Genomic DNA, 55399 nt, shown 5'->3' on the forward strand with positions numbered 1-55399 from the left:
GCTTGCGCCTAACCCGCCCCACGCTCCCTACTCCGCCGCCTGCTGCACCGGTGCGTCGAGCTCCGCCGAGACCTTCGGCGGCGACATCGGCAGGCTGTAGAAGCGCTTGCCCAGTGCGTTGTGGACGGCATTCGCGACTGCGGCCATGACCGGCACCAGCGGCACTTCGCCGACGCCCTTCACGCCTTGCGGATGCTTCGGGTTCGGTACCTCGACAAGTGCACAGTCGATCATCGGCAGGTCGGAGCAGACGGGCATGCGATAGTCGAGGAAGCCGGGATTATCGACTTTGCCGTCCTTGTTGTAGATGTACTCCTCGTTTAGCGCCCAGCCGATGCCTTGCGAGACGCCACCCTGGAGCTGGCCCTCGACATAGCTCGGATGCACGGCGCGGCCGACGTCCTGCACGGCCGTGTAGCGGATCACTCTGATGATGCCGAGATCGACATCGACCTCGACGTCGCAGATATGCGTGCCGAAGCCGCCTTCCGCGCCTTGGGTATTGAGCTGCACGCTGGCGCCGATCGGGCCGCCTTGCGACGGCGCCTTCTCGGCGAGATCTGCGAGCGTCAGCGGCTTGAACTCGCCGGCATTCGGGCTCACCGGATGCGCGGCGCCGTTCTCCCACTTCACGGCTTCAGGATCGATCTCCCAGATCTTCGCGGCGCGTTCGCGCAAGGTCGCGATCACCTTGTCGGCGGCCTGCGTCACCACCATCGAGGACGCAAACAGCACGCGGCTGCCGCCGGTCAGATTGGAGAAGCCGACCGTCTGCGTGTCGCCGATGATGACGGAGATGCGCTTGTAGTCGATGCCGAGCAGCTCGGCGCAGATGTTGGCGATGCCGGCGCGCGAGCCGCCGATGTCAGGGTGACCCGTGGTGACGACGACGTTGCCGTCCTCGGTGATATTGACCTGCGCCGAGGATTCACCGCCGGCGTTGAACCAGAAGCCGGACGCGACACCCCGCCCCTGCAACTTGCCGAGCGGCGCGGAATAATGCGGATGTTTCTTCGCCACCTCCAGCGTCTCGATATAACCGATGCGCGGGAACACAGGGCCGTGCGCCGCCTTGGTGCCCTGCTTCGCTGCGTTCTTCAACCGCAGCTCCAGCGGGTCCATCTTCAACGCCTCGGCAAGCTCGTCGAGCACGCATTCCACCGCGTAGGCGCCGATCGGCGCGCCGGGCGCGCGATAGGCCGCGACCTTGGAGCGGTTGGAGCAGACGTCATAGCCTTCCGACAGCACATGCGGGATGTCGTAGGGCGCGAAGCTGCAGCCGACCGCGCCGCGGATCGGCGAGCCCGGGAAAGCGCCGGCCTGCAGATAATAGGTGCCGTGGGCGGCAACGATGGTGCCGTCCTTCTTCGCACCGATCCTGACCGTGCTCTTCGAGCCCGAGGTCGGCCCGGTCGCACGCATCACCTCCTCGCGGGTCATCACCATCTTCACCGGGCGGCCGGACTTCTTCGCGAGCAAGGTCGCGAGCGGCTCGAGATAGACGATGGTCTTGCCGCCGAAGCCGCCACCGATCTCGGCGGGGATGGCGCGGATGTCGCTTTGCGGGATGCCGGTCAGCATCGACGTCATCGCGCGCACCATGAACTGGCCCTGGCTCGACGACCAGATCGTGGTCTTGCCGTCGGCCGCGACCGAGATCAGGCAGGCATGCGGCTCGATGTAGCCCTGGTGCACGGGGCGGGTCGTGAAGGAGCGCTCGATCACGATTTCGGCGTCCTTGAAACCCTGCGCGATGTCGCCCTTCTTGGATTCGAGCCGGCCCATGATGTTCGAGGGCTTGCCGTCGAACTTGTTCCATTCATGCAGGATCGGCGCATCGTCCTTGAGCGCATCGTCGATCTCGATCGCCCAGGGCAGCACCTCGTAGTCGACCTCGATCAGCTTGCAGGCCTCCGCCGCGATCGCTTCCGACGTCGCGGCCACCGCCGCAACGGGGTGACCGGGGAACAGCGCCTTGTCGCGCGCCATCACGTTGCGGCACATCCAGCGCATGTCCTGGATGCCGAGCATCACCGCGCCCTTCTCGATCGTGAAATCGACGATGTCGCGCGAGGTGACCACCGCCTTCACGCCGGGCAGCGCCTCGGCCTTGGCGGTGTTGATCGACTTGATCCGCGCATGCGGATGCGGGCTGCGCAACACCTTGCCCCAGATCATGCCGGGCATGGTGGTGTCGGCGGCGAACGCCGCGCGGCCCGTCACCTTGTCGACGCCATCAGGGCGAATGGTGCGCTGGCCGATCCATTTGTTGTCGACGACGTTCATTGGCGAATCTCCTGGATTCCCTGCTCCCGCATTTCGGCGGCGGTCTCCATCACCGCGCGGACGATCTTGTCGTAACCGGTGCACCGGCAGAGATTGCCGGCGAGCCAGAAGCGGACTTCCTCTTCGGTCGGATTCGAATTCCTCGCGAGCAGCGCCTCGGACGCGACCAGCATGCCCGAGGTGCAGATGCCGCATTGAAGCGCGGCATGCTCGAGGAACTTCTGCTGCAGCGGATGCAGCCTGTCGCCCGTGGCCATGCCTTCGATGGTCCTGATCTCGTGCCCCTCGGCTTCGGCCGCGAGCATCAGGCAGGAGCATACCAGGCGGCCGTCGAGCGTGATCGAGCAGGCGCCGCAATCGCCGGAGGAGCAGCCTTCCTTGGAGCCGGTGAGGCCGAGTTGCCCGCGCAGCGCGTCGAGCATGGTGTCATAGGGCTCGCAGAGGAATTCCATCGGCTCGCCGTTGACGGTGGTGGTGACGTGCAGTTTCGCCATGGTGTCAATTCCCTCCGGCGCGCGTGGCGGCGATCGCGGCGACGCGCTTGAGCAGCACGCCGGCAGTCTTGGTGCGATAGGCGATGGTGCCGCGCTTGTCGTCGATCGGACGGCAGGCGGCGCGGCACGCGGCAGCGGCCGCGTCCAGCGCCGCATCGTCAAGCCTGGAGCCGATCAGGGCCTTCGCGGCAGGTTCGACCAGCAGCGCGGTCGGCGCCACTGCGCCGAGCCCGACGCGGGCCGCGGTGCAGACGCCGTCCTTCAACGTCAGGCTGACACCGAGCCCGACCACCGCGATATCCATCTCGGTGCGCGGGATCATGCGCAGGTAGGCATCGCTCGAGCCCGCAGGGCGCGGCGGCAATGCGAAGCTGACGAGGATTTCGCCCAGCTTGAGGTTGGTGCGGCCGGGTCCGGCCGGCACGTCCTCGACCTTGATCTCGCGGCGGCCGTCCGGGCCCTGCAAAGTGACGACGGCGCCGGCCGCGATCATCGCCGGCACGCTGTCGCCGGCGGGCGAGCCGTTGCAGAGATTGCCGCCGGCGGATGCGCGGCCCTGCACCTGCTTGGAGCCGATCAGGTTCACGGCCTCGAGCACGCCGGGCCAGACCTTGCCGAAGCGCGGATGCTCCGCGAGCTCCATGCCGGAGACGGCAGCGCCGACGCGGAAGCCGCCGTCGGCGGTTTCAGTGATTTCAGTCATCTCGCCGATCTTCTTGATATCGACGATCAATCCCGGCCGCACCAGGCCGGAGCGCATTTGCACCAACAAATCGGTGCCACCTGCCATAATGCGGGCGGCACTTCCGGCGGCAGCAAATGCGCCAATCGCTTCATCAAGCGTGCGCGGTGCTACGTATCGGATATCGGTCATGGCTGTTGCTTCGGTCTCCCTCGCCTGCTCGTTCCCTTGTGACGGTGATCGGCCTTATGTCTGGCCAGCAGAAACAACAGCCTACACGGCCGGGCGACGCCGGAACAGCCTCCGAGGTGCGGTGGAAAGCGCAGGCTCCTATGCAGGATGCGGGGCTTGTGCGGCCCCGGCGGCGCAGCGCGACGCGGTCACAGGTCTTTCACATCGTGAGAATCGGGGGCCTCGGCCCCCAATGGTACGCCCCTTGCTTGCCTGCGGCGCCGGATTAGGGAAACATATCTATCGCTGCAGCATGTGTGCCGGGCCGAACGACACACGGATCGATGACCACCACCGATCCCGCCTGCGCCACATCAGGAGACAGCGAATGGCCAACGTTTCGCGCCGCACCCTCCTCAAGCTTGCCGCCGGCGTGCCACCGGCCGTCGCTCTCCCGGCCGTATGGACGTCGCGGGCCTCCGCTGCGGGCAAGGGCAAGACGATCACCGCGGTGATGCACTCCGACCTGCGCATCATCGATCCCGGCTTCACCACGGCCTACATCACCCGCGACCACGGCTACATGGTCTACGACACGCTGGTCGGCCTCGATGCCAGCTTCAAGGTCCGGCCGCAGATGGCGGACTGGACGATCTCCGACGACAAGCTGACCTACACTTTCACGCTGCGCGACGGATTGAAATGGCACGACGGCGCGCCCGTCACCGCAGAGGATTGCGTCGCCTCGCTGAAGCGTTGGGCCGTCGTCGACGGCATGGCGCAGAAGCTGATGGAGTTCACGGCAACCCTCGAAGCCAGCGGGCCGAAAACCATCCAGCTCAAGCTCAAGGAGCCGTACGGGCTGGTGCTGGAGACGCTCGCCAAGCCGTCCTCCTATGTCGCCTTCATGATGCCGAAGCGGCTCGCGGAGACGCCGCCGGGCAAGCAGATTGCCGAACAGATCGGCTCCGGCCCGTTCAAGTTCGTCGCCGCCGAATTCCAGCCGGGCGTCAAGACGGTCTATGAGCGGAATGCCGACTACATTCCGCGCAAGGAAAAGCCGGAATGGACCTCCGGGGCCAAGGTGGCGAAGGTCGATCGTGTCGAGTGGATCACGATGCCCGACGCGCAGACCGCGATCAACGCGCTGCAATCCAGCGAGATCGATTTCCTGGAGCAACCGTCCATCGACCTGCTGCCGGTGCTGGAAGCCAATTCCGACCTGACCGTCGCCGTGCTGAACAAGTTCGGCTTCCAGATCGAGGGCCGCATGAATTTCCTGTACCCGCCGTTCGACAACGTCAAGATCCGGCGCGCCGCGCTGCTGGCGATGAACCAGAAGGATGTGCTCGACGCCACCGTCGGCAATCCAAAGCTCTACGAGATCTGCGGCGCGTATTTCGCCTGCGGCACCCCGCTCGCCAGCGACGTCGGCTCGGAGACGCTGACCAAGGGCAACGGCATGACTGAGGCCAAGAAGGCGCTGGCGGCATCCGGCTATGACGGCACGCCGGTCGTGATCATGATCCCCGGCGACGTCCAGACGCTGAAAGGGCCGCCGACCGTTGCGGCGCAGCTCTTGCGCGAGGCCGGCTTCAACGTCGATGCGCAGGTGACCGACTGGCAGACCGTGGTCAGCCGCCGCGCCAGCCAGAAACCGCCGAAGGAAGGCGGCTGGAACCTGTTCTTCACCTTCACGGGCGCGACCGAAACGATGAACCCGATCGTCAACAACCAGATCGCCGCGAACGGCAGGCGCGCCTGGTTCGGCTGGCCTGACGATCCCAAGCTCGAGCGGATGCGCGACGCCTTTGCGCGCGCGAGCTCCGACGAGGAACGGAAGAAGCTCGCGACCGACATCCAGAAGGAAGCCTATGAGCAGGTCGTCTATATCCCGCTCGGCCAGTTCCGGGCGCCGAGCGCCTGGCGCAAATCGCTAACCGGCGTGCTGGAAGGACCGGCGCCGCCGGTGTTCTGGAACGTCGACAAGACGGAGTGAGCAGCAGCGGCGCGATGTCCGCGCCAGCGCCCGCTGCCAAAATATCGAAAACAACCCCATGCAAAGTAGCCGGCGTTCGGGCCAGGCTGCTTGACACGTCGGGCAAATCAGCGAGACACTTCCAATATTCCGAAATCGTGCAAGCTCACTCTCGCTATAGGCGATTGCATCAGCGCCGTCTGCGCCGTCGCCTCGTTCAGCGCGCGCTCCCGCACGCGAAAGATTTGCGAGATGACTGGACTCACAAAGTCTGCTTTTGAGCGAAGCGGTCGTTGCTGGAATCGGTCGTCATCGGCGGTTTGGAGCAAAGCGGACGCGGATTTCGCAAGCACGCGCGCTATGTCGGATGCCACCAGCGACCGCCGATCACGACGCCTTCGGACACGATCTTGCGATCACCCGTCAGGTGCTCGCCGACCACATCGACATAGTCGAACTCCCCTTCCCTGATCGAGATCAGCGTGGCGTCGCCGACGCTGCCGGGCTTGAGGCTGCCGAGCTCCGGACGGCGCAACGCCATCGCCGCGTTGACGGTCGATGCCGCGATCACATCCGGCAGCGGCATGCCCATGCAGAGGAATTTCGACATCGTCGTCACCTGATCGAAGGCCGGGCCGTCGATGCAGAGCTGGTGAATGTCCGACGATATGGTGTCCGGATAGAAGCCGTTGGCGAGCATCGCGCGCGCGGTCTTGAAGGCGAATGAGCCCTTGCCGTGGCCGATGTCGAACAGCACGCCGCGCTCGCGCGCCTCCAGCACGCTCCTTTTCACCGTGCCCTGCGCGGTCGCAGGCGTGTTGGGGAACGGACGGAACACATGCGTCAGCACATCGCCCGGGCGCAGCCGCGCCAGCACCTCTTCATAGCTCGGCGGCGGGTGATCGATATGCGCCATCAAGGGCATGCCGACCTGTTCGGCGACCTCGAGCGCGATGTCGAGCGGCGCAATCCCCGACGTGCCCGAGGCGAACAGACCGACGCGCACCTTGATGCCGACGATCAGGTCGCGGTTCTCGTCGGCGACGCGCACGGCATCGACCGGATTCATCAGCCGCAATTCCTCGCTCTCGCCGACCATCACCCGGTCGGAGAAGCCGAAAATGCCGGCATGCGAGACATGCAGATAGGCGAGGATGCGGACCTGGCTCGGTTCGATCACATGCTTGCGGAAGCCCGCGAAATTGCCGGGCCCGGCGCTGCCGGTATCGACCGACGTTGTGACGCCGGAGTTGCGGCAGAACTCCTCCGCGTCGATGCCGAGCGAGGTGCCGCCCCAATAGACGTGGGTGTGCAGGTCGATGATCCCCGGCGTGACGATGTATCGGGAGACGTCGCGAACCTCGGTCGCGGGATCGGCTTTCAGCCCGGGCCCGACCGCGGCCACCTTGCCGCCGGCGAAGGCCACATCGGTCACGGCATCGAGCTTCTGCGACGGGTCGATCACCCGTCCGCCGCGCAGGATCAAATCGAAGGGCATTCCAAACTCCAGATTTCGGTTCGGCACGATGATCGACTTCTCACCGCCTGCAAGTGCAGGCTATCGCTGCTACGTTATTTGCGTGCCACTTCTTCCAGAGAGTATGGATTTATGCTCAAGCGCCAGCCCCGTCATTGCGAGGAGCGATAGCGACGAAGCAATCCATCCCTCCGCTTGCGGTGAGATGGATTGCTTCGCTTCGCTCGCAATGACGGGCTGCAAAGCGCCATATCGCCGGCTCAACCGAAGAGCGCCTGGTGGGATGCGGCCGCGCCCACCACCGCGGCTTCATCGGCCCGCTTGGCCGGCGCGACGATGGCCGCAATGGCGGGATGATGCGCCGCCTCGTGGGCCACGATGGTCTCGTGGGCCCAACGGTAGGACGATTCAAAGATTTCCTGATGGCGGTCGAAATCGGTCACGTCGACACCGAACGGCGTCGGTGGACGCATCACCATATCGAGCGGCGTGGTCGGCAATGTATCGTAGCGCTGATGCGCGACGAGGCTACGCCACAACACGTTGACGGCACTTGGCGCGGCAGGCAGCAGTTTCTTGCGGAACGGCATCAGCATGGAAGCGAGCAGTTCGAACCGTCCCGGCAGTGCGGCGTAGTCGACGTCGAACATCTCGGTGGCAGGTTCGCCGAAATGGACAACCAGATTGGGACCGCTCTTGAGCTGATGCATCTGCGCCAGCGGAACGTTGTCGACGAGGCATCCGTCGACCAGCATCGTGCCGTCCTTTGTATAGAAGGGTGGCAGCAGGCCCGGAATGGCGCTCGATGCGCGCACCGCTTGCCAGAGCAGGCCCGTTCGAATCAATTCGAGACTGTGCGTCGAGAGATTGGTTGCGACCGCTGCGAACGGCCGCCAGCAGTCTTCGATCCGGCAGTCGTGGCCATATTGATCGGCGAGCGCCGCATCGAAGGCCTTGTGATCCAGCAAGGCGTAGCGCGGCCAGGTCGGACGACGGAAGCTGCGGCTGGAGACGAAGATCTCATGCGTGCCGCGCTCGAGACGCTCGGCGTCGTAGTTCTTGGCAAAGCCGGCAGCCATCGCGGAACCGACGCTGGTGCCGACAAGGATGTCGAACATCGCACCGCGCTCACGGAAGGCCTTGTAGATCCCGACATGCGCCGTGCCGAGGCTGCCGCCGCCGCCGGCGACAAATCCGACGGCGCGGCCACAGAGGAAGCGGACCAGACTATCGATGTCGATCTGGTCCTCGAGCGCAACATGATGGTGCATGAAGCAGGGCAGCCGGGCCAGCCACGTCGCGGTGCCCTTGACCTCATGGCGCCTGCGATCGTGAACACGAACCAGGCGTCGCGCCGACGCGGGATGCACGCCGCAGGCGAAGCTCTCGATCTCGGTCAGATCAGGCGGAGGAGCATCTCCGCGGCAGACGAACACGACGAGGTCGGCCTGGCGAATGGCCTTCCGCGCCCAGTCCGATGCGTCCTGTCCGCCGAAATACACCACCAGCGGTGCGTCATACTCGATCCCATTGAGCCAGTCGGCGACCTCGGACGTATCAAGCGCGCGCCCGGGAAACATCGCCTCAAGCCGTGCGCGGTCGATGATCTCGGCATCGGCAGCGGCCAGGCTCCGGCGCAACCGGTATTCAAAGTCTGCCGGCGCCGGCTCACGCCCGCCCGCGATCAACGCGACGGTCCGCGCCTTGGGCGATGAGCGGGCGGGCATAAGGCGCGCGGTCTGAACCGCAAACCGCCGTGCAAGCGCAGCAAGCAGCGCCTCAACGATGCCCGGCGCTTCCTGCGCCAGCGTCGCATAGGCCGCACGCGTCAACACCAGCACGCTGGTATCGCGGATCGCGATCACATTGGCCGTGCGCGGGACATTTGCAAAGAACCCGATCTCACCGACCAGTTCGCCGGCGCGAAGCTCGGAAATCGGTTCAGGATGATCGGTCCTGTACACGGCGAGCGCGCCGTGCAGCACCAGAAACAGTGCGTCCGAAGCGCCGCCCTGTTCGACCAGGAGCTGGCCACGCACGATGTCCTGCCGCGTCATTGCAGCGAACGCCCTCATCCGCTGTTCCGCGCTGAGCGCCTTGAACAGCGGAAACTCCTCCGACGCGATTCCCCGCGCGATCGTCGCGCTCGTCCCTTGCGTGGGCGGCACCCGGTTCGACTGCATACTTCGATGTTAGCGCCGAGGCGTCGCCCCGGCGAGCAATATAAGATCCGACGCGGCATCACGATTTTGGAAGCACTGCAACAGGGCTCACAGTGTCGCTCGTCGCCGGGATCACCCAACCAGTTCCGGCCACGGCACGATGGTCGACTTCACCGTCCTCATCGCCATCGCATCCGCCACCGCCTGACCGACGCCCTCCTCGGTGAACGGGTAGATCGTCTGCATATCGAGCCAAAGATATTTGTTCCGGGTACGATAGAGCATGTCGACGCCGAGCGGCAGGTCGTTGGCGGTGAAGCCCCAGGAGCCGAGCAGGTTGAGGTCCTTGGTGCAGATGCGATGCCACGAGGTGTCGATCGAGCCGGCATCGGTGAACTGCCCCATCTCGACATAGGTGCCGCCGTCGCGCAGCATCTCGATGCCCTCGGGGCCCGCGGTCGGATGACCCGAGCAATCCATCACCAGATCGGCGCCGAAGCCGCCGACGATGTCGCGCACCGCCCTGATGCGCTCCTCCGGGGTCTTGAGCTGCTCGATGTCGACCGTCGCTTCCGCACCGAATTTTCGCGCGAGTGCAAGGCGCGGGGTTTCCGGCGCGCCGACGCAGATCACGCGCCCCGCTCCCATCTCCTGCGCCGCGGCAACCGCGAGGATGCCGATCGGGCCGGAGCCCTGGATCACCACGGTATCGCCCCACGTGAAGCCGCCGGCGCGGGTGGCGCGGTTGAAGGCGCGGATGCAGGAGGTCAAGGGCTCGGAGAGCGCCCCTAGCCGCAGCGACATGTCGTCCGGCAATTTGTAGATCTTGGTGCCCGGCAGCATGTCGAGATCGACATAGACATATTCGGCCCAGCCGCCCCACATATGCGGAGCTTTGTCGAAGCCGAGATAGCGGCCGTAGTAGACCGGCGTCAGGCACTTGTTGGCGCTCTGGGGATAGTGGATGCAGTAGTAGCAGCGGCCGCAGGGCATCAGCGGCGGGATCATCACCTTGGAGCCGACCTGAAGCGGCTTGCTCATGAAGTCCTCGGTGAATTCAGGACCGCACTCGACAATCACGCCACCCAGTTCATGGCCGAGCGTGAACGGCCATGGCAATGGCTTCGGCCAATGTCCTTTCAGGATGTGCAGGTCGGTGCCGCAGACGCCGCAGGCGCCGACCTTGATCAGCGCGGCCTTCTTGCCGACCTGGGGCCACGGCACGGTGCGAATGACGGGCTTCGCGCCCGGTCCCTCATGGGTACATACGCGGATCTCTCGCATCGGCTTGCTCTCCCTTGGTCTCGTTGTTGATCGCGCCGATCATTTCTCCGTGGTGAGCGGCTTCATCGGGCTTCCGTCGGGTGCAAAACTCTCGACCTTGTCGGAAATCACGAACGACATCAGGTCGCGCCCGATCACCAGCGGCCCCCGATAGGAGGTGCGCGTCCGCGCCAGCAATGCATCCTCCGGCACGTCCTGCGTCGGCGAATGCGTTGCGAACACGATATGGGAATAGACTGCGAGCTTCGGCCTCGCGCGGGTGAAGATCTTGCCGGCCTCCTCGGGCGAGGTGTGGTGGTTCTCGATCGCGCGATAGTTCGGATAGGTCTTGAACAGCTCGGGATCGATGACAGCGACTTCGTGGATCAGGAGATCGGCACCCCCGGCTGCCTTGGCCACGCGCTCGTCGGGCTTGGTATCGCCCGAGAGCACCACTTTCTTGCCGTCATACTCGATGACGTAGCCGAACGACGGCTTGATCTTCTCGCCGTGGTTGACCTCGATCGCGCTCACCTTGACGCCGTTCTTCTCGTAGACCGGGCCCGGCTCAACGTCCTTCGCCGCGAAAGCGACGCCGGCCGGCGGGTAGTCCTCGTCGGCGATACGGATACGGATGTCCTCGGAGAACGCCTTGGTGAGGTTCTCGGTCATCGCGACCGTGCCCTTGGGTCCGAAGATCACCATTGGCGTCTTGCGCGAACCGAAGGGCGTGCCGATCCAGCCCGTGAGCCACATGTCCGGCAGGCCGACGACGTGGTCGGAATGCAAGTGGGTGATGAAATGCGCCGTGATCGCGCCGATCGGGATCTTCTTCTGGAACAGCCGGATCGTCGAGCCGCGCCCGAAATCGAAGATCAGCTTTTCGGGCCCCGCTTCGACCAGCGTCGAGGCGCTGAAGGCGGACAGCCGCGGCGTCGGCGTTCCCGTGCCCAGCAGCGTGACCCGCATTTCGGCGGCGCGCGCGCCGGAGACACCAAGAAAGAGCAGCATTGCGACCGCACGCGCAATCGGTCTCGAACCCACCATCCTGTCCTCCCCGCCATCAGCCCCTTGTTGATCCCGGCTGCTCAGCGAGGACGAACTTAGGTAAAGGCCGCCCGGATGTCATGACCTCCCGCCACATCGCCGTATTTTTGTTCCAGGTGGCGGGAACTTCCTGCCAGCGATCCCGCTTCACTCAACCGCAGGCGTGCGCGCATCGTTCACGCACCCGCTGCTAACGCCCCATTAACCCTGATAGCCTTAGGGTCGTACGGGCACGGAAAGGCCGGCGGTCGGGTCGCGGTGATTGATGTCGTTTGCACAGAAGAAAACTTCCGTCGTCCCCATGGCCGAGGAGCGACGGCGCTTTCAGCGCGTCAAGGTCCACCTGCTCGGCCGCTACATGCTGCCTGACCGGCGCGAGTTTCCCTGCCAGATCATCAATATGTCTCCGGGCGGCCTCGCACTGCTGGCGCCTGGCATCGGCAATGTCGGCGACCGCGTGATCGCCTATCTCGACCATATCGGCCGGGTTGAGGGCCGCATCACCCGCATCATCGACAACGGCTTCGCGATGACGATCGGGGCCACCGCCCGCAAGCGCGACAAGCTCGCCGCCCAGCTCACCTGGCTCGCCAACCGCGACATCCTCAATCTGCCGGAAGATCGCCGCCACGACCGTATCGTGCCGCGCAACCCGATCGCCCTGCTCACGCAGGAGGACGGCACCCGGATGACCTGCCGGATCATCGACCTGTCGCTTTCAGGCGCCGCCATCGCCGCCGAGAACCGCCCGCCGCTGAAGTCGCTGGTGATGCTCGGCAAGGTGCAGGCCCGCGTGGTGCGAAATCTCGAGGAGGGCTTCGCCCTTGAGTTCGTCCACGAGCAGGACGCGGAAACCCTCGAAGAGAGCGTTACCGCCAGGTAAAGCGGCCGACCGCTCGAACCCAGCGAATTTCGACCCGCAAAAGGCGGCCTCCGGTGCTCCGGAAGCCGCCTTTGATGCATTTGGCCACGCGATCTGCGGTTAACGCCGCGAACAACTGTCGCGGCAAACCGCGTTGTGGCAGCGCTTTCCACGTTAATGCATAAAATTTGAATCAATTGCAGTTGTTTCAAATTTTACGCGAATTCGATTCAAGTACAGATCGAATTCGCCGCGAGTTTTGCGAGTATTCGCGTCAAATCTACTTTGCACACTTAGCGGCGGCGCAAATCCTTTGTGCGAAACATGGTCCCAACAAAAAGAACGGGGGCCACAATGTTTGGTTTCAGGGGACAGGGGAAGGGATTGGCCGTTGCCGCCATCCTGTTTGCGACTTGCGTCTCGGCCAAGGCCGGTGACGTGCTCTACGCCAGCCTGGGCGACGTCGCGCGATCGCCGATCGGCTGGGTCGAATTCTGCGCCGACAATCCGCGCGAATGCCGCGGCGGCTCGACGCAACCACGCGACATCGTGTTGTCGCAGACCGCGTGGCGGGACCTCGTGCGGGTCAACAAGTGGGTCAACGAGACGATCAAGCCGATGACCGACATGGATCATTGGGGTGTCGTCGAGAAATGGTCGTTGCCGACCGACGGCTACGGCGACTGCGAGGACTACGTGCTCCTGAAGCGCAAGATGCTGATGGATGCCGGCTGGCCGCGCGAGGCGCTGCTGATCACGGTTGTCCGCGACAAGAAGGGCGAAGGCCACGCGGTGCTGACGGTGAAGACCGACAAGGGCGAGTACGTGCTCGATAACCAGAACGAGAGCATCGTCGCCTGGACCGAGACCGGCTACCGCTTCGTCAAGCGGCAGTCGCAGAGCGATCCCAATGTCTGGGTCTCGCTCGGCGACAACCGCCAGGCCGTTGCGACCGCAAGCTCGAAGTAAAGCCGAAGGATCATTCGAACACGCGACCCGGTCACATCCCCACCCCTCCCCGTCCCAGACCGGTTCGCGCGCGGCCACCCTTCCCCCAGAGGGTGGCCGCACCATTTTCGAGCGCACGGGTTCTGCCAGACGCCGGCATCTCGTCCAACGCTCGAAGGTCGATCTTCTCGCGCGAGACGCGCGACCTTGTCAGCGCCGCCGGAGGTGTGACATATCTGTTGTGTAGCAGCAGCATTCTCCATGGCAGATTCGAGCAAACGATCCGGCACCGCGCGCGCTGCTCTCGCAGCAAGCAACCGACCAAGGCGCAAGTCGGCCGCGACCAGCGAAAAGTCGCGAACGTCGAAGCAGGCCCCCTTTCTCCAGAACGACGTGACGCTCACCGACCGTGCCTATGCCGAGTTGGAAGAGTTGATCGTGACGCTGCAATTGTCGCCCGGCACCGCGCTGTCCGAACTCGTGCTCGCCCAGCGTCTGGGCATCGGCCGCACGCCGATCCGCGAAGCCCTGCAGCGGCTGTCGCGCGATGGCCTGGTCAACATTCTCGCCCGTCGCGGCGTCCTCGTCTCGGAGATCGATTTGCGGGCCCAGCTACGCTTGCTCGAAGTGCGGCGTGAACTGGAGCGGCTAATGGCGCGCGGGGCCGCCGAGCGCGCGACCAGCGAGCAGCGTGCACAGTTTACCGAGATCGCCTCCGGCATGCGGCAGGCGTCGGACAAATCCGACGACCTTCTCTTCATGCGACTCGATCAGAAGTTCAACACGCTGGTATCGGCAGCATCCCGCAACGAGTTCGCCAGCCGGGCCATGGGCCTGATGCATGGACTGTCTCGCCGCTTCTGGTATCAGCATTACAAGGAAGCCGCCGATCTCCCCCTTGCCGCCCGGCTGCATGCCGAGGTCGCCGAAGCCATCGCCGAGCACCGTGTCGATCCCGCTGGCGAAGCGTCCGACAGGCTGATCGACTACATCGAAAGCTTTGCGCGATCGACGCTGTAGAGCGGCGACCTAAAGCGCGATGAGATCGGGTTGAATCGTCATCGCGCTTTAGCTTTTTGATTGAGCATGATCTCCGCGCAAATGCTTTGCGTTTGTCGCGAGGGAAAACCGCTTCACACTTTTCCGGATCATGCTCTAGCGAACCGCTACGCGGCGCGTCCGTTCCTGAGCGCCGCGACCGCATCGTCGAGATCGGCCGAACTCAGCTCCCATTCGTTGTCGAAATTGGCGACCACACGCCGCATGAAGGTCTCGTGCAGCGCTTTGGCCGCGCTCGCGTCCTTCAGATGATCGTAAAGCAGCGCGAAGGCCAGTTGCGCCGGCTCGGGCCCCTCATAGCTCCATTCGAACCCGTGGTCGGTCAGCCGAAGCTGGTCGTAGTGCGGCGACAGCGGCTGGCCGTCGACCAGGACCGCGATGCCGTCGATGGTGCGGTCGCCCGTATAATTGGCCATCGGCCCCTCCTTCCGCTGCATCATGTCAGGATCCGGGCGGCCGTGCCTTGACGTCCTTCCTCACGACCTCGGGGAAGATCCACATCGCGACGGTGGCGAACACACCGAGAAATGCGACCGCGTAGCTCGGCCCCTGCCGCCCGAGATAGACCATGAACCAATACCCGCACGCCGCGGTCACGAGGCATGCCACCGACAACATGAGCTTGATGCGGCTTGGCATTCGGGATCTCCCTTCAGGCGAGCCAGGTATGAAGCGACGACGGAGCGACCTGCGCGAGCACCACAAGCGCCACGATCATCACGCAGCCGGACATCGCAAGCCCTGCTCGCCCGTCGCGCCAACGCAGCGGCAGCGCCTGGAACAACTCCGGCAGGAACAGGAACAGCACGCCGCCCACCACGACGATCGTGCTCCAGCGCAATTCGACCGCGGCAAATTTGATCGTCCCGGCAGCCAGCGCAATCCACAGCAGCGTCGCCGCGATGACCGCCGCGGCGGAGCGTCGCTGCAGCGGATACATTCCGACCAACTGCAGGAAGCTGATACAGCAGGCGCTCCACAACAGGCAGAACCAGGCGAGCGCGCCGAGATTTGGTTCAAGCTGCATCATGGGCTTCCTCCGACGTGCTACTCGGCGGGAGCGGCGACGCCGCCGACGCGCGGGGTCCGCGCCGTGCGGCGCATGTCGGTCTTCACGTAGCGCGTGCTGTAACCATTGAAGATGTGGCCGAGCAGACCGCGATTGAGGTCGGAGGTGCCGAACAGGTAATCCATCACGGGGAATGTCAGGTTCATGTTCCGCTCCATCATGATCGACTGGTTGTGATGCGCGGTATGATGTCGGCGGATGGTGTTGACGAACGGCGTGTTGCGCACAAACGCGCTTTCCTCGACGTGGCAGCAGAAATGCATGAACTCGTAGATCAGGTACATCGAGGTCGTGGTGGTGATCAGCAGCCAGCCTGTATTCGCCGAGATCACGAGACCCGCGATGATGGCCGGCGGGATCGACATCAGCGTGAACACCACGAGCGCATAGGGCGGGAAGAACGTCACGCGCCAGTCGTAGTGATCAGCAAAGCGCATCTCCTGCTCGGTGAAGAACTGGTGGTGCATCAGCGTGTGGCGATTGTAGATCGCGCGCAGCACCGGCACGTTCGACGGCCGATGCATGACGAAGCGATGCACCGCCCATTCAAAGAAATTTGCGATCAGGAAGACCACGGGAATGGTGACGTATTCCCACCAGCGCACGTCGTGCAGATTGGCGAGATAGACGTAAAGCGCCGTGAAGCCGATCGTGTAGATCAGCACCACATGCAGCCAGCCATTGTACCAGCCGGCCACGCGCTCGCGGTAGGTCGCGCGATATTTGCGCTGGCGTTCCGTCATCCCGGTCGCGGCCAACTCCATCGCAGGCCCTCCCTGTCTTTGTCTATCTGACATATCAGTAGCACATCAGACACCAAAGGCAAGTACCCGAAACGCGCTGACGGTCGCCGCGCTTGGCACCGGCCGGCTCTTGCCGAGAGCGCCGACTTATCGCCCGACACACCCAGGACGAGCAGTTAATCCTCGGTACACCAAATTATCGATGTTGCGGCAAGGTCGTATTGTGAATCACCGTATCGGCAAGCATGCTGGGTCGGCGACACTTCGAGAGCCTGGAAAATCTCAACGACGTTTCGCAGCGACGAAGCGCGTCGGCGGTACGCCAACAAACATTTCGGCGTAGGGACCGGCCACTTCCCGGAGGTCGACACGCCGGCCTCCGCAACCTCGCTGTGCACGTTCCCTCCGCTGGAAGGCCAAGCGCGAATGGTTGAATCTGTGGGCGACAAGTCAGGGCTCTCCGAGAGCCGGGAACCAACTCGTTTGCATGAGTTGGATAGTCTACGAGCGCTTGCGGCGATCGGTGTTGTCGGATGGCACTATACGAGCCATTTCGGCGCCGCTCCGCTTCCGTCGCTTATGGCGCCTTTTTATCACCACGGAGAGCTTCTCGTTGACTTCTTCTTCGTGTTGTCCGGCTTTGTGCTTGCCCGCGCGTATTGGAACGACCAGCGCAGAGCGACGTTTGCGAACAACGTTCGCGATCGAATTTCCCGAATGTATCCGTTGCATTTCGCGATGCTTTGCGTCGTGGCCGTCATGCAATGGTTACTGGTCAATCGTCTGACCTCGCCGCCGTTCGTATATCAGTTCAACGACACGTATGATTTCGTGTTGAACCTTCTGATGCTCAATCGAACGGGGCTCGAGCGAGGGCATTCATTCAACGGACCGTCCTGGTCGATCTCGACCGAGTTCGTCGTCAACGTTCTGTTCCTGGCGGCCATCGCGCTTCCGCGTAACATTGCCCGCGCGGGGCTGTTCGCGTTATTCGCGGTGTTGCTTGTCGTCATCCTGAAAGGTGGTCTGATCGACGATGCGACCGCGCCAGGACCCACCAATGACATCTTCCGGACCATTCTCGGCTTCTGCTGCGGACTAGCGCTGCATCATGTGCATTCGCGCTGGCTGTTGCGGATCAACCTGGATCGCGGCCTTGCCGATGGACTTGCCATCGCCGCCGCTTTCGGATTTCTCTTCTACAGCGAGCAGAGTGAATTGGCCGGACTACTCCACCTTGCAGTCGTGGCCATAGGCTTCCCGGCCCTGATCATCGGTGCGATCCATGGCAGGGTGGTTCGGTGGGTTTTGCTGCTGCCCCCGCTGGTCTATCTCGGCACCATTTCCTACTCCATCTATCTCGTGCACTTTCCACTTCAACTGGCCGTGCATCTGGCATCTGTCGCGTTTGTCATCCAGATGCCCTATGACACCGTGCTTTTCCTGCTCGGTTTCTTCTTCGCAGTCGTTGGATTGGCATCGATCACGTACCGCCTGATTGAGCTGCCCGGAAAAGTGCTGCTGCGAAAGCGCCCGATCGCCGCCATCCTTGCCGATCCGTTGGGCCACTCGCCCGTGCAGTGCGCTTCCGAGGGGCGTGCATCGGGATGATGCCCTTGTGCTCCCAGTCGAGCCTGGTCATCACGTTCTGGATCGCCTCATCCGCACCCGGTGCCGGCGTTCGCTACGATCGGGCCGCTAGAAAAAGCCGTCGAGATAGGCCGCCGCATCGTCCGAAAGGCCGACGATCTTGTTGGTGGCCTGGCGGTAGAACTTGAAGTTGAGCTCGGTCTCGGGCCGGCCGTCGTTCCAGTCGGCGTGTCCCTTGAGCTCGGCCCGCCCGAGGCGATGCTTTGCCAGTGCCACGCGCTTGACGGCAATGCTGACGCGCGGCGTTTGCCTGAGGATGCCGGGCTTCCGTGCGACCGCCTCGGCCGACGTGACGACCGCTCGCGCGATCAGGCCCTGCCCGCCTTCGTTCTCGCTCGCGAACAGGAATACAACGTCACCGGCGGCGATGCGCTTGCCGCCATACATGGTCTTTTGGGCTGGGAACGCGAACGTTTTCGCCCCAGGATTACGTATCTCGGCCTTGATCGCGAATGCCATTCCATGCCTTCCGCCGGTCGACCGGACCGCCTGATGCCGCTGCTGTTAGCACGACGAGCTGCCGTCGGGGCGCTATCGCCATTTGCCGACCTGCATTTTGCGCATTGCAACAGACAGCTCCGATTTGACGCGAAATCACGACAATAGCGACAATTTCCGCCAACCCTCGCCAGCCCCGTCGGAATCCCCGGTTTTAGCTCCGCCAAGGTTGTGCTATGCGAAACCATTCAATTGATGTCCGGTTCTGGTCGCATGATCGATCTTGCCCCCCAGGATTCGCAGTCCCGTAGCGGCGTCGGCGTCCAGCCGATCGCGATCGGCGCGGCAGCGCTTGTGCTCGTGCTATTCGGGTTCGGCTCGATCGGACTGTGGCGCGCCTTCGGCAATCCGCCCGAGTCGGATCGGGTGGTCGCCGCCCGTCAGCTGCAGGCCCGCACCGCCCAGATGTCCGAAGCCTTGGCGGAAAAAACCAAGGGGCTTGAGGTGACCCAGCAGGAATCGATCGATCAGTTGCAGGCGATGCAGGATGACGTGCAGACCATGCGCCGGCAGATCGCCGCACAGCAGGCCGACACCAAGAAGCTGTCCGACCAGGTCACGGCGCTGACCGAAGCGGTCGAGAGCCTGCGCCAATCCTTCGCAAGTTCGCAGGCCAGCGAGCAGCCGACAGCCGATCCGTCACCGCGCAAGCGTTCGCGGACGGCGCACCGCAAGCGCGGCGGGTCGCGCAGCTGATCCCGGCGGAGCCGGGAGCCATCCGGGCAGGCGCTACCGCAGCCTCCAAAGCAGCGCGACATTAGACCGATCGCCCCGAAAGCGGCAAAAAAGCCCCGAAAACCGTCGTTTTTGCCGATTTTGCTAGTCCAAATACCCCCGCCAAGCGCCCGGTAACGTGAATTAATCCCGACTTTGTGAACTGGCTCACATATCGGACCTCGAATCCAAGGCATCCTTCATTCACCGGATGGCGTGAGCCGATTTCAATATCCGGGGCTGGCAAGGTCGTTGACGGTATACTGCGTCGACGGCCTTGTTTTTTTGCCCCCAACCGTCGCGCACAAGCCTCGTTGCGCACGTGTTGGAGCTTGCCGAACGCCGCGGCACATGTCGTCGGTCAGCCTGCTCGATGGCGCCCTTACGCGATGCGATCGCGCGAGACACGATCGCGCCTCAGCCTCAACCGCGCGAGCTTCGGCTCGAGCTCGTAGAGCATCCAAATCAGGGCGATTGCCAGGCTGAAGACAATGCCCATGAACAGCAATGTCAGATCAGGAATTGTCAGCATCACTCATGTCCTCTGAGGCCCCGCTCCGACCGGAGCAGCAGCCTTTGTTTCGCAACGCGTCCACGCAGAAACTGACACAACACGAAGCAAGCCGCGTACCAGCGCGCGGCACCAACAAGACGGCCTCGGCATGCCGATACCGAGGCCGTAACAATCACTGCGAACGACCCGCCAGGCGATCAGCCGGCCATGCGCCGCTCGTTGCGGTCAGTCGCATATCTGCACAGACCGGACCTGCCAGCCAAACGGCGTCATCATGCCACGACGGACGACGTAGCAACCGCTGCCGCCGTAGTAGTAGTCGTCGTCGTTGTAGCCATAGCCCGCGTAGTACGGGTTATCGTAGTAGTCGTTGTAGTAATCGTAGGCGCCATAGCCCGCTCCAAAGCCGATCGCGGCCGCAGCGAGCGGGAAACCCCAACCCCAGCCGCGATGGCGCCAGCCACCGTGCCAACCGCGCCCCGCCCATCCGCCACGGAATGCTGGGCCGGCGATCGCCGCGGATCGAAAGCCACCGCCGAATCCGCCGGCGCGGAAGCCCACGCCGCCGCCACGGAAACCACCAAACCCACCACCGTGGAAGCCGCCGCCATGAAAGCCTCCGCCACCTCCGTGGAAGCCGCCACCGCCACCAAAGCCCCGCGCCGATGCGGTGTCGACCCAGAGCAAGCTGACTGAGGCCATCGCCATCAAGGCAATCATCGTTTTGCGCAACATCACTCGTTACTCCTGTCTAAAGTACGTCGGACGCGTCCCAGCGTTCGAATCCTACAAACCCAATGTAGGATCAAGACTTCGACGGGCGCATCATGTCGCACTCACTTCTGCGCGACCGGCGTTCATCGAAGCGGCGGCGTCAGAATCGTTAATCGCTAACAGCCGCGGCAAATGCCTTTCAATCGCTGGTCGATCGATCGGTTCTCGTTGGCGATGACCTGGTCGACGCTCTCTGAGCTTGCCGAACCGGTCGTAACGCCCTCGCCGGTGTTCAGCCTGCCTCCTGAGGATTGTGCAGTGCCCGCGCTGTTGGTGCCGCGCGGCGGGGGTGATGCGAGGTGCTGAGGTGTCGTGCCGGTTGACGGACTGCCGGCACCTTGTCCGGTCGTTTGCGCGAAGGTCGCGGGAGAGGCCAGCAGAATTGCGATTGTCGCGAGTGTGGTGATGGCGGATAATTTGCGCATGGAAATTCTCCTTGCCGATGTCAACGATTCCGCAAGGCGGCAGTTCCGACAGGCATTGGAGCAATGCGGTTTTGCGCAAGCTGATCGAGTTCGACGACGATACATTCGACAAGCTGAAGCAGCTTGGACGCGACCGAATGGCAACCCTTCAGGAGCTCGCCGACGAGGCATTCACCGACCTGCTCAAGAAGCACGGTATCCCGATCGACCTGAAGGACGCGCTGCGCAAGAGCGCTCGGCTGCAGGATGCTGCGAAGCCAAGCCCCGCGGCGTCGCAGGGCGCGCGCAAGCGAGCACGGAAGAGCTGACCCGGCTTCAGCCGATCTTCTTCAGCCCGGCTTTGTACTGCGGGCCTCTGATGGCATAGGATTTGGCCGGCCTCGACAAGTTCTCGATCTGCGCGGCGTCGAGCGTGCGGACCACCCGCGCCGGCGCGCCGATGATCAGGGAGTATTCCGGAAACTCCTTGCCCTCGGTGATGACAGAACCGGCGCCGACGACGCTGCCGCGCCGGATCCGCGCACCGTTCATCACGATCGATCCCATCCCGATCAGCACGCCGTCTTCCAGCGTGCAGCCATGCACGATCGCGTTGTGGCCAATGGTCACGTCCTTGCCGATGGTCAGCGGAAAGCCGGGATCGACGTGAAGGGTCGAGTTGTCCTGGACGTTGGAGCCTTCGCCAATCTCGATCCACTCATTGTCGCCGCGCAGCACGGCGCCGAACCAGACGCTCGCCGAGCGCTTGAGCCGCACCTTGCCGATCACAACGGCAGTATCCGCGATGAAGTAGCTGCCGTCGGCGGGAAGATCGGGCGCCTGCCCATCGAGCTCGTAGATCGCCATGAAGGTCTCCTTGGAGCGCTTTCGAGCGAACCGAACGCCGGTTCGCGCGAAGAAAACGCGTCGAAATGAGAATGCAGAGCTTCGGTTCTGATTCAATCAGAACCGAAGCGCAGGTCGGAGCGACCTTGGCACAGCGGCCGACGTGGTTTCAAGCGAGAGGGACCGCGATCAGGTCAGGCGAGCAGGCCCGCCGCACGCAGTGTCATCAGGAAGAAGGTACCGGACATCAGGCTCCAGAAGCCCGCGATGACCGTTGCCATCATCACGAATTCGAAGCGACGGCGCTCGATACGCGTCCCGCGCAGCGTGTTGCGCATGATGATGAAAGGCGCGGCGAAGACGAGGAACGGCACCGCGGCGAAAGTCTTCGGCGCCACCCCTTGCTGCAGCAGGCCGAACCCGGCCGGGCGCTCGGCCATCATCTGATAGCCGTTGGCCAGCGCGCCCGCGAGGGCGAAACCTATGCAAAGCGAGAACAGGGAATTCAGGGTATCGGGCGACATCGGACTTCCGCTACGCAACAGACGGTCGCCCTGCTTCGCAAAATTACCGACCGGCCGCCACATCATCCTTAAGAAAAGGTTAATACGCGAAATCGATCGCGCCGTCGCGCATCGCGCGTCTGATGCGGATTGCATTGGAATCGTGCGGGAATTCGCCGCGCTCCGTGGCATATTCGCTAACTGATTCGGCCCTGATCTGATCCGATACCTCGTTCATGACGCTTCTTTCGACGGCCCAGCATCTCGCACGCGATACGCGGCGCAATCCGCGCGCGCATCTGCTCCCGATCATCCTTTCCGCGGTCATTGCGGCAGTTGCGATCGCACTGGTCGCCTACCTGTTGTGGCCGACCTACACGACCGCACCGCCGAGCGACCCGTCGCGGCTGCCGGTCAGCGTCGGCGGCACACTGTTCAACGTGCCGACATTGGCAGTGCGCATGAAGATCCAGCGCCATTCCGGGCCGCAGGAGCGTGTCGACCTCGACTTCCTCTATCCTTCGCTCATCGCGCCGGGCGTACCGAAGCACTACAGTGCCGACACGATCGAGGACAAGGTGCAGCCGATCGACCGCATATTCGTGTCGATCGCAGCGCATCACGATTCACTTGCGCCCGACATGCGGCTGCGCACGATCTATCCGCACTATCTGGAAGACGCGGCAACCACTGACGACGGCTTGACCAGGCGCGCATTTCGCAATGGCTCGCCCTATGGCGGCGAGGATCTGTTCACCGCGAGTGAACCGGCACTGACTGCGCGCTGCACGCGTGACACCACCACGCCAGGCATGTGCCTGAGCGAGCGGCGCATCGAGGGCGCCGACCTCACCTTCCGCTTTCCGCGCAGCTGGCTTGTGCAATGGCGCGATATCGCCACCGCAATGGATCGCCTTTCCGCGCAGATGCACAGCGCGAAGGGATAATCTGGCGTCACAACGTTTGAAGATTTCGTAGGGGGCCAAGGCGCACAGCGCCGAGCCCACCATTCCGACTTCGCCCGCGACGGTGGGCACGCTTCGCTCTGCCCACCCTGCGGCTCCGCGCCGAGCCCCTACTCGCTCAGGTCCTCTTCCAGAATCGCCATCTGGAACTGGAACGAGCGATCGTCATCCTCGTCATCGACGAACAGCACGCCGATGAATTCTTCGCCGACATAGACCTCGGCGGAGTCGTCCTTCTTCGGCCGCGGCACCACGCGGATCTTGGGATTGCCGAATACGCGTTTGAGATAGGCGTCGAGCTTCCTGACTTCCTGAACGTCCACGGCAGTCTCCAATCGTGTCGGTGATTTTCCGGGGAGTTTTAGGACGAGATGCCAGAGATCGCCAGAGCCTTTTCAGGCTCCGGCGCCGCGATATTTCTCTGAAAACGCGTCGCCGTCAGAAAACGAACGAAATCAAAGGCCAGTCGCGTTGAGCATCTGGTCCATCGTGCGCGACGGCTCGGCGCAGCCGGCCTCGCCGACGATCTTTGCAGGCACGCCGGCGACGGTGACGTTGTGCGGCACCGGCTTGACCACGACAGAGCCGGCCGCGATGCGCGCGCAATGACCGATCTCGATATTGCCGAGGATCTTGGCGCCAGCGCCGATCAAGACACCGTGGCGGATCTTCGGGTGACGATCCTCGTTCTCCTTGCCGGTGCCGCCGAGCGTCACGCCGTGCAGGATCGAAACATCGTCCTCGATGACGGCGGTCTCGCCGCAGACGAAGCCCGTGGCGTGATCGAGGAAGATGCCGCGGCCGATCCGTGCGGCCGGGTTGATGTCGGTCTGAAACACCGCCGAAGAGCGGCTCTGCAGATAATAGGCAAAATCCTTGCGGCCCTTCTGATAGAGCCAGTGCGCGAGACGGTGGGTCTGCAGCGCGTGGAAGCCCTTGAAGTAGAGCAAGGGATCGATGAAGCGCGAGGTCGCGGGATCGCGGTCATAGACGGCGACGAGGTCGGCGCGGAAGGCATTGCCGAGATCTGGCGTGTCGCGCAGCGCCTCGTCATAGGTCTGGCGGATCAGGTCGCCGGACAATGCCGCATGATCGAGCCGCCCGGCCAGCCGATGCACCACCGAGTCTTCCAGGCGTTCGTGATGGAGCACGGTCGAATAGATGAAGGACGCAAGCTCGGGCTCGCGCCGCACGATGTCTTCAGCCTCGCCGCGCACGCGATCCCATATCGGATCGAGCGCCGCCAGCTTCCCGCCCTGCTGATTGACCTGATGAACTGCCATGGACCGCTCTCGCAATACGGTTGTTCGGTTGCGCGTTATAGCACGGTGTATCCAGCCCGTCCCGGGACGGCTCGGTAGGGTAAACCCCGGCCGAACGCCCCTCGGCGGCCGTTTAGGGCAAGTGGTCGGGATTTTGCCGAAATCAAGCCGTGCTTCTGCAACTATTGGCGGATTTCTTCCCTACCGCAGATTTGGGCATGGTCGGCCCCAATACGGGGGGATACATCATCAATACGCAGATCTTACGCGCGCGCCTGACCGAGACTCGGTCGGTCTGGGTCGCCACCATTGCCATTCCCCTGTTGCTGCTCGCGCCCGCCTTCTGGAACGGCTACCCGCTGCTCCAATGGGATACCGGCGGCTATCTGGCCCGCTGGTACGAGGGGTATCTGGTGCCGAGCCGATCCACCGTGTTCGGCATCTACCTGCACCTCGGTGAGAGGTCGAGCTTCTGGCTCAATCTCGGCATCCAGGCGCTGGCAACGCTGTGGATCCTGCAATTGACGCTGCGGGTGTTTGGCCTCGCCCGGACGGTCCGGCTGGTCCCGATCAGTCTCGCGCTGATCCTGACCACCGCGCTGCCCTGGCTCGCCAGCATGCTGCTGACGGACATCTTTGCCGGCCTGTCGATCCTCGCATTGTTCATCCTCGTCCTGCATGGCGGAAAGATCGCGACGCTGGAAAAATGTGCGCTGTTCGCCTTCATCGCATTCTCGGGCGCCACCCACAGCGCGACGCTCGCGGTTCTGCTCGGCCTGTGTTGCGTCGGCTGGATGGTGCGCCCGTTCCTCGGCAAACGCATCCCGGCCATTAGCCTGCTGCAGGGCAGCCTGACCATCGTTGCGGGCGCCGCGATGTTGCTGGCAGCGAATTTCGCGCTCTCGGGGCAACTCGCCTGGACGCCCGGCGGCTACGGCGTCGCCTTCGGCCGCATGATGCAGGACGGCATCGTCGCGCAGTATCTGCGGGACCATTGCGCGAAGGAGAACCTGAAGCTCTGCCCCTATCGCAACGAGCTGCCGCCGACGGCCGATGACTTCCTGTGGGGCCACAGCATGTTCGACAAGCTCGGACGCTTCGAGGGCCTGAACGACGAGATGGGCCACATCGTGGTGCGGTCGCTCGCCGAGTATCCGGCATGGCAAGCCAAGGCGGCGCTTGCCGCGACCGGGGACCAGCTTGTGCATGTCGCGACCGGCGAAGGCACCAACGGCTGGATACCGCATACCTACGGCATCATCGAGCGCTATATTCCATCGCAGGTCGCGCCGATGCGCGCAGCGCGCCAGCAGCGCTGGCACCTCGATTTCACCGCCATCAACCGCGTCCACGTGCCGGTCGCGCTGGGCTCGATGGTCATCGTCGCGATCCTGTTCGGCTACGGCGTGTGGCGGCGACGGCGCGACGATCTCACCCTGCTCGCAGGCACCGTCACGCTGGCCTTGCTCGGCAACGCTGTCATCTGCGGCGTGATCTCCGGCCCGCACGATCGCTACGGCGCACGCCTGGTCTGGATCGCCACCTTCGTGGTGTTGATCGCAGCCGCACGGTTGTTGGGCGATCGTGATCGCGACGAGCTAAGCTCGCCGTGAGAGGAAGTCGGCGACGCCCGTCTTGTAGACCTTGTCGCCGACCGCCCGCATGTGATCCCGGTTCGGGATATCGAGCACCTCCGCGCCCGGAATGATCTTGCCGAGTGCCACCGCCGAGCCGGCGATCTCGTCCTTGCTGCCCACGGCAATCAAGACCGGCACACGAATGCCGGCGGCTTCCGCACGCGTCATCAGGCCGCGCGATCCGCGCAGGCAGGCCGCGAGCGCGCGGCGATCGGAACGGGTCTGGTCGGCAAAGGCGCGGAAGGTTCGGCCGACCGGATCGGTGACATCGTCGAACGACGGTGCTTCCAGTGCGAGCGCAACATTCTCGCCGGGGCCACCGCCCTCGATCAGTCCGACGCCGATGCCGCCGAGGATCGCCGAGCGCAGTCGCTCGGGATGTTCACGCGCCAGGATTGCGGTCATCCGCGAGCCCAGCGAATAGCCCATGACGTCGGCGCGCGCGATCCCGAGATGATCCATCAGCGCGATCACGTCGCTCGCCATGATCGCGATCTCGTACTGTGCGGGATCGTAGAGCTTGGTGGATTCGCCGTGGCCGCGATTGTCGAGCGCGATGACGCGCCGGCCGGCCTTGACCAGTTCGGACACCCAGGTCGGATAGATCCAGTTGACGTTCTTGCTCGACGCAAAGCCGTGCACGAGCACGATCGGGTCGCCCTCGCCTTCGTCGAGATAGGCAATTTCAACATCGCCGTGGTGAAAACTCGGCATCATCCATTCCGTTGCTTTTGGGGATTGGGATTGGGCGATCGACAGGCGATCGCGAGCTTAGCCCTGGGCGGCAGGACCCGCCAGCGCAACCTGGCCCGCCACCTGCCGCTGCAGGCGGCGCGCCTTGCTCCGCCTGAGCCACGACGCGGTGGCCCGTTCGGTGGTGGCCTTGATCGACGACAGGAAGCCGAACAGCGTGAGCAGCGCACCGAACAGCCACATCGTCAGGTTGAATGTTCCGACCGCGAGCAACAGCGCGCCGCGGCCGAGCAGTTTCAGGATCGCACGGGTCTGGCCGCCCTTCGCTTCCGCAATCCGGGCCGCGCGCGCGAGCTCCTTCGGATTCTCCGCGACCTTCAGCGAGTCCCGCGCAGCGCGGACGCCGGCCGCTTCACCGATGCGTCCGACATCCTTGGCGACGCGAACCAGCGCGCCGGCCTTTTCGGCACGGAACGCAGTGCGGATCGCGCTCGCGGTTTCCGTCGGCCGAAATACCGAGCCGGACGCAACTGCCTCGCGCAGCGCCGGTCCGTCGACGACGTCGCGCGTCGAGCGCCCGGCCCACTCGACCAGCCCTTCGCTCAACCGCCCGGCCTTGCGCGTATCCTTGACCAGCGTCAGCCCGGCACGCAGCGGTCCGACGCCGCCGGCCGAAACGTAGGTCGCGGCCGTGACCGCGAGCCCCGCTGCAGCGAGCCCCAGCACGAGACGGTCCGTATCCTCGCCCATCGCAAGGTGCTTGCCCTCGCGCACGACATCTCTGACATCGCCGAACACGAAGAGATCACCCGCGACCGTGCCGGACAGGCTCGCAACGTCGTCGGCACTGCCGGTCACGAGGCCGGTGGCGAACCCCTTGGCAAAATGCGTGGTGGAATTTTGCTCGGCGACCGCATCGTCGACGCGCTTTGTGAGATCGTCACTGAGCGCGATGTTCTTCTCATGCGCGAGCGCGACAAAGCTCGCCGCGAGATCGGCATCCTCAGACGCAAGCGCGGTCTCGATGTTCTCCGAGAGCAATGCCGGATTGCTCCGCAGGACGGAATTGAGCCTGATATCGGCGAGCGCCGCGGGATCGTTCTGCGCTCCCAGCACCACGCCGGCATCGCGGGCATGCGGCCAGACCGCCGCGCCCAGCGCAGCGCTTGCTGCCATGCCAGCCACCGCGAAGCTGAGACGCATCCGGTTCATTCCGCGCAAAAACCTCTAGTTTAATTCGCCTTGGACATAGTGTGCCGTTTTTGCGACACAACGGCTCCGACCAAAGGAGGGCTTCTCTGGGACGACAAGATTGTGTCGAATTTGCATGAGCAGATGCGCGGTCGGGGCTCTAGGAATCAACAGTTCCCGCCAGTATGGTGCGCGGCATTCGCGGTGCTGTATGCTACCGATTGCGTCCGCCCGTCGTTGCCATCCAAGGTGAGAATATGTCCGACCACGTCGTCCCGCACTTCCATAACGATGCCGGTGTCTCGGTGATCGAGATCGGCTCGCAGGAATTTATGTGCGTGGGCGCCANCCCGCCGTTCGACCATCCGCACGTGTTCCTCGACCTCGGCAACGACAACGAGATCATCTGCCCGTATTGCTCGACGCTCTATCGCTTCGCACCCGACCTCGGTCCTGGTGAGGCACGCCCTCCCGAATGCGTGCTGAAGGACAAGGTCGCCTGACCGCTCCGTGGCGCTGACGCGAACCGTCATCGTAGCAGGCGCCGGAATCGGAGGACTGACGGCGTCGCTGACGCTGGCGGCGCAAGGTTTTCGCGTCGTGGTGCTGGAGAAGGCCGAGCGGCTCGAGGAAGCCGGCGCCGGCATCCAGCTCTCCCCAAACGCCAGCCGGATCCTGGTGGAACTCGGGCTCAAGGAGCGCCTTGCACCGCGCGCGGTGACACCCGAATCCGTCAACGTCATGAGCGCGCGGGCCGGCGGCGAGATCGTGCGGATGCCGCTCGGTGAGGCCGCTTCGTTCCGAGCCGGCGCACCGTATTGGGTGATCCATCGCGCCGACCTGCAGGCCGCGCTGCAAGCCGCAGTCAACGACCATCCCGACATCGATCTCCGCCTCGGCTGTCAGTTCGAGGACGTGGCCAGGCATGCCAGGGGGCTTACGGTGGTGCAGCGGCGCGGCAATGCACGGCAGCAGGAATTGGCGGTTGCACTGATCGGCGCCGATGGCATCTGGTCGTCGGTGCGCGGACATCTGTTCCCCGATGTGCAGCCGCAATTCTCCGGCCTGATCGCATGGCGCGGCACGCTGGAGGCAACCGCGCTGCCGCGCGAATACACCGCGCCGCGTGTGCGGCTCTGGATGGGATCGAACGCGCATCTCGTCACCTATCCGATCTCGGCGGGACGTCAGATCAATGTGGTCGCGATCGTCTCCGGCATATGGAACCGGCCGGGCTGGAGCGCGCCCGGCGACACCAACGAGATCAAGGACGCCTTCGCCACTTCGCGCTGGCCTGCGACAGCGCGGATGCTGGTCGGTGCAGTCGACGGCTGGCGCAAATGGGCGCTGTTCACGCTGCCCGATCTCGGCCACTGGAATGAAGGCGCGGTGGCGCTGCTCGGTGATGCCGCGCATGCGATGCTGCCGTTCGCGGCACAGGGTGCGGGCATGGCGATCGAGGACGCCGCCGTGCTCGCAAAGACCCTGAGCGACAGCACCGGCGAAAACGTCTCAGGCATTCCCGCCGCGCTGACGCGCTACGCACGGATGCGGCGTGCGCGCGTCTTGAAGGTGCAGCGCCTGGCGCGACAGCAGGGACGCATCTATCATCTGAGCGGGCCGGCTGCGCTGGCACGCGATCTCGCCATCCGCGCCATCGGACCGCAGCGCATGCTGACACGACAGGACTGGATCTACGACTGGCGCGCGTGAGGTGTGCGCCTGGCCCCCCTTCAGGTCCGCTTTGCTCGAAAACGCTCTAACGGAGGCCTGAACGCGACCGCGAACCCTTTGCGGCGGGTGTCGGCGCCGGCGTCGGTGTCGCGGCTGGGGTAGCCGGCGGCGTTTCATGACACTTGCCCTTGCGCCAGGCTTCTTCGGCAAATTTCTGCTGGCCATGGATCGCAATCAGTTCGTTGCGATAGGCCATTTCCGATATCACCGCACCGCCGACGCCGGTCCGCGCTTTTGCCATCAACCCTTCCTGCTCCGCGGCGCGGTTCGCAAGGCCCTTTCGTTCGGTCTCGAGTTGCTTGCAATCGTAGAGCTCGTATTTTGCGGGATCGGCAAACGCCGAGGACATGGAGTCGCCGACCTGCGCACAGCCTGATGCGCCCGCGGCCAGGGCGAGCAGCGCAACGACGAGAGCCGCACGCGACAGGCTTCGGCGGCGTGAAGAGCGAACGGGCATGCGGCTTTCTTAGTCCAGACAGTGTTGAGATTGCCTAAAGCAGCCGCCAGTGTCCGGATTGAGGCTTCTTCGGGGCAGCGCACTGCCTTATCCCGTGATGCGCTTGCAACGCAAATGGTATTGCGGGCCGCCGCGCTAAACCATTGAAAGCGCGCCTGTTCACACTGGATAATGGCAATTCCACTCCGGCACCAAACGCGCTAGAAATCGGCGCGCTTGGCGCAACGCGGACGTGGCGGAATTGGTAGACGCAAGGGACTTAAAATCCCTCGATGGCAACGTCGTGTGGGTTCGAGTCCCACCGCCCGCACCAGCCTTCGCTCGCTTCGCAAGCTATGGCGGGGCAGCCTGATCATTCTCTCGCAGCGACGTGAGTGACGGGCGCCTCGCCGATGCGCAACGGGCGAAAGTGGGCCGTCTCCGATCGAGACCTGCGTCAATCGAACACGAGTCCGACGCGCCTCTCCTTCTTCCACACGACCCTGCACTCGTGCCGCTCGCCATCGACAGCGAGGACGAATCGGTCGGGAAACCAGAGCGGCGAGTTGACCTCGATGCCGGCCCCCTCGGCCGAGAGGCTGCGGACCGTGCATGGAATCGCTTCGCTGCCGAACTCGATCGCCCCGGACTTGAGGACCCGGCGACGCGCAGCGGCGCGCCGCTGCGGGGTCGGCATCGGCCGTTGCGCGCCGGTCGGCGCAGGCTTGATCTCGTCTTCGGCCATGGACCCGTTGCGATATGCACAAAAGCGTGCATTCAAATTACGGCCCGAACCTGACACGAGGCTTACAAGTAAACAACCCTGAGATGTAGCAAACGACCCCGGGCAAGAGCCGGCATGCCAACCAAATGCGCAAGATCGCCTGCGACATGAGAGCGCGCGGTATCGCAATGCTTGCATCACCTCGTCCCGTTACGCCGTACAGGAGAGCCGGTGCTGACGCGGACGACGAGAAACGAGAAATGGCCGGGCAAGCCCGGCCATTTCGTCTTCCTCGAGCAGGACTCCCACCCTACTCCGACTTGTCGATGTTCCAGAAGATCGGCGTCGCCGGGCCGTCAAGCACACCGGTCAGCGACTTCCGCCACACGCTGGGCGCCTGATACTGGCCGAGCGGAATGTAGATGACTTGATCGTAGGCTTCCTTCTGGATATCGGCTGCGATCTTCTTCTGCTCGTCGAGCGAGGGCGCACGAACAAAGGCGTCTTTCAGCTGTTCGATCTTGGCGTCTTCGGCCCAGCCGAACCACCCGCCATTCTTGCCCTGTCCGCCGATCGATAGGTTGGTGATCGGATTGGAGACGTCGGCGCTGACCCAGTTGGTGAAGAACATGTTCCAGCCGCCCTCCTTCGGAGGCTTCTGGCTGGCGCGCCGGCTGACGACGGTCTGCCAGTCGGTCGCCTGCAGGTCGACCTTGAAGCCCGCCTCCCGCAATTGCTGGGCGACGACCACCGGCTGAGCCTTGAGCGTGGTGACGTCCCCCGGCGCCATGATCACGACGGGCGTACCATCGTAACCGGACTCGGCGAGCGCCTTCTTCGCCGCGGCCATGTCGCCACCCTTCAACAGCGTCTCACCACCGGCATCGGTCGCGAACGGCGTGTCGCAGATGAAGAACGCGACACAGGTCTTGTAGTATTTCGAATTGCCGACCAGCGCATCGAGCACCTCCTTCTGGTTGATGGCCAGCAGCGCAGCGCGACGAACCTTGACGTTGTCAAAGGGCGGATGGAGGAAGTTCATGCGGCCGAGGGTCTGGAAGCCGAACTTGTTCAGCGTCTCGACCTTGAGGTCCGGGTTGCTTTCGAGAATCGGCAACATCTCGAACGACGGGTTTTCCATGAAATCGATGTCGCCCGACTGCAGCGCGTTGATCGCCGTCTGAGCGTCCGACATCGTCAGCCACTCGACGCGGTCAACCTTCACGACCTTGCCGCCCGCGGTCCAGCTCGCCGGCTCCTTGCGCGGCACGTAATCCTTGTTCTTGACGTACACCGCCTTCACGCCCGGCTGGAATTCGGCCTGGACGAACTTGAAGGGGCCGGAGCCGATCTGCTCCGGAATCGGCTTGTCCGGCGGCGTCTCGGCGAGACGCTTCGGCATCATGAAGGCAACGCGCGACGACGGCTTGGCGATCGAATCCAGAACGAGGCCGTAGGGTTCCTTCAGCTTCAGCGTGATCGTCTTGGCATCGGTGGCCTCGAGGCTGGCGGTGAAGTCCATCAGCTTCTGGCCCATGCCGTCGACCTTGGCCCAGCGCTTCAGCGAAGCAACGCAGTCTTCAGCGGTCACGGGCGTACCGTCATGCCACTTCAAGCCGTCGCGCAGCGTGAATGTGTAGGTGAGCTTGTCGTCGGACACCTTCCAGTCCGCCATCTGCGGCTGGACCTTGAAGTTGGCGTCGGTCGCCAGCAGCGTGTCGTAGATCATGTAGCCGTGGTCGCGCGTAATATAGGCGGTGGTCAGGATCGGATCGATGATGCGCAGATCCGAATGCATCACCGCGGTGATGGTCTTCTCCGCGGCCATCGCCTGCGGCGCAGACGACAGCGCGAGCGCCGACAGCGCCGCCGCTATCGTGTAATGCTTCCAACGCGAGCTACGGAACATGCAATCTCTCCTGACGTGAAAGTGGTCAAAGCCGGCTTATTCGTTATGCATGTGGTTCGTTATTTAGGCGAACTAACACGCTGTATGGCTTGCGAAATCGAGACTTGCATCAAGTCCTGAGCGCGTCAATCCGGTTTTGGTCGCGATCGGACGTACACAAACGAATTTCGTGGGCCGCTGCATTTTGGCTTTACAAAATCATCGCCTGAGATTTTCGTAGGCGCGCGCGATGCGAGGCGCGGTCAGAACAACAAGCGAGAAAAACCATGAACCCAGCCAATCTCCCCTTTGATTCCGACGCAATGCTGCAGGGCCTGCGTGGCTGGGTCGAGTGCGAGAGCCCAACCTGGGACGCTGCGGCGGTCGAGCGCATGCTCGATATCGCAGCGCGGGAGATGGCGATCATGGGTGCGACCATCGAACGCATCGCCGGGCGCCAGGGCTTTGCCGGCTGCGTGCGCGCCCGCTTTCCGCATCCGAAGCAAGGTCAGCCTGGCATCCTGATCGCGGGACATATGGACACCGTGCATCCGGTCGGCACCATCGAGAAGCTGAAATGGCGGCGCGAAGGCGACAAGTGCTATGGCCCCGGCATCTACGACATGAAGGGCGGCAACTACTTGTCGCTCGAAGCGATCAGACAACTGGCACGTGCGTCGTTCACGACGCCGCTGCCGATCACCGTGCTGTTCACGCCTGACGAAGAGGTCGGCACGCCGTCGACGCGCGACGTCATCGAAGCGGAAGCCGCGCGCAACAAATACGTGCTGGTGCCCGAGCCGGGCCGGCCGAACAACGGCGTCGTCACCGGACGCTACGCGATCGCGCGCTTCAATCTGGAAGCGATCGGCAAACCGAGCCATGCCGGCGCTACGCTCTCCTCAGGCCGCTCGGCGATCCGCGAGATGGCGCGGCAGATTCTCGCCATCGACGGCATGACCACCGAGGACTGCACCTTTTCGGTCGGCATTGTGCATGGCGGCCAATGGGTCAATTGCGTTGCAACAACCTGCACCGGCGAAGCATTAAGCATGGCCAAGCGCCAGGCCGATCTCGACCGCGGCGTCGAGCGGATGCTGGCGCTGTCGGGCACCAGCAACGACGTGACATTCAAGGTGGCACGCGGCGTCACCCGTCCGGTCTGGGAGCCTGACGCCGGCACCATGGCGCTCTACGAAAAGGCCAAGGGCCTCGCCCGCGACATGGGTCTCGATCTGCCACACGGAAGTGCCGGCGGTGGCTCCGACGGCAATTTCACCGGCGCCATGGGCATCCCCACCCTCGACGGCCTCGGTGTCCGCGGTGCCGATGCGCATACGCTCAATGAGCATATCGAGGTCAACAGCCTCGCCGAGCGCGGCCGTCTGATGGCAGCGTTGTTGGCAACGCTGGAATAATCGCCGTCGCGAGCCGATACGGATCTCTTGCTGCAGGAGGACTTGAAGCGCAAATGCAATCCACCATTCAGTGGACGGCCTCGCGCTTCACGACGGGAATAATCCCCAAGGGGGACTAGCTGCACCGCAAAAACGCCGGCCCCGATGGCACAGGACTTGCTGAGGTGCTACGGTCCAGCCGGGACTTCATCGACCACAATCCAACGGAGCGAATTTGCTCGGCTATCTTGTTCGCCGCATCCTCGCTGCCATTCCCGTGATGGGCGTGGTCGCATTGTTCGTGTTCCTGCTGCTGCGGCTGACGCCCGGCGATCCCGCTGCGATCCTCGCCGGCGACAACGCGACACCTGAGCAGCTTGAACGCATCAGAAACTCGCTCGGCCTCAACGAGCCGATCTACATCCAGTTCTACACCTGGATCATGAAGCTGCTGCACGGCGATCTCGGCGTCTCCTTGATCTCCAACGTGCCGGTGCTCAAGATGATCAGCCAGCGCGTCGAGCCCTCGATTTCGATTGCACTGACCACGATCGTGCTCTCGATCCTGGTCGCGGTGCCGCTCGGCGTGATCGCCGCGTGGAAGCACGGAACCTGGATCGACCGCTGCGTGATGGGTCTGTCGGTGCTTGGTTTCTCGGTGCCGGTGTTCGTAATCGGCTATGTGCTGATCCAGGTCTTCGCGATCGATCTGCGCTGGGTGCCGGTGCAAGGCTTCAAGAGCATCTCGGCCGGCTTCGGTCCGTTCTTCGAGCGCATCATCCTGCCGACCTGCACGCTCTCCTTCATCTATGTGGCGCTGATCGCGCGCATGACACGCGCGTCGATGCTCGATGTCCTCGGCGAGGATTACGTGCGCACCGCGCGCGCCAAGGGCATCGGCGAGACCGGCGTGCTGCTGCGCCATGCGTTGCGCAACGCCGCCGTACCCGTCATTACAGTGATCGGCTCGGGCTTCGCGCTGCTGATCTCCGGCGTCGTCGTCACTGAGAGCGTGTTCAATCTGCCCGGCATCGGCCGCCTCACCGTCGACGCGGTGCTGGCGCGCGACTACCCGGTGATCCAGGCGATGATCCTGCTGACGTCGGGCATCTATGTCGGCGTCAATCTCGTGATCGACGTCGCTTACACCCTGCTCGATCCTCGTATCCGGTACTGAGCAATGGCGATCGATACCCTTCCCGAATCCTCGATTCCGGTCACTCGGCCATTTCGGCTGAAATTCGGCTTCCTCACGGCAACCCCGATCATCGCGGTCGCAACGATCTGCCTCGTCCTCATCATCCTGATGGCGATCTTTGCGCCGTTGCTTGCACCGCACGATCCCCTGCTGCTCACACCAGCGCAGCGGCTGAAGCCATCGAGCGCGCAGTTCCTGCTCGGCACCGATGCCTATGGCCGCGACGTGCTGTCGCGCATTATCTACGGCTCACGGATCTCGCTCCTGATCGGGCTCGGCGCCGCGGTCTGCTCGATCGCCCTCGGGCTCCTGATCGGGCTCGTGTCGGGCTTCTTCAGATGGGTCGACGCCGTCATGATGCGCGTGATGGACGGCTTGATGGCGATCCCGGCCATCCTGCTTGCGATCGCCGTGGTGTCGCTCTCGGGCGCCAGCATCTGGACCGTGATGATCGCGATCACCATTCCCGAAATCCCGCGCGTGGCGCGGCTGGTGCGCTCGGTGGTGCTGACGGCGCGCGAGGAGCCCTATGTCGAGGCCGCGATCTCGGTCGGCTCCAGCCTGCCCAAGATCATGTGGCGGCATTTGATGCCGAACACGATCGCGCCGCTGATCGTGCAAGGCACTTATGTCTGCGCATCCGCGATCCTGACCGAGGCGATCCTGTCATTCCTCGGCGCCGGCATCTCGCCGGAAACGCCGACCTGGGGCAACATCATGGCCGAGGGCCGCGCCTATTTTCAGGTCAAGCCGTCGCTGATCTTCTGGCCGGGACTTCTGCTCTCGATCGCCATCCTCAGCGTCAACCTGATCGGTGACGCCGCGCGCGACGCGCTCGATCCCCGCATGAAGCAGCGTGAGGGCAAGTGACCGCAGCCAACTCCTCCAACGTCGTCCTCGACATCAACAATCTCGTCGTCGGCCTCGGCCGCAAGGCGGACGCGCACCGCATCATCGACGATCTCTCGCTGCAGGTGCGCGAAGGCGAGACGCTGTGCCTGGTCGGCGAAAGCGGATCCGGCAAATCGGTGACCTCGCTGACCGTCATGGGCCTGCAGCAGAAGGGCACGCTGGTTCCATCCGGCGGTAGCATCAAGCTGGTCGGCGAGGACCTGCTCGGCGCCAGCGACCGACGGCTGCGCCAGTTGCGCGCCACGCGGATGGCGATGATCTTCCAGGAGCCGATGACCGCGCTCAACCCGGTGGTACCGGTCGGCCGCCAGATCGACGAGGTGTTGCGCGCCCACACCAATCTCGACGCCCGCGCGCGGCGGCAGAAGATTTTGGCGATGATGGAGCATGTGCGACTGCCGGATGTGCAGCGCATCTTTTCGTCCTACCCGCACAGGCTCTCCGGCGGGCAGCGCCAGCGCATCATGATCGCGATGGCGCTGGTGCTGGAGCCGAAACTCCTGATCGCGGACGAGCCGACCACGGCGCTCGACGTGACCACCCAGAAGCAAATTCTCACCCTGATGCGCGACCTGCAGCGCGACCACGGTACGGCGGTGCTGTTCATCACCCACGACATGGGCGTGGTCGCCGAGATCGCCGATCGCGTCGCGGTGATGCGCCATGGCCGGCTGGTCGAGACCGGCCCGCTCGACGACGTGCTGCGCGCACCCAAGATGGAATATACCCGCAACCTGCTGTCCTCGGTGCCGAGCCTCGTGCCGCGTGCCGCACGCCCGGAGACCACCGAGCCGGTCGTGCTGGAGGCCAACGAACTCGGCAAGGTCTATCGGGAACGGTCCATGTTCGGCAAAGCGCGTGAGGTCGCCGCCGCGCAGAACGTCACGCTGACCTTGCGCAAGGGCCGCACGCTCGGCATCGTCGGCGAAAGCGGTTCCGGCAAATCGACGGTGGCGCGCTGCATCGTCCGCCTGATCGACCCGACCTCGGGCGGCGTGCGCCTTGTCGGCCGCGAGATCTCCAACCTCTCGCGACGGCTGTTGCAGCCGCATCGCCAGAAGATCCAAATCGTCTTCCAGGACCCCTACCGCTCGCTCAATCCGCGCGTCACCGTCGGTGAGAGCATCGCGGAGGGCCCGATCAATTACGGCATGCCGCGCAAGGACGCACTTGCGAGAGCACGCGAATTGCTCGAGCTGGTGCACCTGCCGCCCGACGCTATCTCGCGCTATCCGCACCAGTTTTCGGGTGGCCAGCGTCAGCGCATCGCGATCGCACGCGCCCTTGCACTCGATCCCGATGTGCTGGTGGCCGATGAAGCGGTGTCCGCGCTCGACGTCTCGGTGCAGGCGCAGGTGCTCGACCTGCTCGACGAAATCCAGAAGCGGCTCGGCATCGCGCTGTTGTTCATCACCCACGATTTGCGCGTCGCCGCACAGATCTGCGACGACGTCGCCGTGATGCAGCATGGCCGTGTCGTGGAACAGGGACCGGCCGCCGAGGTGCTGACCAATCCACAGCAGGCTTACACCCGCGCTCTGCTCGATGCGGCGCCTGGTCGCGGCTGGGACTTCGCGAATTTCCGCCCGGTTTCGGAAGGCATTGTGGCAACGGCCTAGGTCTTTAGACTTATGCCGTAGCCTTATGCCGTTGCCTCGGGCCTTCGATACGCCCATGCGGCATGCAAATCCGGAATTGCTCCACGGCTTGCGCTTGGCGCGACGACACGCTTAACGTCGCGCGCTAGAGCATGGTCCGGAAAGCGAACGCTGGTTCTCCCGAACGATCCTGCTCAAACCAAAGAGATCAGATCATGAAGCGATCCCTTCAAATCGCATCATGATTGAAAAAACCTGTCGAGACCGACTTGATGACCCGCATCGCCGTTGGCGGCTTCCTGCACGAAACCAACACCTTCGCGCCGACGAAGGCGACTTACGATGACTTCGTGCACGGCGGCGGTTGGCCGTCGATGGCGCATGGCGACGACGTGCTCAAGGTCATGCGCAAGATAAATGTCGGCCTCGCCGGCTTCGTCGAGGCGGCGGAGGCAAATGGCTGGGAGCTGGTCCCGACGATTTCGGCCGCCGCAAGCCCGTCGGCGCATGTGACGAAGGATGCGTTCGAGCGCATCGTGAAAGAGATGGTCGACGGCATCGCCGCGGCCGGGCCGATCGACGCCGTCTATCTCGACCTGCACGGCGCGATGGTCACCGAGCATCATGACGATGGCGAAGGCGAAATCCTCGCACGCGTGCGCAAGGTGATCGGCAAGGAGTTGCCGCTGGTCGCGAGCCTCGATCTGCATGCGAACGTCTCGCCCGAGATGATCGCACATGCCGACGCGCTGATCGCCTACCGCACCTATCCCCATATCGACATGGCCGACACCGGCCGTGCCTGCGCGAAGCACCTGGCGCTGCTGCTTAAGAGCAAGCAGCGCTTCGCAAAGGCATTCCGGCAATTGCCTTTCCTGATCCCGATCAGCTGGCAATGCACCAACGACCAGCCGACCAAGGGCATCTATCAGAAGCTCGCCGCATTGGAGAGCGACACCGTGCCGACGCTTTCCTTCGCGCCGGGCTTCCCGGCCGCCGATTTCAGGGACTGCGGGCCGAGCGTGTTCGCCTATGGCCGGACCCAGGCCGATGCGGATGCCGCCGCCGACAGGGTCGTCGCGCTGGTCGAGAGCCGCGAAGACGATTTCGACGGCCGCATCTATTCGCCCGACGAGGGCGTGCGGCTGGCGATGGAACTGGCGCGATCGGCGAGCAAGCCGATCATCATCGCCGACACCCAGGACAATCCCGGCGCCGGCGGCGATTCCGACACCACCGGCATGCTGCGCGCGCTGGTGCGCAACAGAGCGAGCGCTGCGACCGGTGTGATCTACGACCCGCAATCGGCCAAGCAAGCGCATGCGGCCGGCGTCGGTGCCACCGTCACCCTCGATCTCGGCGGCAAGTCCGGCATTCCCGGCGATACCCCGTACAGGGAACGTTTCGTCGTCGAGAAGCTCTCGGACGGCAAGTTTGTCGCTCCGGGTCCCTATTATGGCGGCCGCGACATGGACATGGGACCGTCGGCCTGCCTGCGCATCGGCGACGTCCGCGTCGTCGTCGGCTCCTACAAGGCCCAGCTTGCCGACCAGTCGATGTACCGCTATGTCGGCATCGAACCCACGGCGCAGAAGATCCTGGTCAACAAGAGCTCAGTGCATTTTCGCGCCGATTTCGAACCGATTGCGGCAAAACTCCTGATCTGCGCCGCTCCGGGCGCGATGCCGGCGGATACCGCCACATTGCCCTGGAAACATTTGCGCCCCGGCATCCGTATTAAACCCAACGGCCCTGCCTTCACACCCACCTCCCCATCACGCACAACCGGATAGAGAGACCATGCCCACAATTGAGCGCATCGACAGTTTTGCCGACGAACTCACCGCCATCCGGCGGGATTTGCACGCGCATCCCGAGATCGGTTTCGAGGAAGTGCGGACATCAGGCATTGTCGCCGACAAGCTGACGAGCTGGGGCATCGAGGTGCATCGCGGCCTCGGCGGCACCGGTGTGATCGGCGTGCTGAAGGGCAAGGGCAACGGCACCAAGCGGATCGGCCTGCGCGCGGACATGGATGCGCTGCCGATGGAGGAGAATACCAATCTGAAGTGGCGTTCGACCATTCCCGGCCGCTTCCACGGCTGCGGCCATGACGGCCACACCACGATGCTGCTCGGCTCGGCGCGTTATCTCGCCGAGACCCGCAATTTCGACGGCACCGTGCATTTCATCTTCCAGCCGGCCGAGGAAGGCCTCGGCGGCGCGCGCGCCATGATCAAGGACGGCCTGTTCAAGCAATTCCCCTGCGACGAGGTCTATGGCTTGCACAACGCGCCCGACCTCAACCACGGCGAAATCGCGATCCTGCCGGGCCCGGCAATGGCCGCAGCCGACTTCTTCGACATCAGGATCCAGGGCTACGGCGCACATGGCGCGATGCCCGAACGCTCCAAGGACGCGGTGCTGATCGCAATGACGCTCGGACAGGCATTGCAATCGATCGTCAGCCGCAACGTCGATCCGCTGCAGGCAGCGGTATTGTCGATCACCCAGATCCATTCCGGTTCGGCCTACAACGTCATTCCCGGCGAAGCCTGGCTGTGCGGCACGGTGCGCTGCTTCTCCGAGGAGATCCGCGCGCTGATCCGCAAGCGCATGCGCGAGATCTGCGCTGGCCTTGCCGCCGCGTACGACGCCGAAATCTCGGTCGAGATCCGCGACGGCTTCAGCGTGCTGGTGAACCAGGAAGAGCAGTCCCGCGTGGTCGAAGAGGTCGCGCGCACTGTCGTCGATCCCACCAAGGTATTCACCCGCTCGACGCCGAAAATGGGCAGCGAGGATTTCGCCGACATGATGCAGGCCGTTCCGGGCGCCTATTTCTGGGTTGGCCATGACGGCTCCGTCCCCGTGCATAACCCCGGTTACGTTCTCGACGACAAGATCCTGCCGATAGGCGCCAGCATGTTCGCCCGCATCATCGAGAAACGCATGCCGGTAGGTGCCCATGCATAAGCCCGCCCAGGACGCCATCACCTCGCTGCACGATCTCTCCGCCGTCGACCTGCTCGCCGGCTATCGTGCGAAGCAGTTCTCGCCGTCGGAGGTTCTTGAAGAGGTCATCGCCCACGTGTCGGCCTGGGAGCCGCACATCAAGGCGCTGTACCTCTACGATCCCGACGCAGCCCGCAAGGTTGCGAAGACCTCGACCGAGCGCTGGAACCAGGGTGAGCCGGCCGGCACGCTCGACGGCGTTCCCGCGACCATCAAGGACAATGTCGCGACCAAGGACCAGCCGGTGCCGCTGGGCTCGGCGAGCGTCAAGCTCGTACCGGCGGCGAAGGATGCGCCGCCCGCCGCGCGGTTGCGCGAAGCCGGCTGCGTGATCTTCTCCAAGACCACGATGCCCGACTACGGCATGCTGTCGTCGGGACTGTCGTCGTTCCATCCCCTCACCCGCAATCCCTGGGATGTCGGCAAGAACCCCGGCGGATCGAGCGCCGGCGCCGGTGCGGCCGGTGCCGCCGGATACGGCCCGCTGCATCTCGGCACCGATATCGGCGGCTCGGTGCGGCTGCCGGCCTGCTGGTGCGGCCTCGTCGCCCTGAAGCCGAGCCTCGGCCGCGTTCCGATCGACCCGCCCTATGTCGGCCGCGTAGCCGGTCCGATGACCCGCACCGTGGACGACGCCGCGCTGATGATGAGCGTGCTGTCGCGCCCCGATCGTCGCGACGGCATGAGCCTGCCCGCCGCGCTCGAGGTCAACTGGAAGGCGCTGGAGAAATCGCCGCGCAAGCTTCGCATCGGCCTGATGCTCGATCTCGGTGTCGGCCAGAAGCTCGAGAAGGAGGTTCGCGAGGTCGTCATCAAGGCGGCGAAGGCGTTCGAATCCGCAGGTGCCGTGATCACCGAGGTCGACGGCATCCTGACCCGGGAGATGCTCGAGGGGCTCGACAATTTCTGGCGCGCAAGGATGTGGGATGATCTCTCGAAACTGCCGGCGGCCGAGCGTGACAAGACCCTGCCCTACATCCTCAAATGGGGCGAGGCTGGCGCAAAGCTCTCCGGCGTCGACGTCGTGCGCGGCTTCAACCAGACGATGGCGATCCGCGCTGCCGCCGCGAAGCTGTTCAGCGAGATCGACTACGTGATCTCGCCGGTCTCGCCGGTGGTGAACTTCCCGGCGGAATTTGCCTCGCCGCTCAACGACCCGGCAAAACCGTTCGAGCACATCTGCTATACCGTGCCGTGGAATATGTCGGAAAACCCCGCGCTGTCGATCAACGGCGGCTACGACAAGAAGGGCTTTCCGATCGGCGTCCAGATCATCGGCCGCCGCTTCGACGACATCGGCGTGCTCGGCATGGGCAAGGCCTTCGAGGGTCTGCGCGGCGCGCAGAACCCGTGGCCGAAGCCGCCGAAGAAGTAGCGCCTCAACGCAAGTCGCGATGCGCGGGACGATCCCGCGCATCCGACTTCTTCACAAGGGATGCATTGCCGGGTTATCTGGATGAAGATGCGCGTTGCGCTTCATCCAAGAAAACCGAGAGGAAATCATCCCCATGGCGTATGAGACGATCAAGTACGAGGTCGCCGAGCAGATTCTCACCATCACGCTGAACCGGCCCGACAAGCTCAACGCCTTCAACGCCACGATGCAGCAGGAGCTGATCGACGCGTTCGACAAAGCCGATAAGGACGACGACGTCAGGGCCATCATCGTCACCGGTGCGGGCCGCGGCTTCTGCGCCGGCGCCGACCTCTCTTCCGGCGCCAACACTTTCGATCGCGACGCCCGGCGCGGCCCGGTGAAGCGGAATGCCGACGGCAGCGTCGACTACAGCGATCCGCAGGTGCGCGACGGCGGCGGCCAGGTGACGTTGCGCATCTTCAAATCCCTCAAGCCCGTGATCGCCGCGGTGAACGGCCCGGCGGTCGGCATCGGCGTCACGATGCAGCTCGCAATGGACATCCGCATCGCCTCCGAGGCTGCCCGCTTCGGCTTCGTGTTCTCCCAGCGCGGCATCGTGCCGGAGGCCGCCTCGAGCTGGTTCCTGCCGCGCATCGTCGGCATCTCGCAGGCGCTGGAATGGTGCTATTCCGGCCGCGTCTTCCCGGCGCAGGAAGCGCTCGCCGGCCGCCTCGTCAGCAAGGTAGTGCCGCCGGACGATCTGTTGCCGACCGCGCGTGCGCTCGCCAAGGAGTTCGCGGCCAAGACCGCGCCGGTGTCGGTGGCGCTGATCCGCCAGATGATGTGGCGCATGATGGGCGCCGACGATCCGATGGAAGCGCACAAGGTCGACAGCCGCGGCATCTATGCCCGCGGCCGCTCCGACGACGTCAAGGAAGGCGTGGTGTCGTTCCTGGAGAAGCGTCCCGCGCAGTTCAAGGACAAGGTATCGTCGGACATGCCCGACTATTTCCCGTGGTGGCAAGAGCGCGAGTATAAGTGAGCGAACGGCGTCAGACGACGTCCACACCTGACGGCGTCGTCCTGCTGCATGGCATCAGCAGGACGGCGCTTGTCTCAGCCTCGGGCTACCCAGTCAGCAACGCCACCCGCCCGATCGCCTTGCGTTCGATCAAGAGCCGCATCGCCTTCGCATAGTCCTCGAGCGGCAGACGGTGCGAAATGTTGGGTCGCACCTTGCCGGCTTCAGCCCATTCGCTCAGCGCCTTGAACCTGACCTCGCCGAGTGCTGGATTCTTTCGAACCGCCTCGCCGGCACGAACGCCGAGCACGCTCGCCCCCTTGATCATCAGGAGATTGGTACGGGCTAAGCCGATACCGCCGGTGAAGCCGACGACGAGGATCCGCGCGCCCCAATTGATGCAACGCATCGAGTTCTCGAACACCTCGCCACCGACCGGATCGAACACCACGTCGGCGCCGCGGCCGTCGGTGAGGCGCTTGACGGCATCGCGGAACGGCTCCCGTTCGTGGAGCACGAGATGATCCGCGCCACGCGCCTTCGCAATCGCCAACTTCGCCTCGCTTGAGGCCGCCGCGATCACGGTGGCGCCGAGCAGCTTGCCGATCTCGACAGCGGCGAGCCCCACGCCGCCGCCGGCCCCGTGCACGAGCAAGACCTCGCCCGGCTTGATCTGCCCACGGTCGATCAGCGCGTGGTAGGCGGTGCCGTGCGCAGCAAGGAACGTCGCACCTTCCGCATAGTCGAACGTCGACGGCACCGGCACCAGCTGCGACGGTACCGCCACCGTCTCGTCGCAATAGGCGCCGAAGCGCATCTTGACGATCACCCTGTCGCCAACGGCGACATCAGCCACACCATTAACCTCGACGACATCGCCCGCGGCCTCCGAGCCGGGGGTAAACGGCAGCGGCGGTTTGAGCTGATACTCGCCTGCGGCCATCAGTATGTCGGGGAAGTTGATCCCGGCGGCGCGGATCGCGACACGCACTTCGCCTGATTTCAACGGCACCGAGGCAAAGCTCTCGAGGCTCAGACGCTCGGGCGGCCCGAGCTCGCGGCAAACGACGGCTTTCGGCATCAGGCGGCTCGCGCCTTGAGGCGTGCAAGCGCCTCGCGGATCAATGGCAGGCGATCGTTCCCGAAATACATGTCGGTCTTGTCGATGAAGATCGTCGGCGAGCCGAAGCCGCCGCGCGCCATCACCTCGTCAGTGTTGGCCTTGAGCTGGTCCTTGACCGCCTGGTCGCCGATCCCGGCAAAGAACTTCGCCGGATCGATGCCGACTTTGGCGCAGATCTCGGTCAGCACCGCGTCCTGCGAGATGTCCTTGTCGTCACCCCAATAGGCTTCGAACGCGGCGCGCGCGAACGGCACCATCTTCTCATTGCCGAGCCAGATGCAGCCGCGCATCGCCTTCACGCTGTTCACCGGAAACACGGTCGGCGGCATCTTGATCGCAAGCCCGGCCGACTGCGCCCAGTCGGCGAGATCCTTCTTCATGTAGCGCGCCTTCAATGGCACCGGCTTCTCGCGCTGCGCGTAGACCGACGGATTGACGGTGTTGAAGATGCCGCCGACCAGGATCGGCCGCCATGTGATCTCGGCGCCGAACTCCTTCGCCAGCGGCTGGATGTTGTACCAGGCGAGATAGGTCCAGGGGCTGGAACAGTCGAAGAAGAATTCGATCATGGCGTTTCCTTGCTGCGTTTGAGTTTATCTGCCGTCATTGCGAGGAGCGAAGCGACGAAGCAATCCATGGCTCGGCATGTGGTGAAATGGATTGCTTCGCTTCGCTCGCAATGACACGGGAGGACATCTACTGCTTCCCTAACGTTTCCTTGGCGCGCTGTCCGAACATGTTCTTCCGCGCCTCCTCGTCGAACGGCTCCTTGACGAACTTGCCGATCGCCAGCCCCGCCTGCACCTGCGGGCGGGCGCGCACGGTGGCGTACCAGCGCTTGATGTTCGGGAAGTCGTCGAGGGTGAAGCCCTGCGCCTTGTGAGTCATGGTCCAGGGGAAGCAGGCGATGTCGGCGATCGAGTAGTCGGGGCCAGCGACATAGGCGCCGGTCTTGCCGAGCTGACGGTCCAGCACGCCGTAGAGCCGCTCCGCCTCGTCGTGATAGCGCTCGATCGCGTAAGGAATCTTCTCGGCCGCATAGAGCGCGAAATGGCCGTGCTGGCCGAGCATCGGGCCCAACCCGCCCATCTGCCACATCACCCATTGGATGACGGTCGACCGCGCCCGCAGCTCTTGCGACAGAAAACGGCCGGCCTTGTCGGCAAGATAGATCAGGATCGCGCCGGTCTCGAACACCGAGAACGGGCCGCCGCCATCGACAGGCGCATGGTCGACGATCGCGGGAATCCGGTTGTTCGGGCTGATCGCCAGGAATTCGGGACGGAACTGCTCGCCGGCCCGGATATTCACCGGAACGACCTTGTAGGGCAGCCCCAGTTCCTCCAGCATGATCGAGATTTTCCAGCCGTTCGGCGTCGGCGCGTAGTGCAGGTCGATCATCGGCTTCCGATCCCGGTCACAAAGACTTTTGTTGTTCTGTACGTCCACCATAGGACATGGCACACAGGTGCTCAATCAGAACCGCCCGGGAGGCACCCATGCTGTTTCCAACCACGATCGCAGGCTCTCTGCCCAAGCCGGAATGGCTGGCGGAGCCGAACGTCCTATGGGCGCCGTGGAAGTCGCAAGGCGCCGAACTCGCCCGCGCCAAGCGCGACGCCACGATACTCGCTGTGAAGCTGCAGGAGGATGCCGGGGTCTACATCGTCACCGAGGGTGAGCAGGCGCGGCAGCATTTCGTGCACGGTTTCCTGGAGAAGATCGAGGGCATTGATTTCGCCCACAAGGTCGAGATGGGGATCCGCAAGGACCGCTATAAGGCGATGGTGCCGCAAGTGGTCGCCCCACTCCGGCTGAAGGGCCGCGTCCACGACGCGGAAGCAAGGGCCGCCCGCGCGCATACCAAGAACAAGCTCAAGTTCACCCTGCCCGGTCCGATGACCATCATCGACACCATCGCCGATCGCCATTACGGCGACCGCGTCAAGATGGCCTTTGCGTTCGCCGAGTTGTTGAACGAAGAGGCCAAGGCGCTGCAGGCCGACGGCATCGACATGGTCCAGTTCGACGAGCCTGCCTTCAACGTCTACATGGACCAGGTCCGCGATTGGGGCATCAAGGCATTGGAACGCGCGGCTGAAGGCCTGACCTGCGCCACCGCCGTGCACATCTGCTACGGCTACGGCATCAAGGCCAACACCGACTGGAAGCAAACGCTCGGCGGCGAGTGGCGGCAATATGAAGAGACCTTCCCGGTGATCGACAAGAGCACGATCCAGCAGGTCGCGATCGAATGCCGCAATTCGAAGGTGCCGCTGGAATTGCTGGCAGCCTTGCCCGGCAAGATCGTGCAGGCCGGCGTGATCGACGTCGCCAGCGACGAGGTCGAGACCGCCGAGGACGTCGTCAAGGTGATCGAGGCGGTGTCGAAGTTCGTGCCGAAGGGCAACATCATCGCGACCACCAATTGCGGTATGGCGCCGATGCGGCGCGACATCGCCGAAGCAAAGCTGATTGCACTCGGAGCGGGCGCAAAACTGGCACGGCAACGGCTCGCTTGATGGCGGCAGCCCTTCGTATCGCGACGATGGCAGCGCTGCTGGCTGCCCTCAGTTCGGCCCATGCGGGAGAGCGCGACCAGCTCAATGCATGCCAGGCCTGGTCGCTCGTTCGGCGCAATCGCCTGCGGCACCGGATACGCTCGAACTCGCGCGCTGCCGCCAGATCATCAAGGAATGGACGCTGCGGGATTCCCGCATGAGTGTCGACGAACAGGGCCGCCCGCTACGCTGACCGGCGGCTAACCCGCGCTCTGATGCAGCACCGGCCGGTAGCCGGCCTGGAACGCCCGGACCGTCGATGGCGGCGTCAACAGCATGGCGGCACCCGGCAAATCGGCCCGGCTGTAGCCGGCAAACGACCAGCGCAACGTCTTGCCGCCGGCGACGAGATAGCTCTCTCCATTCGCCTGCACCATGGTGCCGTCGGGCAGCGCGTGCAGCTGCGTCGGCAGCGGATGCAGGCGCTTCTCGCCGCGATCGAGCCGCTCGGCGTGCAGCACCGCATCCATCGCCTTGGCGCTGAGCTCGCCGACCCCGTTGCCCGCTTCCCAGGAAGCGCGGAAACGCTTGGCATCGTCGCGGCGGCAGAAGAAGCAGGGCCGATGCCCGGCGGCAAACGCGGTCGCCTCGTCGAGGAAGAACAGCTCGGTCCAGCTCTGCCGGCTCATCACCTTGCGCCGGCGCGCCCTGAACTCGCAGACGCAGGTGAGCCAGGCCGGCGTCGACCAGCGCTTGTTCAGCAGCGTCCGCGTCGCCGGATTATGGATGATGCCGCGATTGCCGGTGAACGTCCCGCGATGGTCGGTGGCGATGATGTCGCCGGTCGGGGTGACGCGGTTTTGCAGGGGCATGGTCTTCCTTCTCCCTCGCCCCGCTCTTGCGGGGTCGAGACGAGCGAAGCTCGCTCTTAGAGGGTCGGGGTGAGGGGCTGCTTCCGCAAGGATATAGTGAGAGATGAACTCGCGGCGAGTCCCCCTCACCCGATCGCTTCGCGATCGACCTCTCCCCGCAAGCCGGGCGAGGTGACTCTCTATGCCGCCCCATCCCGGATCGGCGGCTGGAACGACAGTGCGGTATCCCAGGGAAAGAATATCCAGGTGTCTTGCGACACCTCGGTGATGAAGGTGTCGACCAGCGGCCGCCCCTTCGGCTTGGCGTAGACGGTGGCGAAATGCGCATCCGGCAGCAGCTCGCGCACCAGCTTGCCGGTCTTGCCGGTGTCGACGAGATCGTCGACAATCAACAATCCCTTGCCGGTGCCGCCGCCGAGCTTTGCGGTCTGCTCCGAGATGCCCTTGAGCACCTTCAAGTCGCCCTGCTTGTCGTGGTCATAACTTGCGACGCAGACGGTGTCGATCACGCGCAAGCCCAGCTCGCGCGCCACGATCGCCGCCGGCACAAGCCCGCCGCGGGTGATCGCGATAACAGCATGAAACGGCCCGACCTCGTTGAGACGCCAAGTCAACGCCCGGCAATCCCGGTGGAATTGATCCCACGAGACCGGAAAGGGCCTGCCGGCCCGCTCCTGTGCGCTTGGTTCCGAATTTTTCTCGACCATGATCAACCTGCCGCGGGCTTCTTCTGCGCCGCTTGCACCTGCTTCAGCATCTCTTTCACGGCGCCCATCGCCGCCGCAAGTTTTTCCGGATCGCGCGAGCGCACCACCAGATTGGTGTTCGGCTTCCGACTCTCGTCCTGGAACGGATAGCTGCCGATGATCGTCTCAGGATGCGCCTCGGCGATCGCCCGCAACGGGCCGCCGATGTCGCCCTCCCGCGCGTCCGCACGCACCGAATCCGACAGCATCCGCACGCCGGACTTCAGGGTGGGCGCCACGATATCCATCATCGCCTGCATGATGGTCGGAATGCCGGCCATTACGATGACGTTGCCGAGCTTGAAGCCGGGCGCGAGGATGGTCGCGCTCTGGATCAGCTCGGCGCCGTCGGGCACACGGGCCATCCGCAAACGCGCCTCGTTCAGATCCTGTTCGCTCCAGCGCTCCCTGAACCGCGCCACCACATCAGGATGATGGTGGATATCGACCCCGAACGCCTTCGCCACGCTGTCGGCGGTGATGTCGTCATGGGTCGGCCCGATGCCGCCGGTCGTGAACACGTAGGTGTACCTGTGCCGCAGCGCATCAAGGGCGGCGACGATGTCGGCCTCGTCGTCGGCGACAACGCGCACCTCCTTCAGGTCGATGCCGATATTGGTCAGGTATTCGGCGATGAAGCCGATATTCTTGTCCTTGGTCCGGCCGGACAGGATCTCGTCGCCGATCACCAGTAGTCCCGCCGTGACGATCTCGCTCATGGTCTCATTCCCTAACTTGATCCCCTGACATTGCCGATCCAACGCCTTGATGTCACGGGGTTTTGCCGCCGAAATAAGCAGATCTCAGCCGGTTTTTCAGGCAACCCTCCGGGCCATCCCCGGCAAATGCCGCAAGCCAATGCATATCGTGCTGGCCCGGCCCTTGCTACCATCCCATCAAGTCATGCACTGTGTCACATGGCTTCGGAGGGCAGTCGGGGTATATGGCAGTCGCATTCGATGAGATGAACGGCCTCGGCGAGGACATCCGCCCGGCCTACCAGGAGCTCTCCCGCTGGCTCAAGGAGACACAGCCGGACGCGCTCGAATATCGGCGACAGGAGGCGGAGCTCTTATTCCGCCGGATCGGCATCACCTTCGCGGTGTACGGCGATGCCGCAGCCCAGGAGCGGCTGATCCCCTTCGACGTCATCCCGCGCATCATGTCCGCCAAGGAATGGACGCTGCTGGAAAACGGCCTGAAACAGCGCGTGCTTGCGCTCAACATGTTCCTCAAGGACATCTATCACGGCCGCGACATCCTGCGCGCCAACATCATCCCCGAAGATCTGATCTTCCAGAACCCGGTATTCCGCCCGGAGATGAACGGCCAGAACGTGCCGCACGACGTCTACGTCCACATCGCCGGCATCGACATCATCCGCACCGATCCGGAAAACTTCATCGTGCTGGAGGACAATGCGCGCACGCCGTCCGGCGTATCCTACATGCTGGAAAACCGCGAGATCATGATGCGGCTGTTTCCGGATTTGTTCGCGCGGCACCGTGTCGCGCCGGTGGAGCGCTATCCGGATGAATTGCTGTCGGCGCTTCGCTCGGTGGCGCCGCACAGCGCGTCGGCCGAACCAACGGTCGCGCTGATGACGCCGGGCGTCTATAACTCGGCCTATTATGAGCATTCCTTCCTCGCCGACAAGCTCGGCATCGAGTTGGTCGAGGGCCGCGACCTCATCGTCAAGAACGACGAGGTCTTCATGCGCACCACCGAGGGGCTGAAGCGGGTCGACGTGATCTACCGCCGCGTCGACGACGATTTCCTCGATCCCCTCACCTTCCGCCCCGATTCCGCACTCGGCGTGCCCGGGCTGATGTCGGCCTATGCGGCCGGCAACATCACGCTCGCCAACGCGGTCGGCACCGGCATCGCCGACGACAAGGCGATCTACTCCTACATGCCCGACATCGTGAAGTTCTATCTCAGCGAGGAGCCGATCCTGAAGAACGTGCAGACCTGGCGCTGCCGCGAACCGCAGGATCTGTCCTATGTGCTCGACAACCTCGCCGACCTCGTCGTCAAGGAGGTGCACGGCTCCGGCGGCTACGGCATGCTGATCGGCCCGGCCGCCACGAAAGCGACCATCGAGGCGTTCCGCGACAAGCTGAAGCGCGAACCCGAAGGCTTCATCGCGCAGCCGACGCTGGCGCTCTCGACCTGCCCGACCTGCACCGACAAGGGCCTCGCGCCGCGCCATGTCGACCTGCGGCCGTTCGTGCTGACCGGCTCCAGCCACACCACCATCGTGCCGGGCGGCCTGACCCGCGTGGCGCTGAAGGAAGGCTCGCTCGTGGTCAATTCGAGCCAGGGCGGCGGCACCAAAGACACCTGGATACTGAGCGAGTAGTCAAAAGCATGCTGTCGCGCACCGCCGAAAACCTGTTCTGGCTGGCCCGCTATGTCGAACGTGCCGAATATCTCGCGCGCACCATCGACGCGACGCTGCGCGTCACTGCGTTGCCCGCGGCCTATATCGGCAAGACCAATGAGTGGGATTCAGCGCTGCTCACGGCCGGTGTCGGCTCAAGCTTCTATGATCACTACCCCGAAGCCAACGAGCAGAACGTCATCGAATATCTCTCCTTCTCCGCGGAGAACCCCTCCTCGATCAAGAACTGCATCGAGTCCGCACGGCTCAACTCCCGCTCGGTGCGCACCGCGCTGACATCTGAGATGTGGGACACCATCAACTCGGCCTGGATCGAGCTGCAGGCCGTCTGGAACAAGGGCACCGCCAACCGCGAGGACCTGGCCAAATTCCTGCGCTTCGTGCAGGAGACTTCGCTGCGCTTCGACGGCTCGGCCTACCGGACCATGCTGCGCAACGACGCCTACTGGTTCTCGCGCATTGGCGTCCACCTCGAGCGCGCCGACAACACCGCGCGCATTCTCGACGTGAAATACCACGTGCTATTGCCGGAGGAGGAGCATGTCGGCGGCCCGCTGGACTACTACCAGTGGACCTCGATCCTGCGCTCGGTCTCGGCGCTGACGGCCTATCACTGGGTCTACCGCGAAACCCTGAAACCCTGGCTGATCGCCGACCTCCTGATCCTCAACGACACGCTGCCGCGGTCGCTGGCGAGCTGCTACAGCAATCTGGTGCGCAATCTGGACCAGATCGGCGTGGCCTATGGCCGCCAGGGCGCTGCCCAGCGGCACGCCCGGGGCATCAGAAACCGGCTTGAACACAGCCATATGGACGATATCTTCCAACACGGCGTGCACGAGTTCATCCAGGAGTTCATTGCGGACAACTCGCGGCTAGGTGAGATCATCACCAAGCAATATCTGATCTAGAGTAAGAGATGTGAAATCAGCGCCGCCCGCGGACTGTCTTCACCTCTCCCGAAGGGAGAGGTCGGATCGCGCTTTGCGATCCGGGTGAGGGAGTTCGGTCTATCGAGGGACCTTGACCCCTCACCTGAATTGCTTCGCAATTCGACCTCTCCCTATGGGAGAGGTAAAATGCCGTTGCCGCCGACTCTGATCTGACTTACAGGAAACGCGACATGCGCCTGCGGATCGCCCATACCACCTCCTATCGCTACGAGCCGGCGGCCTCGGGCGTGATCCAGATCCTGCGCATGACGCCGGGCAGCCATGATGGGCAATATGTCGCGGAGTGGCAGATCGACGTCTCGACCGATTCCCGGCTCGACACCCACGAGGACGCGTTCGGCAACGTCACCCACGTGCTGACGCACGGCTCGATCGCCGACCTCACCATCCATTGCGAGGGTCTGATCGAGACCCACGACACCGGCGGCGTGCTGCGCGGCACCGACGAGCGGTTTCCGCCGAGCCTGTTCCTGCGCTCCACCGAGCTCACCGATCTCAACCCGGCGATGACCACCTTCGTGCGCGAGCTGCGCGCCGAGGCCAGCAGCGACGTGCTCGGCTTCCTGCATGCGCTGATGGTGCAGATCTACGAGCATATGACGTTTGACGAGGACCCGACCAACAGTGCCACCTCGGCCTCCGAGGCATTCGCGCTGAAGCGCGGCGTCTGCCAGGACTATGCGCACATCCTGATCGCCTGCGCGCGCGCCGGCGGCGTGCCGGCACGGTTCGTCTCGGGCCACTTCCTGCGCTCGGACGGCATGGTCAACCAGCAGGCCGGTCACGCCTGGGCGGAAGCCTACGTGCCCGACCTCGGCTGGGTCGGCTTCGACGCCGCCAACGGCATCTGCACCACCGACGCCCACGCCCGCGTCGCGATCGGCCTCGACTATCTCGGTGCCGCCCCGGTTCGCGGCACCCGCTACGGCGGCGGCGCCGAGACGCTGACGGTCGCGGTCAAGGTCGACCAGGCCGGTCGGCCCGGGCAATGGCAGAGCCAGACGCAGTCGTAGCGGAAGATCGACACCCTGCCCGCGCCCTCATTCCGAGCCGCCCGGTCGGCAGGAAGCGCCGGCGGATGACAGGCTCCGCGCGGCAATCCGTGTCACGACACGCGCTCAACGTCGGATTTGAGGACAACGAGGAAGCGGGCCGCTTCGCCGCCCGTCACCACCCGATGGTCGAAGGTCAGCGATAGCGGCAGCGTGCGCCGGACCGCAACTTGTCCCCGAAGCGCGACCACACGCTCCGAGATCCGCCCGGCTCCGACGATCGCCGTCTGCGGCGGCACGATGATGAGATTGGCAAAACGGCCTCCGATCATGCCGAAGTTCGACAACGTGATCGTCGCACCGCGCAGCTCTTCCGGGGGTATCGCGCGCGCGATTGCGTCGGCTCGCAGGCGGTCGAGTCCAGCCCGCAGGTCGGATACGTTCCGCTCCGCGACGTTGCGCAGCACGGGAACGATCAGGCCGCCGCCGGTGTCGACGGCGATGCCGAGATCGATGCGCTCGATCAGGCGTCGTTCTCCCGCGCCGGAATGATACCAGGCATTGAGCGCGGGCTCGGCTTTGCAGGCGGCGGCGATCGCACGCGCCAGACGGATCGTCACGTCCTCGCCCTGCCGCCAGTCGTCGATGTCGGCTTCATCGGTGACCGTCGCAGGGACGATTTCCGCATGCGCTGCCGTCATACGTTGGGCCATCGCGCGGCGCAAGCCGCGCAGCGGCTCGGCGGGTCCGCTGTGAGACATCCGCTTCGCCGCCCTTTCGACATCGGCCCGCGTGATGGTGCCGCCGGGCCCCGTCGCCTCGACGAGATCGAGCGCGACGTCGAGCTTGCGCGCGAGGGCGCGCACCGCCGGAAACACTTGAGCTCCCTGCCCGCTGGACGGCGCCGAAGCAGTTGCCGCCGCCGGCCGTTGCTCGCCGGTGCCGAGCTCGCCCACGATAGTGCCGGTGTCCTGCCCAGCGCTCTCGGCGAACTCCACGAGCGGCGCGCCGACCTTCACAATATCGCCCTTGGCACCGAACAGGCGCGCGATGCGCCCGCTCGACGGCGCCGGTATCTCGACCACCGCCTTGTCGGTCTCGACCGAAACGAGCGGCTGGTCGGTCACGACGTGATCGCCCTCGTTGACGTACCAGGTGACGATCTCCGCTTCCTCAAGACCTTCACCAAGGTCCGGCAACGTGAACTGGCGCATGGCACAACGTCCGTTGGTGTTTCAGTTGTACTGGCACGCCTTTCGGGCTGCGGTCACGATACGTCCGACCGACGGCATGTAGCGTTGCTCGAGGCGGGCCATCGGGATGATCGTGTCGTAGCCGGTGACGCGAATCACGGGCGCGAGCAGCGAGGACAGTCCGTGCTCGGCGATCAGGGCGGCGATCTCCGCGCCAAATCCGCCGGTGTGCGCGGCTTCGTGCACGATGACGCAGCGCCCGGTCTTTGCGACCGAACCGAGCACGGTGCTTTCATCGTAGGGCTTGAGCGTGGCGAGGTCGATGACCTCGGCCGCGATGCCTTCATCGGCAAGCTTGTCCGCCGCGGCCATCGTTTCCTTCAACATCGCGCCCCAGCTGATCAGCGTGACGTCGCGACCTTCCCTCAAGACAAAGGCTATATCCAGCGGCAAGGCTTCGCCGTTGTCCTCCACCTCGCCTTTCGCCGCGCGGTACAGCCGCGTCGGCTCCAGGAACACCACCGGATCGGGATCGCGGATCGCGGCGAGGAGAAGTCCATAGGCGCGCTCCGGCGACGAAGGCATCACGACACGCAAGCCCGGAATGTGGGCTAGCATCGCCTCGGTGCTTTCGGAATGATGCTCGGGCGCGCGAATGCCGGCACCGTGCGGCGTGCGCAGGACCATCGGACAGGTGAGCCGTCCCTGGGTACGGTTGCGCATCCGTGATGCGTGGTTCACCAGTTGATCGAGACAGGGATAGATAAATCCCATGAATTGGATTTCGCCGACCGGCTTCAATCCTTGCGCGGCCATGCCGACGCAGAGCCCGCTGATCAGGAGTTCGGCAAGCGGCGTATCAAGGACCCGCTCCGGACCGAAGCGCTCCTGCAAGCCGACGGTCGCGCGGAAGACGCCACCATTGACGCCGACATCTTGACCCAGCACGACCACGTCAGGATCGTCCGCCATCGCGCGGCCGAGCGCCAGATTGATGGCTTCGACCAGCGTCACCTCAGGCATCGTGCTCTCCCGCGAGTTCGCGACGCTGCGCGGCATAAGCTTCGGGCAGATCGGCATAGAGGTTGTCGAACATGGTTTCCGCGCGGCGCGGCGGCGTCGTCAGATAGCGCTCCACCGCTGCCTCGATGCGCTCATGACACTCAGCGGCAAGTTGCTCCTCGTCCGCCTTGGTCCACATCTTCTGACCGACAAGATAGGACCTGAGGCGCGCGATCGGCTCTTCCTTCCAGTGCGCCTGAACTTCTTCGGCCGAACGATAGCGCAATGCATCATCTGACGTCGTGTGATCGCCGAGCCGATAGGTGACCGCCTCGATGAAGTGAGGGCCCTTGCCGTCGCGGGCAGCGGCGATGGCTTCCTCGGCCGCGGCGCGCATCGCCACCACGTCGCTCCCGTCCACCTGCTCGCCGCTGAACCCTGCGG

General features: G+C 64.1%; 56 protein-coding genes, 1 tRNA gene and 2 pseudogenes (1 of these 59 cut by a window edge). 25 read left to right on the plus strand and 34 right to left on the minus strand.

The window, feature by feature from the left end:
- Nucleotides 1–27: 27 nt before the first annotated feature.
- From AS156_RS27015 to AS156_RS27025, 3 genes are read right to left on the minus strand one after another with little or no spacing between them, the layout of a single operon-like run.
- Nucleotides 28–2286 (minus strand): xanthine dehydrogenase family protein molybdopterin-binding subunit, encoded by a 2259-nt coding sequence (locus AS156_RS27015; protein WP_066510908.1) that lies wholly within the window; start codon nt 2284–2286, stop codon nt 28–30.
- Nucleotides 2283–2780: a (2Fe-2S)-binding protein gene (locus AS156_RS27020; protein WP_066510910.1), complete on the minus strand. Its 498-nt coding sequence runs from the start codon at nt 2778–2780 to the stop codon at nt 2283–2285. The genes AS156_RS27015 and AS156_RS27020 overlap by 4 nt, the downstream gene beginning before the upstream one ends.
- A 4-nt stretch (nt 2781–2784) precedes the next feature.
- A complete protein-coding gene (locus AS156_RS27025; RefSeq protein ID WP_066511074.1) occupies nt 2785–3645 on the minus strand; it encodes an FAD binding domain-containing protein in 861 nt (286 codons plus the stop codon).
- A gap of 376 nt (nt 3646–4021) precedes the next feature.
- On the opposite strand from AS156_RS27025, the gene AS156_RS27030 reads away from it, so the two are divergent.
- The gene (locus tag AS156_RS27030) at nt 4022–5632 is read left to right on the plus strand and encodes an ABC transporter substrate-binding protein (protein ID WP_066510912.1); all 1611 of its coding nucleotides are present in this window, start codon (nt 4022–4024) and stop codon (nt 5630–5632) included.
- A gap of 337 nt (nt 5633–5969) precedes the next feature.
- Here AS156_RS27030 and AS156_RS27040 read toward each other — a convergent pair whose 3' ends face one another.
- The 4 genes from AS156_RS27040 to AS156_RS27055 form a co-directional block, all read right to left on the minus strand.
- On the minus strand, nt 5970–7109 hold the full coding sequence (locus AS156_RS27040) for an amidohydrolase/deacetylase family metallohydrolase (RefSeq protein WP_066510916.1): 1140 nt from the start codon (nt 7107–7109) through the stop codon (nt 5970–5972).
- A gap of 239 nt (nt 7110–7348) precedes the next feature.
- Nucleotides 7349–9271, minus strand: a complete 1923-nt coding sequence (locus tag AS156_RS27045) for a patatin-like phospholipase family protein (RefSeq protein ID WP_066510919.1) — start codon at nt 9269–9271, stop codon at nt 7349–7351.
- A gap of 111 nt (nt 9272–9382) precedes the next feature.
- Nucleotides 9383–10534, minus strand: a complete 1152-nt coding sequence (locus AS156_RS27050) for a zinc-binding dehydrogenase (RefSeq protein ID WP_066510920.1) — start codon at nt 10532–10534, stop codon at nt 9383–9385.
- 39 nt (nt 10535–10573) lie between these two features.
- Nucleotides 10574–11560 carry an MBL fold metallo-hydrolase gene (locus tag AS156_RS27055; RefSeq protein WP_082747756.1) on the minus strand — a complete coding sequence of 329 codons (987 nt, stop codon included), beginning with the start codon at nt 11558–11560 and terminating at the stop codon, nt 10574–10576.
- Between the two features lie 265 nt (nt 11561–11825).
- On the opposite strand from AS156_RS27055, the gene AS156_RS27060 reads away from it, so the two are divergent.
- The 3 genes from AS156_RS27060 to AS156_RS27070 all read left to right on the plus strand — a co-directional run bounded on the left by AS156_RS27060 (nt 11826) and on the right by AS156_RS27070 (nt 14390).
- Entirely contained in the window at nt 11826–12443 is a 618-nt protein-coding gene (locus tag AS156_RS27060; protein WP_066510925.1) for a PilZ domain-containing protein, read from the plus strand.
- 333 nt (nt 12444–12776) lie between these two features.
- Nucleotides 12777–13391, plus strand: a complete 615-nt coding sequence (locus AS156_RS27065; RefSeq protein ID WP_066510930.1) for a transglutaminase-like cysteine peptidase — start codon at nt 12777–12779, stop codon at nt 13389–13391.
- 240 nt (nt 13392–13631) lie between these two features.
- On the plus strand, nt 13632–14390 hold the full coding sequence (locus AS156_RS27070; protein ID WP_066510932.1) for a GntR family transcriptional regulator: 759 nt from the start codon (nt 13632–13634) through the stop codon (nt 14388–14390).
- A gap of 146 nt (nt 14391–14536) precedes the next feature.
- Here the strand turns inward: AS156_RS27070 and AS156_RS27075 are convergent, their stop codons facing one another.
- From AS156_RS27075 to AS156_RS27090, 4 genes are read right to left on the minus strand one after another with little or no spacing between them, the layout of a single operon-like run.
- Complete coding sequence (locus tag AS156_RS27075; protein WP_066511077.1) at nt 14537–14845, minus strand: DUF6166 domain-containing protein; 309 nt, start codon at nt 14843–14845, stop codon at nt 14537–14539.
- Between the two features lie 25 nt (nt 14846–14870).
- A complete protein-coding gene (locus AS156_RS27080; RefSeq protein WP_066510935.1) occupies nt 14871–15068 on the minus strand; it encodes a hypothetical protein in 198 nt (65 codons plus the stop codon).
- Nucleotides 15069–15081: 13 nt separating this feature from the next.
- Complete coding sequence (locus AS156_RS27085; protein ID WP_066510936.1) at nt 15082–15459, minus strand: hypothetical protein; 378 nt, start codon at nt 15457–15459, stop codon at nt 15082–15084.
- 17 nt (nt 15460–15476) lie between these two features.
- Complete coding sequence (locus AS156_RS27090) at nt 15477–16262, minus strand: sterol desaturase family protein (protein ID WP_066510938.1); 786 nt, start codon at nt 16260–16262, stop codon at nt 15477–15479.
- A 405-nt stretch (nt 16263–16667) separates the two neighbouring features.
- On the opposite strand from AS156_RS27090, the gene AS156_RS27095 reads away from it, so the two are divergent.
- Nucleotides 16668–17852, plus strand: a complete 1185-nt coding sequence (locus tag AS156_RS27095) for an acyltransferase family protein (protein WP_082747757.1) — start codon at nt 16668–16670, stop codon at nt 17850–17852.
- An 87-nt stretch (nt 17853–17939) separates the two neighbouring features.
- On the opposite strand, the gene AS156_RS27100 is transcribed toward AS156_RS27095, so the two are convergent.
- A complete protein-coding gene (locus AS156_RS27100; protein ID WP_066510945.1) occupies nt 17940–18350 on the minus strand; it encodes a hypothetical protein in 411 nt (136 codons plus the stop codon).
- A 252-nt stretch (nt 18351–18602) separates the two neighbouring features.
- On the opposite strand from AS156_RS27100, the gene AS156_RS27105 reads away from it, so the two are divergent.
- Nucleotides 18603–19085: a hypothetical protein gene (locus AS156_RS27105; protein WP_066510951.1), complete on the plus strand. Its 483-nt coding sequence runs from the start codon at nt 18603–18605 to the stop codon at nt 19083–19085.
- A gap of 400 nt (nt 19086–19485) precedes the next feature.
- On the opposite strand, the gene AS156_RS43530 is transcribed toward AS156_RS27105, so the two are convergent.
- The 3 genes from AS156_RS43530 to AS156_RS27115 form a co-directional block, all read right to left on the minus strand.
- A complete protein-coding gene (locus AS156_RS43530) occupies nt 19486–19635 on the minus strand; it encodes a hypothetical protein (protein WP_201456117.1) in 150 nt (49 codons plus the stop codon).
- 207 nt (nt 19636–19842) lie between these two features.
- Nucleotides 19843–20352, minus strand: coding sequence for a hypothetical protein (locus tag AS156_RS27110; protein ID WP_347336647.1), 510 nt, complete (start codon nt 20350–20352; stop codon nt 19843–19845).
- A 155-nt stretch (nt 20353–20507) separates the two neighbouring features.
- The gene (locus AS156_RS27115) at nt 20508–20816 is read right to left on the minus strand and encodes a hypothetical protein (RefSeq protein WP_066510953.1); all 309 of its coding nucleotides are present in this window, start codon (nt 20814–20816) and stop codon (nt 20508–20510) included.
- A gap of 17 nt (nt 20817–20833) precedes the next feature.
- On the opposite strand from AS156_RS27115, the gene AS156_RS27120 reads away from it, so the two are divergent.
- Nucleotides 20834–21124: a hypothetical protein gene (locus AS156_RS27120; protein WP_347336648.1), complete on the plus strand. Its 291-nt coding sequence runs from the start codon at nt 20834–20836 to the stop codon at nt 21122–21124.
- A gap of 7 nt (nt 21125–21131) precedes the next feature.
- Here AS156_RS27120 and AS156_RS27125 read toward each other — a convergent pair whose 3' ends face one another.
- The 3 genes from AS156_RS27125 to AS156_RS43035 form a co-directional block, all read right to left on the minus strand.
- The gene (locus tag AS156_RS27125; RefSeq protein ID WP_066510955.1) at nt 21132–21662 is read right to left on the minus strand and encodes a gamma carbonic anhydrase family protein; all 531 of its coding nucleotides are present in this window, start codon (nt 21660–21662) and stop codon (nt 21132–21134) included.
- A gap of 173 nt (nt 21663–21835) precedes the next feature.
- On the minus strand, nt 21836–22165 hold the full coding sequence (locus AS156_RS27130) for a DUF6949 family protein (RefSeq protein ID WP_066511088.1): 330 nt from the start codon (nt 22163–22165) through the stop codon (nt 21836–21838).
- Nucleotides 22166–22244: 79 nt separating this feature from the next.
- Entirely contained in the window at nt 22245–22382 is a 138-nt protein-coding gene (locus tag AS156_RS43035) for a hypothetical protein (protein ID WP_160331147.1), read from the minus strand.
- Between AS156_RS43035 and AS156_RS27135 the strand changes: the two genes are divergently transcribed.
- A complete protein-coding gene (locus AS156_RS27135) occupies nt 22381–23091 on the plus strand; it encodes a hypothetical protein (protein WP_066510958.1) in 711 nt (236 codons plus the stop codon). The two genes, AS156_RS43035 and AS156_RS27135, sit on opposite strands and share 2 nt — an antisense overlap.
- A gap of 128 nt (nt 23092–23219) precedes the next feature.
- On the opposite strand, the gene AS156_RS27140 is transcribed toward AS156_RS27135, so the two are convergent.
- Together AS156_RS27140 and cysE are read right to left on the minus strand one after the other, a co-directional pair.
- Nucleotides 23220–23432, minus strand: a complete 213-nt coding sequence (locus AS156_RS27140) for a DUF3126 family protein (RefSeq protein WP_066511091.1) — start codon at nt 23430–23432, stop codon at nt 23220–23222.
- Between the two features lie 132 nt (nt 23433–23564).
- Nucleotides 23565–24392: a serine O-acetyltransferase gene (gene cysE / locus AS156_RS27145; RefSeq protein WP_066510961.1), complete on the minus strand. Its 828-nt coding sequence runs from the start codon at nt 24390–24392 to the stop codon at nt 23565–23567.
- Between the two features lie 197 nt (nt 24393–24589).
- Between cysE and AS156_RS27150 the strand changes: the two genes are divergently transcribed.
- The gene (locus AS156_RS27150) at nt 24590–25984 is read left to right on the plus strand and encodes a hypothetical protein (RefSeq protein WP_066510963.1); all 1395 of its coding nucleotides are present in this window, start codon (nt 24590–24592) and stop codon (nt 25982–25984) included.
- Here AS156_RS27150 and AS156_RS27155 read toward each other — a convergent pair.
- Nucleotides 25970–26722, minus strand: coding sequence for an alpha/beta fold hydrolase (locus AS156_RS27155; protein ID WP_066511099.1), 753 nt, complete (start codon nt 26720–26722; stop codon nt 25970–25972). The genes AS156_RS27150 and AS156_RS27155 overlap by 15 nt on opposite strands.
- Before the next feature lie 57 nt (nt 26723–26779).
- Nucleotides 26780–27913, minus strand: coding sequence for a hypothetical protein (locus AS156_RS27160; protein WP_066510965.1), 1134 nt, complete (start codon nt 27911–27913; stop codon nt 26780–26782).
- 236 nt (nt 27914–28149) lie between these two features.
- Here AS156_RS27160 and AS156_RS45000 point away from each other — a divergent pair.
- The 3 genes and pseudogenes from AS156_RS45000 to AS156_RS27170 form a co-directional block, all read left to right on the plus strand.
- Nucleotides 28150–28240: pseudogene (locus AS156_RS45000) on the plus strand (zinc-finger domain-containing protein); the annotation flags it as partial.
- A gap of 1 nt (nt 28241) precedes the next feature.
- Nucleotides 28242–28395 (plus strand): annotated as a pseudogene (locus AS156_RS45005) (zinc-finger domain-containing protein); the annotation flags it as partial.
- A 7-nt stretch (nt 28396–28402) separates the two neighbouring features.
- Nucleotides 28403–29605 (plus strand): FAD-dependent monooxygenase, encoded by a 1203-nt coding sequence (locus AS156_RS27170; protein ID WP_066510972.1) that lies wholly within the window; start codon nt 28403–28405, stop codon nt 29603–29605.
- A gap of 46 nt (nt 29606–29651) precedes the next feature.
- Here AS156_RS27170 and AS156_RS27175 read toward each other — a convergent pair whose 3' ends face one another.
- Entirely contained in the window at nt 29652–30083 is a 432-nt protein-coding gene (locus AS156_RS27175) for a twin-arginine translocation pathway signal (protein ID WP_066510974.1), read from the minus strand.
- 226 nt (nt 30084–30309) lie between these two features.
- Between AS156_RS27175 and AS156_RS27180 the strand changes: the two genes are divergently transcribed.
- A tRNA-Leu gene (locus tag AS156_RS27180) sits at nt 30310–30396 on the plus strand.
- Nucleotides 30397–30519: 123 nt separating this feature from the next.
- On the opposite strand, the gene AS156_RS27185 is transcribed toward AS156_RS27180, so the two are convergent.
- Both AS156_RS27185 and AS156_RS27190 read right to left on the minus strand, forming a co-directional pair.
- On the minus strand, nt 30520–30807 hold the full coding sequence (locus AS156_RS27185; RefSeq protein ID WP_245313084.1) for a PilZ domain-containing protein: 288 nt from the start codon (nt 30805–30807) through the stop codon (nt 30520–30522).
- A 289-nt stretch (nt 30808–31096) separates the two neighbouring features.
- The gene (locus AS156_RS27190; RefSeq protein WP_066510976.1) at nt 31097–32695 is read right to left on the minus strand and encodes an ABC transporter substrate-binding protein; all 1599 of its coding nucleotides are present in this window, start codon (nt 32693–32695) and stop codon (nt 31097–31099) included.
- Nucleotides 32696–32961: 266 nt separating this feature from the next.
- On the opposite strand from AS156_RS27190, the gene AS156_RS27195 reads away from it, so the two are divergent.
- The 8 genes from AS156_RS27195 to AS156_RS27230 all read left to right on the plus strand — a co-directional run bounded on the left by AS156_RS27195 (nt 32962) and on the right by AS156_RS27230 (nt 43190).
- Nucleotides 32962–34092: a M20/M25/M40 family metallo-hydrolase gene (locus AS156_RS27195; RefSeq protein WP_066510979.1), complete on the plus strand. Its 1131-nt coding sequence runs from the start codon at nt 32962–32964 to the stop codon at nt 34090–34092.
- Nucleotides 34093–34306: 214 nt separating this feature from the next.
- Nucleotides 34307–35248: an ABC transporter permease gene (locus tag AS156_RS27200; RefSeq protein ID WP_066510982.1), complete on the plus strand. Its 942-nt coding sequence runs from the start codon at nt 34307–34309 to the stop codon at nt 35246–35248.
- Between the two features lie 3 nt (nt 35249–35251).
- Entirely contained in the window at nt 35252–36139 is an 888-nt protein-coding gene (locus tag AS156_RS27205; RefSeq protein ID WP_066510983.1) for an ABC transporter permease, read from the plus strand.
- Nucleotides 36136–37800, plus strand: a complete 1665-nt coding sequence (locus AS156_RS27210; protein WP_066510984.1) for an ABC transporter ATP-binding protein — start codon at nt 36136–36138, stop codon at nt 37798–37800. Before AS156_RS27205 ends, AS156_RS27210 begins: the two co-directional genes overlap by 4 nt.
- Before the next feature lie 251 nt (nt 37801–38051).
- Nucleotides 38052–39572 (plus strand): M81 family metallopeptidase, encoded by a 1521-nt coding sequence (locus tag AS156_RS27215; RefSeq protein WP_066510985.1) that lies wholly within the window; start codon nt 38052–38054, stop codon nt 39570–39572.
- Between the two features lie 7 nt (nt 39573–39579).
- Nucleotides 39580–40752 (plus strand): M20 aminoacylase family protein, encoded by a 1173-nt coding sequence (locus AS156_RS27220; RefSeq protein ID WP_066510986.1) that lies wholly within the window; start codon nt 39580–39582, stop codon nt 40750–40752.
- A complete protein-coding gene (locus tag AS156_RS27225; RefSeq protein WP_066510988.1) occupies nt 40745–42166 on the plus strand; it encodes an amidase in 1422 nt (473 codons plus the stop codon). Before AS156_RS27220 ends, AS156_RS27225 begins: the two co-directional genes overlap by 8 nt.
- Before the next feature lie 133 nt (nt 42167–42299).
- Nucleotides 42300–43190 carry a crotonase/enoyl-CoA hydratase family protein gene (locus tag AS156_RS27230; RefSeq protein WP_066510989.1) on the plus strand — a complete coding sequence of 297 codons (891 nt, stop codon included), beginning with the start codon at nt 42300–42302 and terminating at the stop codon, nt 43188–43190.
- 85 nt (nt 43191–43275) lie between these two features.
- Here the strand turns inward: AS156_RS27230 and AS156_RS27235 are convergent, their stop codons facing one another.
- The 3 genes from AS156_RS27235 to AS156_RS27245 form a co-directional block, all read right to left on the minus strand.
- Nucleotides 43276–44250: an NADPH:quinone oxidoreductase family protein gene (locus AS156_RS27235; RefSeq protein ID WP_066510991.1), complete on the minus strand. Its 975-nt coding sequence runs from the start codon at nt 44248–44250 to the stop codon at nt 43276–43278.
- A complete protein-coding gene (locus tag AS156_RS27240; protein WP_066510993.1) occupies nt 44250–44861 on the minus strand; it encodes a 2-hydroxychromene-2-carboxylate isomerase in 612 nt (203 codons plus the stop codon). The genes AS156_RS27235 and AS156_RS27240 overlap by 1 nt, the downstream gene beginning before the upstream one ends.
- A 127-nt stretch (nt 44862–44988) precedes the next feature.
- On the minus strand, nt 44989–45693 hold the full coding sequence (locus AS156_RS27245; protein ID WP_066511103.1) for a glutathione S-transferase N-terminal domain-containing protein: 705 nt from the start codon (nt 45691–45693) through the stop codon (nt 44989–44991).
- 98 nt (nt 45694–45791) lie between these two features.
- On the opposite strand from AS156_RS27245, the gene AS156_RS27250 reads away from it, so the two are divergent.
- A complete protein-coding gene (locus AS156_RS27250) occupies nt 45792–46814 on the plus strand; it encodes a methionine synthase (protein WP_066510995.1) in 1023 nt (340 codons plus the stop codon).
- 239 nt (nt 46815–47053) lie between these two features.
- Here the strand turns inward: AS156_RS27250 and AS156_RS27260 are convergent, their stop codons facing one another.
- The 3 genes from AS156_RS27260 to AS156_RS27270 all read right to left on the minus strand — a co-directional run bounded on the left by AS156_RS27260 (nt 47054) and on the right by AS156_RS27270 (nt 49130).
- Nucleotides 47054–47665 (minus strand): hypothetical protein, encoded by a 612-nt coding sequence (locus tag AS156_RS27260; RefSeq protein WP_066510997.1) that lies wholly within the window; start codon nt 47663–47665, stop codon nt 47054–47056.
- A 179-nt stretch (nt 47666–47844) separates the two neighbouring features.
- Entirely contained in the window at nt 47845–48372 is a 528-nt protein-coding gene (gene gpt, locus AS156_RS27265) for a xanthine phosphoribosyltransferase (RefSeq protein ID WP_066510998.1), read from the minus strand.
- A 2-nt stretch (nt 48373–48374) separates the two neighbouring features.
- Complete coding sequence (locus tag AS156_RS27270) at nt 48375–49130, minus strand: competence/damage-inducible protein A (protein WP_066511000.1); 756 nt, start codon at nt 49128–49130, stop codon at nt 48375–48377.
- A gap of 224 nt (nt 49131–49354) precedes the next feature.
- Here AS156_RS27270 and AS156_RS27275 point away from each other — a divergent pair, with 224 nt between their 5' ends.
- The 3 genes from AS156_RS27275 to AS156_RS27285 all read left to right on the plus strand — a co-directional run bounded on the left by AS156_RS27275 (nt 49355) and on the right by AS156_RS27285 (nt 52781).
- Nucleotides 49355–50773 carry a circularly permuted type 2 ATP-grasp protein gene (locus AS156_RS27275; protein WP_066511004.1) on the plus strand — a complete coding sequence of 473 codons (1419 nt, stop codon included), beginning with the start codon at nt 49355–49357 and terminating at the stop codon, nt 50771–50773.
- A gap of 8 nt (nt 50774–50781) precedes the next feature.
- Nucleotides 50782–51726, plus strand: a complete 945-nt coding sequence (locus AS156_RS27280) for an alpha-E domain-containing protein (RefSeq protein ID WP_066511006.1) — start codon at nt 50782–50784, stop codon at nt 51724–51726.
- A 212-nt stretch (nt 51727–51938) separates the two neighbouring features.
- Nucleotides 51939–52781, plus strand: a complete 843-nt coding sequence (locus AS156_RS27285) for a transglutaminase family protein (RefSeq protein ID WP_066511007.1) — start codon at nt 51939–51941, stop codon at nt 52779–52781.
- Nucleotides 52782–52873: 92 nt separating this feature from the next.
- Here the strand turns inward: AS156_RS27285 and AS156_RS27290 are convergent, their stop codons facing one another.
- The 3 genes in view from AS156_RS27290 to pdhA are tightly spaced (at most 21 nt apart) and all read right to left on the minus strand, a layout consistent with a single transcriptional unit that may run on beyond the window.
- The gene (locus tag AS156_RS27290; RefSeq protein ID WP_066511008.1) at nt 52874–53974 is read right to left on the minus strand and encodes a dihydrolipoamide acetyltransferase family protein; all 1101 of its coding nucleotides are present in this window, start codon (nt 53972–53974) and stop codon (nt 52874–52876) included.
- Nucleotides 53975–53995: 21 nt separating this feature from the next.
- Entirely contained in the window at nt 53996–54976 is a 981-nt protein-coding gene (locus AS156_RS27295; protein ID WP_066511106.1) for an alpha-ketoacid dehydrogenase subunit beta, read from the minus strand.
- Nucleotides 54969–55399, minus strand: the final stretch of a protein-coding gene (pdhA, locus tag AS156_RS27300) for a pyruvate dehydrogenase (acetyl-transferring) E1 component subunit alpha (RefSeq protein WP_245313085.1). The gene runs 667 nt beyond the window's last position; 431 of the gene's 1098 nt are visible here — the last part of the coding sequence; its start codon lies beyond the right edge, outside the window — the gene reads right to left on this strand; its stop codon occupies nt 54969–54971. Before pdhA ends, AS156_RS27295 begins: the two co-directional genes overlap by 8 nt.

The sequence above is a fragment of the Bradyrhizobium macuxiense genome (assembly GCF_001542415.1).
In the GTDB taxonomy this organism is placed as follows: Bacteria; Pseudomonadota; Alphaproteobacteria; order Rhizobiales; family Xanthobacteraceae; genus Bradyrhizobium; species Bradyrhizobium macuxiense.

Excerpts from the sequence above, each read along its gene's own strand:
- AS156_RS27015 (WP_066510908.1), bottom strand. The coding sequence starts at position 2,286 with ATGAACGTCGTCGACAACAAATGGATCGGCCAGCGCACCATTCGCCCT.
- AS156_RS27020 (WP_066510910.1), bottom strand. The coding sequence starts at position 2,780 with ATGGCGAAACTGCACGTCACCACCACCGTCAACGGCGAGCCGATGGAA.
- AS156_RS27030 (WP_066510912.1), top strand. The coding sequence starts at position 4,022 with ATGGCCAACGTTTCGCGCCGCACCCTCCTCAAGCTTGCCGCCGGCGTG.
- AS156_RS27040 (WP_066510916.1), bottom strand. The coding sequence starts at position 7,109 with ATGCCCTTCGATTTGATCCTGCGCGGCGGACGGGTGATCGACCCGTCG.
- AS156_RS27045 (WP_066510919.1), bottom strand. The coding sequence starts at position 9,271 with ATGCAGTCGAACCGGGTGCCGCCCACGCAAGGGACGAGCGCGACGATC.
- AS156_RS27050 (WP_066510920.1), bottom strand. The coding sequence starts at position 10,534 with ATGCGAGAGATCCGCGTATGTACCCATGAGGGACCGGGCGCGAAGCCC.
- AS156_RS27055 (WP_082747756.1), bottom strand. The coding sequence starts at position 11,560 with ATGGTGGGTTCGAGACCGATTGCGCGTGCGGTCGCAATGCTGCTCTTT.
- AS156_RS27060 (WP_066510925.1), top strand. The coding sequence starts at position 11,826 with ATGTCGTTTGCACAGAAGAAAACTTCCGTCGTCCCCATGGCCGAGGAG.
- AS156_RS27065 (WP_066510930.1), top strand. The coding sequence starts at position 12,777 with ATGTTTGGTTTCAGGGGACAGGGGAAGGGATTGGCCGTTGCCGCCATC.
- AS156_RS27070 (WP_066510932.1), top strand. The coding sequence starts at position 13,632 with ATGGCAGATTCGAGCAAACGATCCGGCACCGCGCGCGCTGCTCTCGCA.
- AS156_RS27075 (WP_066511077.1), bottom strand. The coding sequence starts at position 14,845 with ATGGCCAATTATACGGGCGACCGCACCATCGACGGCATCGCGGTCCTG.
- AS156_RS27080 (WP_066510935.1), bottom strand. The coding sequence starts at position 15,068 with ATGCCAAGCCGCATCAAGCTCATGTTGTCGGTGGCATGCCTCGTGACC.
- AS156_RS27085 (WP_066510936.1), bottom strand. The coding sequence starts at position 15,459 with ATGATGCAGCTTGAACCAAATCTCGGCGCGCTCGCCTGGTTCTGCCTG.
- AS156_RS27090 (WP_066510938.1), bottom strand. The coding sequence starts at position 16,262 with ATGGAGTTGGCCGCGACCGGGATGACGGAACGCCAGCGCAAATATCGC.
- AS156_RS27095 (WP_082747757.1), top strand. The coding sequence starts at position 16,668 with ATGGTTGAATCTGTGGGCGACAAGTCAGGGCTCTCCGAGAGCCGGGAA.
- AS156_RS27100 (WP_066510945.1), bottom strand. The coding sequence starts at position 18,350 with ATGGCATTCGCGATCAAGGCCGAGATACGTAATCCTGGGGCGAAAACG.
- AS156_RS27105 (WP_066510951.1), top strand. The coding sequence starts at position 18,603 with ATGATCGATCTTGCCCCCCAGGATTCGCAGTCCCGTAGCGGCGTCGGC.
- AS156_RS43530 (WP_201456117.1), bottom strand. The coding sequence starts at position 19,635 with ATGCTGACAATTCCTGATCTGACATTGCTGTTCATGGGCATTGTCTTC.
- AS156_RS27110 (WP_347336647.1), bottom strand. The coding sequence starts at position 20,352 with ATGTTGCGCAAAACGATGATTGCCTTGATGGCGATGGCCTCAGTCAGC.
- AS156_RS27115 (WP_066510953.1), bottom strand. The coding sequence starts at position 20,816 with ATGCGCAAATTATCCGCCATCACCACACTCGCGACAATCGCAATTCTG.
- AS156_RS27120 (WP_347336648.1), top strand. The coding sequence starts at position 20,834 with ATGTCAACGATTCCGCAAGGCGGCAGTTCCGACAGGCATTGGAGCAAT.
- AS156_RS27125 (WP_066510955.1), bottom strand. The coding sequence starts at position 21,662 with ATGGCGATCTACGAGCTCGATGGGCAGGCGCCCGATCTTCCCGCCGAC.
- AS156_RS27130 (WP_066511088.1), bottom strand. The coding sequence starts at position 22,165 with ATGTCGCCCGATACCCTGAATTCCCTGTTCTCGCTTTGCATAGGTTTC.
- AS156_RS27135 (WP_066510958.1), top strand. The coding sequence starts at position 22,381 with ATGACGCTTCTTTCGACGGCCCAGCATCTCGCACGCGATACGCGGCGC.
- AS156_RS43035 (WP_160331147.1), bottom strand. The coding sequence starts at position 22,382 with ATGAACGAGGTATCGGATCAGATCAGGGCCGAATCAGTTAGCGAATAT.
- cysE (WP_066510961.1), bottom strand. The coding sequence starts at position 24,392 with ATGGCAGTTCATCAGGTCAATCAGCAGGGCGGGAAGCTGGCGGCGCTC.
- AS156_RS27150 (WP_066510963.1), top strand. The coding sequence starts at position 24,590 with ATGGTCGGCCCCAATACGGGGGGATACATCATCAATACGCAGATCTTA.
- AS156_RS27155 (WP_066511099.1), bottom strand. The coding sequence starts at position 26,722 with ATGCCGAGTTTTCACCACGGCGATGTTGAAATTGCCTATCTCGACGAA.
- AS156_RS27160 (WP_066510965.1), bottom strand. The coding sequence starts at position 27,913 with ATGAACCGGATGCGTCTCAGCTTCGCGGTGGCTGGCATGGCAGCAAGC.
- AS156_RS27175 (WP_066510974.1), bottom strand. The coding sequence starts at position 30,083 with ATGCCCGTTCGCTCTTCACGCCGCCGAAGCCTGTCGCGTGCGGCTCTC.
- AS156_RS27185 (WP_245313084.1), bottom strand. The coding sequence starts at position 30,807 with ATGGCCGAAGACGAGATCAAGCCTGCGCCGACCGGCGCGCAACGGCCG.
- AS156_RS27190 (WP_066510976.1), bottom strand. The coding sequence starts at position 32,695 with ATGTTCCGTAGCTCGCGTTGGAAGCATTACACGATAGCGGCGGCGCTG.
- AS156_RS27195 (WP_066510979.1), top strand. The coding sequence starts at position 32,962 with ATGAACCCAGCCAATCTCCCCTTTGATTCCGACGCAATGCTGCAGGGC.
- AS156_RS27205 (WP_066510983.1), top strand. The coding sequence starts at position 35,252 with ATGGCGATCGATACCCTTCCCGAATCCTCGATTCCGGTCACTCGGCCA.
- AS156_RS27215 (WP_066510985.1), top strand. The coding sequence starts at position 38,052 with ATGACCCGCATCGCCGTTGGCGGCTTCCTGCACGAAACCAACACCTTC.
- AS156_RS27220 (WP_066510986.1), top strand. The coding sequence starts at position 39,580 with ATGCCCACAATTGAGCGCATCGACAGTTTTGCCGACGAACTCACCGCC.
- AS156_RS27225 (WP_066510988.1), top strand. The coding sequence starts at position 40,745 with ATGCATAAGCCCGCCCAGGACGCCATCACCTCGCTGCACGATCTCTCC.
- AS156_RS27230 (WP_066510989.1), top strand. The coding sequence starts at position 42,300 with ATGGCGTATGAGACGATCAAGTACGAGGTCGCCGAGCAGATTCTCACC.
- AS156_RS27235 (WP_066510991.1), bottom strand. The coding sequence starts at position 44,250 with ATGCCGAAAGCCGTCGTTTGCCGCGAGCTCGGGCCGCCCGAGCGTCTG.
- AS156_RS27240 (WP_066510993.1), bottom strand. The coding sequence starts at position 44,861 with ATGATCGAATTCTTCTTCGACTGTTCCAGCCCCTGGACCTATCTCGCC.
- AS156_RS27245 (WP_066511103.1), bottom strand. The coding sequence starts at position 45,693 with ATGATCGACCTGCACTACGCGCCGACGCCGAACGGCTGGAAAATCTCG.
- AS156_RS27250 (WP_066510995.1), top strand. The coding sequence starts at position 45,792 with ATGCTGTTTCCAACCACGATCGCAGGCTCTCTGCCCAAGCCGGAATGG.
- AS156_RS27260 (WP_066510997.1), bottom strand. The coding sequence starts at position 47,665 with ATGCCCCTGCAAAACCGCGTCACCCCGACCGGCGACATCATCGCCACC.
- gpt (WP_066510998.1), bottom strand. The coding sequence starts at position 48,372 with ATGGTCGAGAAAAATTCGGAACCAAGCGCACAGGAGCGGGCCGGCAGG.
- AS156_RS27270 (WP_066511000.1), bottom strand. The coding sequence starts at position 49,130 with ATGAGCGAGATCGTCACGGCGGGACTACTGGTGATCGGCGACGAGATC.
- AS156_RS27275 (WP_066511004.1), top strand. The coding sequence starts at position 49,355 with ATGGCAGTCGCATTCGATGAGATGAACGGCCTCGGCGAGGACATCCGC.
- AS156_RS27280 (WP_066511006.1), top strand. The coding sequence starts at position 50,782 with ATGCTGTCGCGCACCGCCGAAAACCTGTTCTGGCTGGCCCGCTATGTC.
- AS156_RS27285 (WP_066511007.1), top strand. The coding sequence starts at position 51,939 with ATGCGCCTGCGGATCGCCCATACCACCTCCTATCGCTACGAGCCGGCG.
- AS156_RS27290 (WP_066511008.1), bottom strand. The coding sequence starts at position 53,974 with ATGCGCCAGTTCACGTTGCCGGACCTTGGTGAAGGTCTTGAGGAAGCG.
- AS156_RS27295 (WP_066511106.1), bottom strand. The coding sequence starts at position 54,976 with ATGCCTGAGGTGACGCTGGTCGAAGCCATCAATCTGGCGCTCGGCCGC.